This is a genomic window from Chthonomonas sp. (genome assembly GCF_035294165.1).
Lineage (GTDB): Bacteria > Armatimonadota > Chthonomonadetes > Chthonomonadales > Chthonomonadaceae > Chthonomonas.
Genome location: NZ_DATGLN010000256.1, coordinates 1 through 57,129 on the forward strand (window position 1 = coordinate 1; position 57,129 = coordinate 57,129).

Sequence of the window (57,129 nt, forward strand, 5' to 3'; positions counted from 1 at the left end):
CGCAGTGCAATCGCGAAAGGCACTCGCTCTGGAAGACCTCCGTTGTCTTCGAGACAGAGCAGATACGGTTTCTCGCGAGATGCGATGGCTCCTCGGTAACTGGGCGTTCCTGCAACTGCGTCAATTTATCGCCTATAAAGCGGAGGCGGCAGGAGTGCCTGTTGTGTTGGTTGACCCGCGCAACTCGTCTCGCACCTGTTCTGTATGCGGACATTGCGCCAAAGCCAACCGTAAGAGCCAGAGCCGGTTCCACTGTCAACAGTGTGGCTTTGAGGCGAACGCTGATTTCAATGCGGCGGTAAACCTCAAAGCACGGGGCGAATGTTCAGACGCCCTATTGTGTCGGTCGGAGGCACACGCTTCCAATCAGGCACAAGCCCCTGCGCTTTAGCCAGGGGTATCTGACAGTATAGTTTCCTCAACAGGCGCGAGAGAGTGGCCGATGGTAGTTTACCTGTTTTGCCTCGTAAGCTTTTAATGTGTTGAAATAGGTGAAGAGCTTTTAGGGGAAAGAGAACGGTCGGGTAGAAGACGGTTTAGGTCATCAAAGAAATCCTCGATGAGGATATTGACGGCGTCGCGCCAATCCGCGAAGAGGTAGGTATGGCCTGCGATGGTGGTTAGGGGCTGGTCTACGGAGTAAATGCCGTGGTAAACCGTGTCGCCTTGGGCATCAAGCAGATAGAACACACCACGACAGTTGACATGAGAGGGCACATGTTCAAGGCCTCCGAGGAGATCGTAGATATAGTGGCCGTTCACCCGGCGCGGCTCGTCTAGAACGCTTAGCAGGATGAGATCGGCATGGAGCTGACTGCAAAGCTGTTGCGCCGTGTATACACGCGGTACCGGAAAGGTATCGCCGTGTAGGAGGCCGTTATCGGTAAAAAGATCGCGTGGAGTGAAATGATCGGCTGTCAGTTGGGCCTCCACTTTCGATTCGGGAATAACCGTGAAAGCCGTGCGGTCTGCCGTGCAGACGGGCAGTTGATGGGCAGCATGTTTTTCGAGCCGCTGTAGGATCTCCTGATACTTTCGTTGCTGGGTAAGTTGTTTGGGGCTGAGCTTCGATTCCTCTTTGGGGTTGGATAGCAGGGTTTGAGTTCCATAAAAGGGCGAGATCACAATAATGCGATGGGCACTTGCCAAAATCTGGCGCGCTTGTGCTTCGGGAATGTCGGCACGGGCGTGCACCGGAAATAGCAAAAGCAGGCCACTGCAGAGAGCCATCCAGAACTCTTTACGTTCACGCATCCCTTCAACCCTTCAAGAAGAGTATCTCTTTTAGAGACGAAACACCGCCGTTGTACGTTCCGCCGCCGGCTATCTGCGATGGGCAAGTCTTCTTTGGCGACGTTCTTCGTTGATGCGGTAGACGAAAGCCATAACCTCGGCGACTGCTGCGTAGAGATCTGGCGGAATCTCGGCTTCGAGAGGAACCTGGCGGTAGAGTGTGCGGGCGAGAGGAGGGTTCTCAACAATAGGGACATCGTGCTCCTGGGCTAGCTCACGAATTTTAAGGGCCACAAGGTCTTGCCCTTTTGCCACCACAATGGGCGCATTCATTCGTTCCGGTTCGTATTTCAGTGCAACGGCGTAGTGGGTAGGGTTTGTTACCACAACATCCGCCGTAGGAACCGCATTCATCATGCGTTTGCGGGCCATCTGCCGTTGCCGCGAGCGAATGCGGCTGCGGACGAGTGGGCTACCTTCAAGCTGTTTATGTTCTTGCTTTACCTCATCTTTGGTCATACGCAACGATCGTTCATAAGCGTAGCGTTGGTAGGCATAATCCAACACGGCGATGGCCAACATTGTGAGAGCGACTCGTATGGCCATCTGACGAGCCGTTTCCAACACCTGCTGAACCTCTGCGAGCAGGTCTACTCTCGGGAGGACGATGAAGAGCGGGTAGGCGCTATGAATGGTGTTATAGCATAGCCAGCCCACGAGGAGGAGTTTGCAGAGGGCTTTTATAAGCTCGACGAGGGCGTTTAGCGATAGATAGCGGGTTATGCCATTCAAAGGGTTGAGACGATTTAGGTCGGGTTGCATGCGCTGGAAAGCGAAAAGCGGCCCGGTCTGCGCCAGATTAATGGCGACACCTAGCGCCGCCGCGAGCGCAACGAGAGGGCCTATGGCTTTAACAACGGTAAGGCCCAGAGATGCCCCAAGCTGCATAAGGGTAGACACGGTAGGCGGAGTATCCAGAAGATGCGTGTAGGCGTAGCGAAAGAAGAGCGCTATCTGCAGGGCGGCGTTGCTGAACAGGGAAGGCATGGCCAAGACAAGACCGAAAAGTACAAAAAGGGATGAGAGATCGGGCGAACGAGGTACCTGTCCACGTTTTCGTGCTTCCGAGCGGCGCTTGGGGGTTGCGGCCTCTGTGCGATTATCTCCTGCCATGCGTTAGTGTGCCTTCGTAAGCAGTAGATTGAGAGAATGGTCTATGGCGAGCACCAGTTGGCCGGTTCCGAAGGCAAGAGCCGGCAAAAGAATCGCCACGGTCATGATGCCGATCAGCAGTTTTGCCGGCAACCCCACAAAGAAAACGTTCACCTGGGGCGCCATACGTGCCATAAAGCCAAGGGCAGCATCGGCTAGGAAAAGTACCCCGATAACCGGCAGGGCAAGGCGTAGCCCGATGAGAAACACCGCCTCAATAGCCGGCAGAATGGCAAGCCCTAGTGCGGAATGAAGCAAGAGGGCATCGGGAGGGACAAGCCGAAAGCTTGTGGCAAGCGCCGCAATAAGGAGGAGATGGCCGTTCATAAGAAGGTAAAGCACGAGAGATAGTTGATTATAGAAGGCGCTCAGCAGCGATGACTGCAGCTCGGAGAAGGGGTCAATAAGGTTGATGAAACCAAGCCCCATCTGTGAGTCGGAAAGCGACCCTGCCACTTCCATTGCCGTGAAGAGAAATCTTGCGATATAGCCCAGCATAATGCCAAAGACGAGGTTTTGTGCGATGAAGTAGGCCAAAATGAGGAGCGATGTAGGAACAGGGCCTACATGAGGGGCGATGTGGGGAAGCAAGGCAAAGGAAAGGCAAAGTGAAAACCCCAAGGTGGCCAAAGGTGGCAGCGGCCGATTGCCCGGGATCGGAGCCGCAATAAGCACTCCGGCTGTTCTTCCGAGAAGCAGCAACAGCACATAAAAGGTATGTGCGGCGGTGATGGGAACGTTCATAAGATTCTAGCGAGGCATATGGTCGAATGCGTAGTGCATAAAGTGCACCAGCGAGGCGAGCATCCAAGGGCCGAAAAGGGCAAGGGCCGCCACAACCGCGAGGAGTTTGGGAACGAATGTTAGTGTGTATTCCTGAATCTGGGTAACCGTTTGGAAGATAGAGACGAGCACACCCGCAACGAGGCCGAAGAGCAGCAGGGGGAGCGAGAGTTGCAGGGTAACGACAAGCATGGTGCGTCCGGCTTCGAGCACCTCTTGTGAGGACATAATAGGTCTCCCTTGGCAGAAAGAGTGGGCGAGGCCGTTGTAACGGCGCATTGCTTCTAAGAACGGTTTCTCTCTTCCTATTATCGGGATGCAGGGCGCTCGACTGGAGCTTTGGAAAAAGGAAGTTCGACGGTGTCGCTCTTGTAGTTCGACGAAACTTCGCTAGGGGTTGGAACCCGTATGATGAGATGTAGGTACATTGCCGTCGCGAGAATGCTCTCCCCGTATTGGGAAGATGCTCCAAAATATGGCACAACATCTACGCGGCTGTTGACGTGCCATATGCAGCTGTGATATACTATATAATGTGTGTCATCTCGGGTAGGACAGCGATGTGCCTGCCACGACTAGCGCGCAAGAGGTAACCACCCATGGAAACGAACCAGACCGAGTGGAAGAGCGCGGAGAGCGCCATGCCAGAAGGGCCTTCGCTCGAGTTCATTCGAGCTATTGCCGAGCTGCTTGAAACAGACCCCGACGACATTCTGGCAGAGTTGGGCTATGCCCGAGAAGGCGAGGAGCTAGCTACCTCTCGCTAAAAACCATCACCCCCTCAGAAATCGGGAGAAACCTTTCTCCCGTGCATCATCTGTTATGATGGGTTCGTAAGTATTGTGTGTGCATAGGGAAGGGGCGACGAAAGAACTCCACTTTCGCCGCCCCTTTTACTGTTTGGTTGCTATCAATTAGGCCAAACTATCGCTGCGAGTTGTTGGTACCGAAGTCGTTCTCGCCGTTAGCCGGTTGTTGAACCCCATTTTGGGATGGGTTGTCGCCTGAGGTTGGGTTTTGATTCTCTGTTCCTAAGGGAGCGGGTGGTTGGACACCGGAGTTGTTAGGCGACTGTGGCCGAGATAGCGGACTATTAGAAGGATTTTGGGGGGAGACACTGCTATTTTGAGGCGCCGAGTTTGGTGCCGAACCGTTGGTAGAAGGAATGACGATAGGCCCTCCAACCTCCTGATCTCCCCTGTTATTAGTGGGACTAGATGGTGGAGTCGGCGCCGGAGTAGCTGCTCCAGGCAGAGGAGTGTTCTGCTGAACGGGTGGTGGTGGCGGTGAAGTAGGCGGATTCGGTGCCGGCTGGCCTGTTTGCGTAGAGGGGGGTAGAGGGTTTTGCGACACAGGGGCGCTGTTAGGAGTATCCGGCCCTTTGCCTGTGGGGATGTAGCGCGACAATACAAAGAAACCAAACAAGAAACAGGAGGTACCAAGTAGAATGAAGAGCAGCGTATTCAAGAAGATGCGCACCACAGGGGAGGGCTGCTTTTGAGGCGGTGTATAGTTCGTTCGGCTTCGACCGGCCATTTCATCGTTCTCCTTGGGGCAATTGGGCGACCGAGCGCAAGTATGCATTGGCTAGTGTGCATTATACCCGCTTCTGTGTGGTTTGTGTTAGAAGGAGAAGACGATCGGCGAGAGACTGCAGTTGGTCACACTGATGAAGGAGTTCGCGCCATTGGGAGGGGATGGCGGTGCAACCATAGAAAGCCCCGGCGAGGGCGCCCGTAACAGCACCGACTACGGCTGCATCGCCGCCGTGGTTCACGGCTACGATCAGAGCATTTTCAAAGCGGGTAGTGTGCAATAGAGATCGTAGAGCCACTTCAAGCGTTTCAGGCGCATTACCGGACGGAGAGGCATCAAGAGAGGGGTCTCCGGCACGTTCTATTGCTAGGGCAACTTCCGGCGGAAGCTCAGCAGCCATTTTTAGAACCTCGTAGAAAGCCGCCTCTTTATCGAGACCTGCCACCAGATAGGCAAGCATTAAGTTCAGCGCAACACAGGTAGCTTCGCTATGGGGGTGTGCATGGGTAATGCGAGAGAGGATGGCGGAGAGAACAGGTAGATACTGGGGGCTATGGTAAAAAAAGAGCGCTAATGGGGCGCAACGTCGCAAAGAGCCACTAGAAGCCCATTCTGGATTCTCCCGATGCACAGCCAAACTCGCATCTGCCCAAGGGGTGCCATGGGCAGTTCGTTCGAGTACCTTACGTGTGTGCTCCCCAATGGTGCGTGGATTTCTGCGGTACCAACCCACAAAGCGCTCGGCGATGTCGTCGGGGTCAAAAACCTGTCTCTGTAGAAGGCTGTTGGCTGTTTCCACGGCAAGCTCGATCTCATCCGTCCACTCTCCAGGGGCTAGCCGAAGCCAGCCGCCACCGACTAAGTCGGTCACCGCTTGATCTGGACCGGGAGGAGGCTGCGCATCGAGAGGGGCACCGAAGGCGTCACCCAAAGCCAACCCAAGCAGGACGCCTCGAAATCGGTTGCGCAGGATTTCAGGTAAAAGCGGCACAGGCGAGAAGGCCATCTTGCGTGTAGTCGCCTTAAGGGTCACTTAAGCTGTTGATAGCCCGAGGAACTCTTTCATTACCTGGATGAGCTGTTTACGATCTTCGGGGTCGGCCAGTTGAAGACCGTAGTGATTGATGTAGAGCACCTGCTGGGCCAACCACTCTTGCCAACAATCGGGGCATATCTGGTTTTGAATCGTCTGCCCGAGCGAGCCACCTATAGGTGGCTCGGTGAGCGCCTCAACGTTGCGCCCACAGCGTTTACAGGTGATCGTGGCCATTTGCTAACTCCCCTTTTCCTTGTTTGTATGGCATAGTCTACCGTATTTTTGATTTTTCGTTCACAGAGAGGAATTTCTGCCTGCTCGGTGAGGAACTCCACATAGGGGCCTAAGGTGGCAAGCAGGAACGCAGGCGCTTTTTAAACGGTTTCGATGGCCTTGAGCCAAGAGAGCAGGGTGGAGCGCGAACGGTCGGGCGCTTCGAGGTGAGAGGTTTCTATGGATGCAATTTGAGGGGTCTCGCCTAAAAGATCGGCGAGTTCCTTCACTTGGTTCATCGAAACCACAATATCTTGAGTGCCGGCAATGCAAAGGATAGGCAGAGAAGGTAGCTTAGGAATGGTTAAGCTGTCGAACTGTTCGAGAAATTGCATAATAGAAACCCCTGCGATGTAATCGGCGCGCTGACGCAGCATGGCTTGGCCCACGGGCGTAAGAAAGCCTCGTATTGGATGGGTGCCCGTGCAGAGAGTGGCGACGCCGGCAACCAGGTTGGGATGCCTTGCCGCGGCCATGATAGCCCCATATCCGCCCATGGAGTGGCCGACGGTTACGACGCGCTTAGCATAGGTTGTGTGCAACCACCGAAGCGCCTCACAGGCATTCTCCACAATCTGTTCCGGATGATGCAGTTCCCCACCCGTGCCGCCCAACTTGTGCCCCACAAAATCGAAAGTAAGACAAGGGTAGCCGTGAGTCGATAGATAGTTGGCCAGCCCGTCCAGGCTGTACTTTCCCGACGTAAGGCCGTGCATGAGAACAAGAGAAAAGGGTTTTGATGAGGGTTGGGCAGTTCGGTAAAACAGGGCATCTAACATCCCTACCGATGAGGGAATTTGTACTTTTTCCAGATAGACGGTGGGACGAATAGGCGTCATGATGTATGTGCCTTGCGCCTCCGCATTTGCGTTATAAAGAGACCACACAATAGAAGGAAGCAAAGCCCAACAAACCAGTCGCCAAAACGGACATAAAGGGTCTGCCCGTGCAGGAGGTGCATGGTATGCACCAAAAAACCCTCTTGATTGGTGGGCAGTTGCGCCAGAAGATAGCCTTCAGCATCTACCATGCAGGTGATGCCGGTGGTGGTAGAACGTACGACCTGGCGCCTGTTTTCGATGGCTCTTAGCACAACGGCAGCCAGATGTTGCTGCATGGCGGCACGACTGAGGAACCAAGAGTCGTTGCTGATGGTGACTAAAAGCGAGGCTCCTTGCCGTGTCATGGCACGGACACGGGCGGGGTACATAGACTCGTAGCAGATGAAAGGCCCGATGGCCAGCGAAAGGCCGTTAGGAAGGTTTGCCTGCAGCACTCGCGCATGGCTGCCCGGAGTGAGATCGGTGTTAGGGAAGTCGAAAAGACGCCCAAACAGAGGGGAGAGGATGCTGCGAAATGGAATGAACTCTCCGAACGGCACGAGCTGCTGTTTGTAGTAAACTCGCGGCTGTGGAAGGTCAGGGACGAACAGAACGGCCGCATTGTGATCGGCTCCTCTGGCATGAATCTCGGCTCCGGTGAGGATGGCGGCTTTTGTGGCATCGGCAAGCTGATGGAAGAAAAGATAGCCCGACGGATTTTGAACCGGGTCGTAAGGGGAGGCCGATTCTGGGAACACATACAGCTGGGGATTGGGCACGTGAGCCTTGGCGTTTATTGCAAGGCGATGCATGATTTGAAGTTGTGTTTCTGGCGATGGAGTTTGATAGGAAGAGACGTTAGTCTGCAGATCGGCCACCTGGAGAGAGTGCCCGACATCATGTTGTTGCAGGCGCGCAAGGCCGTAGAGGCACACCATGAAACAGAGGGTGCAGGCAGCCCATAGCCGACGCGCCCGGAGGGGCTTGTCGCGTCCCATCCAAAAATAGGCTAGCGCTCCGTTCACCAGCATCATAAGAAAACTGACGCCGTAGGCGCCGGTGAAGTCCGCAATTTGCAGGATGGGCAGGAAGCGGTATTGGGTATAGCTGAGCTGTGCCCAAGGCATGCTGAGAGCGCCAAGCGTGCGGACCCACTCCATGACCACCCAGGCCGCCGCCAAGGCGGTAACAGCCCACTGTTCGGGCACGTTACGATCGAGCCACCAAGCGGCACCGGCCCAGAGCGCAAAGAAACCCGCCAAAATAAAGGTAAGGCCGAACCACGCGACCCAGCCGATGGCCGAGCCGGTCCATGCGCTGATCGTCAGCCCGATCCAGTACCAGAGAGAACCGAGGAAAACCCAGCCAAACAGATAACCTCGCCATGCGGCCTGCGCAAAATGGCGCGCTCTTAGCACACCAACGATGAGCGGTGCCAGGGCGACCCACGCCAGGGGCCATAGCCCGGCAGGAGGGTTGGCCAGCCACAGCAGTAGGGCCGAAAGAAGTGCCAGTCGCAGCCCCCAGAGCTTTCGGGGAGGCACCGTTTGGGTCGGCTCGGTCTTGAAGCCTATTTCTTCCGCGATCATACCCTTACGTTTTACCCGATAAGCGGCACCTGAGGGGGGTATAATGTAATCTGGGCGTAATCTAGAGAGGCATTCTCGTATGATTTTTAAAGGATGCTTCCCAACTTCTATGAGAAAGGAACTTAAGATAGTTTAACCATCTCCGATGTTTGTCGCCGTATCTTGTGTTGGAGAAAGAAACATTCTCTATTCAGAACGTAAAGGAGGGCGAAGAGAAGCGAACCTTTCGCATGAAACGCTTGTTTCTTTAGGTAGAAATACACTTTTACATCGCACATTGCCCTTATAAGACTATGTGTCTGTGCTACTTGGTTGACAAATAAAGGAGATGACCAGGATAAGAGGATGTCTGTACGTAAGTTTTTAACTATATTATTTGCTGCGGTGCTTGGTGTTACCGGCTTTTGGGTGGGGATACTCATTCATAACGCGGTAGCGCACGCCACGGCAGGGGCGAGAATTTCGCCTCTCTTACAACACATTAAAGATGTGTCCGATACTTTCCCGATATACCCTCAGGTATTGATGATATGTTTGGGGGCTCTCGGCGTGTGTGTGGGGGTTATTCTCGGGCCGAAGGCTGCCAGCGCCTTGGAAAATGCTGGAGATGCCCTTGAACAGATGCCCGCTCGCGACAAGGTGGCTATCGGCTTAGGCTCTATTGTGGGGCTGTTCATCTCTCTGGTCTTTGCCCCCTTCCTGTTACGGGTTCCCTACGGAATCGGGATTCCTTTGTTCATTGCAGTGACGGTGGCCTCGCTCTATCTGGGCATTCGAGGTGCACTTGGAATGAAGGATGAGTTTGCCTTTTTACGCCCTGCTCCCGAAGTCGAGACCGATGCCGGCCCTGGGCCTAACGTAAAGATTTTAGATACGAACGTTATCATAGACGGGCGGATCGCTGACATCTGTCGAACAGGCTTTCTGGAGGGCACACTCTACGTCCCCGGGTTTGTACTAGAAGAGTTGCAACATATCGCCGATTCAAGCGACGACTTGAAGCGGGCCCGCGGGCGCCGAGGGTTGGATATCCTCAACAGTATGCAGAAAGATTTGCCTCTCGTCGTGCGTTCGTGGGATAAGCTGCTCGACCGCGCCTCGCAGCATGACCCTGTGGATACGCGCCTTGTGAAGCTGGCCAAAGCTCTCGATGCCACCATCGTGACTAACGATTTCAACCTCAACAAGGTGGCCGCTTTGCAGGGTGTGCCCGTTCTGAACGTCAACGAGCTGGCCAATGCCATCAAGCCTGTCGTGTTGCCTGGTGAGAAGATGCGCGTTTGCATTGTGAAAGAGGGCAAGGAGCCGGATCAGGGCGTGGCCTACCTCGACGACGGTACGATGATCGTGGTGGAAGATGGGCGTAACAGCATCGGCTCTACGGTGGATGTTATCGTAACAAGCATTTGGCAGACGGCTGCCGGTAAAATGATCTTCGCACGCATACAAACATCAGAGGATAATGAGAATGGAGATTCCGGTGAATCCACATCATCAACCCAATCGTCCCATTCTACCGGATACACAGCGCGTCGGGGTGATAATACCGGCCGCCGGACAGGCAAGAAGGTTTACGAGCGGTAACAACAAGATTTGGGCAGAGCTTGCCGGCCGTTCATTGTTACAACATGTGCTAGCCGTCTTTGAGACGCACCCAAGGGTTGGCACCATCGTTGTTGTGGCAGGTGCTACAGAGCGAGACGCAGTTGAAGACGTTGCTAAAGACTACAAAAAAGTCCATCGTGTGGTTGTAGGGGGGGCGACGCGGGCCGAGTCGGTCTATCAAGGCCTTGAGGCGCTCCCCGCAGCCTGTGAGTATGTGCTGGTGCACGATGCCGCCCGCCCTCTGGTCTCCTTCGCCCTCATCGAAAGGGTTTTAGAGGCTACCCTTCGTTTCGGCGCCGCTGTGCCCGGGCTCCCGCTCTCCGACACCGTGAAACGGGTAGACGGGGAGGGATTTGTTCGGGCAACGGTGCCGCGAACGGTGCGCACGGCAGAGGGTACGCTCGGGGGATTAACAGCTGTGCAGACACCGCAGGGGGCGCGCGTGGAGCTTTTGCGACGCGCTTATGCGCATTGGGCTTTTCAGGATGGCGAGCCAACCGACGAGGCCTCTCTCATTGAAGCCTTAGGGGAACCGGTAGCCGTAGTGGAGGGAGATTTTTTTAATATTAAGATCACCCGACCGGAAGACCTGCCGCGCGCCGAACAGTTCTATGCATTATTGCATTCCCAAGCGGAAGAGAAGATGATGCCCGAACGGCACGATGTGGAGATGAGCTTGTGTTACCGAACCGGTTTTGGATACGATGTACATGCCTTTGCAGAGCCTCAGTCAGGTCGTAAACTTGTGCTCGGCGGGGTTGAAATCCCCCACACTCGCGGCCTTGAGGGGCATTCTGACGCGGATGTGTTGCTTCACGCTATTTGCGACGCGCTGCTCGGTGCGGCTTCACTTGGGGATATCGGTATTCTTTTTCCCAATACCGACCCGGCCTATAGAAATATCTCGAGTTTAAAGCTGCTTGAGGCGGTGAGAGATCGACTTCAAGAGGCCGGGTGGCAGATCGAAAATGTAGATGCTACCCTCGTAGCCGAGGCTCCGAAGCTTCGGCCTTATCGTGAGCGCATTCAGCATACGATAGCGGATTGCTTAAGGATCGCACCGGCGCGTGTTAGTGTGAAAGCAACTACAAACGAACGGATGGGTTTCATTGGTCGTGAAGAGGGCATCGCCTGTTCGGCGGTGGCGACGCTTCGCCGTAGCCTTTCTTGACAGTGAACGTAGAGGCCGATTATAATATCTTTGAAAGCCGTCGGCTCTCGTGATATCTTTGAACATTTGTGAGCGGTTAGTCACCGAAATCACGAACAGTTGAAGTTGAGGGGAGGCTGTTTTAGAGGATGATGACTTTGGATGGTCGAAAGGTGCGCATTTTGCAGACGGTTGTTGAAGACTATGTTCACACCACCCGACCGGTAGGCTCCGAGCGCCTGATGGAGCTTTGCGACCTTGGGTGCAAGCCGGCGACCATTCGGAATGAGATGGCAGAGATGGCCGATATGGGTTATTTGGCGCAACCCCATACCTCGGCCGGGCGCATACCCACCGACTTAGGCTATCGCTATTATGTAGATGAGTTGATGGATAGCCGGATCTCTTTGAAGCCTGAGGAGGTTCAGCAGATACGCTTGCCACAAGGTGAGGTAGAGGAGTTGTTGCAGCAAACCTGTCGCATTTTGGCTCACCTCACCCACTACGCTTCTATCGCGACGCATCCGGTAACGGAGAGCGTGCGTCTGCGCCGAGTCTATTTGGCGGAGGCCGACGCCCGACATCTTCTGCTGGTCGTGCTGCTTTCCACAGGGCATGTCGAACATCTTTTGTTGGAGACCGAGGTGATACCCTCCTCCATAGACCTCTTGGCGCTATCGGGCTACTTGCATTCGATAACGGCAGGGTATACGCTTGAAGAGACGCTGCGAGGAATCCCTTTGGGCACGGTGCCTCAAGAGTTTGTGGGTTATCGGCGCCTGCTACAGCAGGTGCTGCAGACGCTTGCACAGATGGCCGCTTCGCTTTCCAACCGAAGGGTCTACCTAGAGGGCACAGGCCAGCTCCTACGGCAACCGGAATTTCATGATATTCAGCGACTAGAAACTCTCTTAAACGCCTTAGAGCAACACCAGGCCCTTCTGCAGGTGTTAAGTCGGGTGAGTGCCCAAGGCCGTTCCTATAGCGTTGTCATCGGTTCAGAAAATGAGTGGGAGCCGTTGCAGGTGTGTGCCATTGTTACGACCACGTATGAGGTGGCCGGGCAACCGGTAGGCTATCTGGGTGTGGTAGGCCCAACACGCATGGAGTACTGGCGAGCTACGGCTGCGGTTCAGATAATGGCACAGAACCTCTCGAACATATTAACCAACCTCAGCTTAGATTCGTAGCAAAGCGTAGCTATTGTATATAGCGCGTTGCTTGGCTTAGAAGAAGCCGAGCCTTTTGGGTGCGTATGATTCTAAGGGAATAGCACCTAACTCTGGTAGAATTCTTCTAGGGCGACCGCTGCGCATTGTATCGTGAGAGTCACTCGCGAGACCGTCCGCACCGGTCGCCGAAAACCTGTTTAAAGGAGGTTTGCGAGATGACAATGGAAGAGAAGCCAAGTGCGGCTGAGCTAGACCAAGCGAAGGATGGGCTAGCCCAGGCAGAGGAAACCATAGAGAAAGAACAAGAGGATGCCGAGGCAAAGCTTGCGGCCTTGATGCAGGAGTTAGAGCAGATAAGAGCGCGCGCCGAGCAGGCCGAGAAGGAGCTGCTTTACGCTCAAGCGGAGTTTGTCAATATCTCCCGGCGCAAAGAAGAGCAGTATCGTGCCGATCAAAAGTACGCTGTTGGCGAACTGGTAAAATCGCTTCTACCGGTACTCGATAACTTTGAGCGTGCCTTGCAGGCGGCAGAGCAAACACGCAACTTCGATGCGTTGTTAGAGGGAGTGCGCTCGACGCAACGTCTCCTACAGGATGCTCTGCAAAAGGTGGGCCTAGTGCCGATAGAGGCGGTTGGCAAGGAGTTCGATCCGAAGCTGCATGAGGCGATTGGCCCGGCAGAATCGAAGGAGTTGCCTCCCCACACCGTGGCCGAGGAGGTGCAGCGAGGCTATATGTTGCATGATAGGGTGTTAAGGCCAGCTTTGGTACGGGTGGTGCAGGAAAAGGAGCAAAGCGAGGCTTGAGCGGAACGCGACTTTTCGGCACAGATGGTGTGCGCGGAGAGGCCAACGTTACCCTAACTCCGCAGCTCGCATTGCATTTGGGAATGGCGGCGGGAGAGTTTTTGCGCCAACAGGCCCTTTCTGCAGGGCTTGCCAAACGCCTTGAGGTGCTTATCGGGCGGGACACGCGGCTTTCCGGTGAGATGCTTCAGGCGGCGTTGGCCTCCGGATTTGCCTCTATGGGGATAGATGTGGTGGATGTTGGGATAGTGCCCACGCCTGGAGTCGCGCGGTTGGTTCTTTTGCGTCAGGCGGTGGCAGGTGCCGTTATCTCTGCCTCGCATAACCCCTATCACGACAACGGCATCAAGTTTTTAGGAAGCAACGGCAAGAAGCTGCCGGATGCTATGGAAGATACTATCGCCTCACACATCCCCCTGCTCGAATCGCTGCCAAGGGTAAAAGGGGCGGAGATAGGCCGCATCCGCACCGATACCTCTCTGGCGGAAGCCTATGCCCGGTGTGTAAAGGAGACCCTCCGTCCCCTCGGCTCGAAACCTCTGACCGGCTTGAAGCTGGTACTGGATTGTGCCAATGGGGCCACCTACGCACTAGCCCCACATATTTTTAGTGATCTAGGGGCCGAAGTGGTGGTGCTTAATGCGAATCCAGACGGGGTAAACATCAATCGGGAGTGCGGCTCAACGCATCCAGAACCTCTTGCCAAAGCGACAAAACAGCACAAGGCCCACGCCGGTCTTGCTTTCGATGGGGACGCCGATAGGGTTATCATGGCCGATGAGCAAGGGGGCATCGTAGACGGAGACCGTATCATGGCCATTTTGGCCTTGCAGATGGCACGTGAAGAACGCTTGCCAGGCCGTGTGGTTGTCGCAACCATTATGAGCAACGTAGGGCTTGAACAGGCTTTAGAGAGGGAAGGAATACGCCTCCATCGCACCGATGTGGGGGATAGATATGTGGCCGAAGCCATGGAAGCTCTGGGTGCAGGGATAGGGGGCGAACAGAGTGGGCACATTCTATTGCCGCATCTTAGTCCGGCGGGCGACGGCATGATCACGGGCCTGCAGGTTCTCTCAATTATGGTGCAAACCGGCAAACCCCTCTCGGAGCTAGCCAGTGTCGTGCAGACCTGCCCGCAGGTATTGCGGAATGTGCGCGTACAAGACCGTCAGGCCTGGCGTAACGATACGGTGGTACAACAGGCCATCGAGCGGGCGCGAGAGCGCTTAGGACGTGCTGAGTGGCTTTCGGTGAGGGCTTCGGGCACGGAGCCGCTGGTGCGCGTTATGGCGCAAGGCACCGATGCGGCCCTCGTGCAGTCGGTGGTCGAAGAGATTTGTGCCCTCATTGAAACACGCTGTGGTCTTTCCTAATCCTATCTAAAAAACTCTCGAAAGGATGAACGCTTATGTTACGACGACAGAGGACGCTCGTTTTCGTTGCTGTCGTACTTGCTCTGGTGTTTTCCAAGCCGGCCGTGTGGGCGCTTCCTCAGGCGGCCTCAGACGATGTCAGGGTGCAGAAGAACGTGCCTTATGGCGAAGTGGATGGCGTTAAGCTACTGATGGATGTTTACTTGCCTAAAACGGTAGCAGGTAAGCACCCTGGTATCGTTTTGGTACATGGAGGTGCATGGATCGGAGGTGACAAGATATTCTATGCGAATATCGGCAAGGCTTTTGCCAAACATGGCTACGATGCGTTTTCGGTGAACTATCGGCTGGCGCCAAAATTTCATTATCCCGCACAACTCGATGATGTGCAGCGTGCGGTACGATTTCTACGCGCCCACGCAGCCGATTACGATCTCGATCCGCAGCGAATCGGGGCGATGGGCGATTCGGCCGGAGGCTACCTCGTCGCTTTTCTAGGGCTGTGCGACACGCGAGATAATAGCGATCCTACACTGGCTAACTACAGCAGTAAGGTGCAGTGCGTGGTGGACTTTTATGGCCCTACCGACTTTACCATACCTCCTGAGCAGGCACACTTGAATGCTTTTACCTCCAGACGTTATACGATCTCTCCGTCGCTTCCGCCTGGGCACCAGACTTTTGAGACACACCTAGATACTATTGTCACGAATATTCTCACAATGTTCTTAGGGAAGAAGCCCGGGGAGGACCCTGCCCTCTACCGCGAGGCTTCTCCGGTGGTTTATGCCAGCAAGGCGGCACCACCATTTCTGATTTTACAGGGAACAGCGGATACGCTTGTGCCGCCCGATCAGTCGGAGCGACTTTATGATGCGCTCCACAAAGCCGGAGCAAACGTTACTCTGCTATTGGCCTACGGCCTTCCCCATGCTTTTCTTAGCCCACAGCCCGATCTCTATTTTGATATAGCAGAGGGGTTTTTCGACCGCTATCTAAAGCCTTAAAGCCAAACTCCCTCCGTAGCCTGCGGGCTACGGAGGGAGATAGTTCGTTCATGGGTAGATGCCGCGCGTGGTGGTGGCATCGGCGACGCGCCTTACCCCGATGAGGTAGGCTGCAAGACGCATATCTACGTCTTCACGACGTGCCATGCTGCGCACGTCACGATAGGCACGTTCCATAATGGCCTCCATTTTCGCATTAACCTCCTCTTCCTGCCAGAAGAAGAACTGCAGGTCTTGCACCCATTCAAAGTAGGAGACCACAACGCCCCCGGCGTTGGCCAACACATCGGGGACGAGGAAGATGCCGCGTTGATTGAGAATGCGGTCGGCCGCCGGTGTGGTGGGACCGTTGGCGCCCTCCACAACGATTTTCGCACGAATGCGTCCGGCATTTTCGGTGGTGATCTGGTTTTCAACGGCAGCCGGCACAAGCACATCCACTTCCAGCTCAAGCAACTCTTTCACACCGATCTTCTCGCCACCGGCGTGCGTTGTCAACGTGCCGTCACGGTTAGCGCACTCTTGCAGGGCAGGAATGTCAAGCCCATTGGGGTTATAGATGCCTCCAAGCGCATCGCTTACAGCCACCACTTTCGCACCCATCTGGTGGAAGATTTTGGCGGCGGCGCTGCCCACGTTTCCAAAACCCTGGATGGCTACTGTAGCCCCCTGTAGTTGGCGGCCGTACTCTCGCAATGCCTCCCGAGCCATCACCACAATGCCTCGTCCGGTGGCATCGTTGCGACCTTCCGAGCCGCCCACCGAGACAGGTTTGCCCGTGACAACGGCAGGAACCGTGCGCCCGCAGCTCATGGAGTAGGTGTCCATAACCCAGGCCATGATCTGTGCGTTGGTGCCCATGTCAGGGGCTGGAATGTCGGTGTCCGGGCCTATCACGATGCTGATCTCCGATGTATAACGACGAGTAAGCCGCTCTAACTCGGTTGGAGAGAGCGTTTTTGGATCACATACCACACCGCCTTTGGCGCCACCAAAGGGGATGTTGACGATGGCGCACTTCCATGTCATCCACATGGCGAGGGCACGCACCTCATCGAGGTCGGTTTTAGGGCTGAAGCGAATACCGCCTTTGCTCGGTCCTCGCGCGAGGTTGTGTTGCACACGATAGCCCGTGAAGATTTTGATGGAGCCATCGTCCATTTTGACGGGGAAGTGAACGGTAAGCTCACGTTCCGGATGTTTCAAGATTTCATGAAGTCCGGGGTCGAGTTCCAGATAGCGGGCCGCGATGTCGAGCTGATGAAGGGCGTTTTCGTAGGGATTGGTGCTTTCAAGGGGTTCGGAGAGAGCGGTTGTCATGTGTTGTCGGTCCATGGAAGGCAGAGGGTTTTCTGTCGTTGTTGCGGTTTGTGTGCTCAATGGATTCCTCCTCGAATCGCTGCATTGTCGGACGAAAACAGGGCCAGCGGGAGACTAGCTCGGCCCCTTTGGCGTCGCTGCCAAAGGCCGCTGTCTGTCGTAACATCCGACATCTATATATTACTCTACGCAAAGGAGTTTATGTGGTTTCCTTTGCTTTGGTTTTTGGCAATTTCTTTCAATTTTCCACAGATTGAACCTAGATCGGATAGATTTAGCAGGAAGCCACGATGAATTTGGCGAAACATGGTTTCAAACACGAAAGCGTAGAGGAAACCGATGCCGGAGAAAAGACCTAATCTGCTCATCTTTGCCGTAGATAGCCTGCGAGCCGATCACTGCAGTTGCTACGGGTATCACCGTCTTACCACGCCCCATATAGATAGGCTTGCCGCCCAGGGTGTGCGGTTTCAGAACCACTTCAGCCCCTACATTCCTACAACCCCGGCTTATACGACCATCCTGACCGGTCGGGATGTGATGGCACATGAGATGGTTGCTCTCACGCCAAAAGGGCCTATTGACCCTAATATCCCCACGCTGCCGGAACTGTTGCGAGAGGAGGGCGGGTATGCCTCGATTCGTGTGGGATTTTCCGGAGATTTTTTTCGCGGCTTCGATAAGTATGTAAGTTACGACGAAGGCTGGCTTGCTTGGCCTGATCGCCCGGCACGCAAGGCGGAGAATCTCAATCAGGTGGCGCTTCCCGCCTTAGAGGAGCTTGTTAACAACGGCGCACCTTGGTTGCTATTCATACGCCATATGGACCCTCACGCTCCCTATCTGCCTCCACCTCCGTTTGACAGCCTGTTTTACGGCAAAGACCCCACCGATCCAAACTTGCCGGATACGATGGGGCCGGTGCGTGATTTTCCGCCGTTTGCCGACTTTCATCTTTCGTGGATGCCGGAGGGCATACGTGACATAGCCCATCCTGTGGCCATGTACGATGGCGCTCTGGCCTATATGGATGCTTGTATCGCAGTTCTGTTGAATCGGCTGGAGGAGTTGGGGCAGTCCGAGAACACGCTCATAGTTTTTACCGCCGATCATGGCGAGACGCTTACCGAGCATGGCTGCTACTTCGACCATCATGGGCTTTATGAACCGACCATTCACGTTCCGCTGATCCTCTGCCAGCCGAGTCGGCTACCCCAAGGGAAGGTGATCGGTGGATACACGCTTCATCAGGATTTGGTTCCTAGCCTGTTGGAATATGTCGGTCTCGAGGTGGTTGTAAAAGCCCGTGAGTTTGATGGTAAGAGCGTTCTCCCCTTATTGAGGGGTGAAAGAGCTACGAACTATTCGGAGTTTTACCTCACCGAATGCACTTGGATGCGAAAACGGGGTTGGCGCACGGCAGAGTGGAAGTTCATAGGTGCACTAGAACCGGATTTTCATCAGAAGCCACCGGTTGAGCTATACAACCTGATAGAGGACCCGGAGGAGAATATGAACCTAGCCACCAAGGAGCCGGAGGTGCTGAACATGCTCAAGAGCCGCATGATGGCATGGGTGAATCGGCGTATTGACGAGACGGGCAAGCCAGACCCAATACTGCAGTATCATCTTGGGTTGGAGAAGCGCATTGGCTCTATTGCCACCGCGAAGCGACTGCAGGAACGATAGAGAGGTGATTGATGTATAGACGCCGGTTCTGGTCTCTATTATGCACCCTACTAGCCACGCTGTTGGTTGCAGTTGGGGCCTATCAAACTTTCGGTACAACGCCGAAGCGCCATAACGCAGGGACACAGCATTTATCAGGCTCCCAGGGCCTGGATGCATTTCCCGATTTGGTCTTCGCATTGCATGATTATGTAACTGAAGCCCGCTTAATGATGGGTTTTGGCGGGTGTTTTACGTTCAACAACATCCCAGCTCAAAACGATCAATTTGTTGGCGTTTTGCCTGCTCCAGGTCGCTTCGGTGGAATGACCGGTTTTAGAACAGCAGAGCAGGGTGGCCATCCTCTCCAGTTTGATGCCGTCGGGCTATTTAACAGAACGGGTTGGACTATTGTATTTGATCTTATGAATACACAAAACAGTTGGACAAGCTACCCAGGTAAATACATCACTATTCTCAGCCTTGGCTCTACGGTTTCTCATCTTGAGGTAGACATTGCCAACGGCTCTCCTCGTCTACTTCTCCAGACATTTGGACCTCATCTTGAAGGCTCCTCGTATCAAATTACGGCAACAACTCGAGCCTGCGATACAACGTCCTGGAGACCTAACACATGGCATCAGATCACAATCACGTATGACGGGACAACCCTTTGGTTCTATGTGGACGCTCTATTGATAGGCTCGCGTACAGTGGCAGAGATGCCTCCACTTTTCGGGACGATGCTATTACTTGGAAATGCGCCAACTCGGCCGTCCGGACCGGAATGGGTTCTGTCGAATTTACGAATCTACAGTCAGCCACATTTTCCTGGGCCAGACGGTCTCACGAAAGCCATGGTTTCGGTGCAAGAGCCTGTAAATGTTTTGGAAGTGCATGTCAACCAACCTTTGGGAGTGACGATCAATCCTCTGCTGTGTGGTCTATCGGGTGGGTTTGTACTTGGTAAGGATTCCTACTGGCGTTACCGAACGGGCTTCCGAATGCAGCGTGTGAACTCGTGGATAGAGGCCTCCATGATATCGTTCACGCCTCAGCCTGGCTATTGGCGTGGACCAACGACCGGGTTCTACTTCTATACAGGAGTATGGGATAGAACATTGCGATACTTTTCGGAGGCGAATCAAGATATCTATTTCAATTTGGATGGAGCGCCAGATGCAAAACTGCTGGGCATCGCTTATGCCGCTGGTAGAGGGGCAACTCTGCGCAAAGACCACTATGGATTAACCGATTCGGTTGGAGCCGCCTCAGTAGTGCCGTCCTTATCCATCTCAGAGCAGGATCCTACGGTGCGAACCTTGGCCGATATCTGGGCGGATATTCTCTACTATATTCTCGCTGTCAAAAAGTTCCCCCCATCAAAACTCTATATCGGCTTTTACAATGAGCCGAACCTAACTTATCGAGCGCCCGGCACGACGGATCAACCGGGTGGCGGAGCGGATATATCAACGTTCTATCAGGTTGTGATGAAACTCGTTCGAGATAATGTCTCATTGAGACCGTATCTCGACCAAGTTCACCATCCGTTCTGGTTTGCCGGGGAGACAAGTGGGCCAGCCGACGGTTCTTCTAGTGCCACAAAAGAGGATCAGGTAGTAGCCGGTATCATCGCATGGGCTGCTACAAAGGGGAACGATTGTCCTTTAGATGGGATTACCTATCACCAATATAGCAACGATCCGAATGCTCTTGAGATGATGCGTAGGGCTGTGGATGCCTATGCCCAAAAGTACCATTTGGGGCGTCATTTGGCGCTGGCCATTGGTGAGACCGCCATGGATGGGCACTATGCGCCCCGTAACTACGCACAGACGGCAAACTACACCTATTTGGCTTTCCAAAACGCTCGCATCAGCGCTTACGGAGCTGCCTATCGTGCGATTGTGTTATCCGAGGCACAGCGCTTAGGCTATCTATTCAAGTGTGACTATATTGGTGCGTTAGGCAATGGTGGAGGCCCTACTAGTTACGATGGCCGCTATAGCGCCGACAATCATATCTTTGCAACCGCCTGGGAGGATGTTTTGTGGAATCGCATGGCAAATTGGCAAGAGGTTGCTGTGACGAGCCGAGGAATGGAGTTTTATCCTCATGCAGCCATCAGCCCTGACGGCACGCGCTTAGGAATCTATCTTGTCTATATGCGTACTCGACCTGATCTCACTCCTACTCTAACCCTTCGATTAGGGAAGGCATGGGCACATGCACGTTGCTATCGTTGGGATATTAACGACCAAAACAACAGTTTTTACGATGCAGGAGCTGTCGGTGAAGGTCTAACGGCCTTAGGGCCGCCACAGGTGGATGCTAATGGAAATGTAACGATAACAATAAGACCATGCACAATCTGTTATCTTGAATTTGACAAACGTGTGCCAATTACCGCCTTGTCTGAACCGGCAACGCCCCAATTGAAGGCGGTTCCGGTGTATGGAGGGGTAGATTTATCGTGGAGTGATGTTGCCGGGGCGGAAAGCTATGAGGTTTGGCGCACGTGGAAAGATGCAGATGGAGAACAGCACACCCATTTGGTATATGAGGGAAAAGGTACCGCTGTAGATGATCGAGGCGACCTTGGTGGGGGGCCTGGAGCTATGCTGTCACCCCGACTTTCCTATACCTATCGCGTCTACGCCATTGATCGTTCAGGTGGCCGAAGTAGCTCATCTGCCATATCCTTAGCACCATTAGCTCAGCTGAGTCAGCTACCCCCGCCGAAACCAACAGGGTTTAAGGTAAGCTGCCTTTACGGTCGTTTTTGGCAGAACCTTGCCTTGCAATGGGATCCCAGCACAGCACCTGATTTTTATTGTTATCGCCTTTATGATGGCAACAACGATCTATTGGCTATTTTGCCGCATCGGCAAAGCACCTGGTACTGGGTGGCCAATCTCAAAACAGACACCAACTATCTTTTTCGGCTTGTCCAGGTCAATACAAGTGGTGTGGAGAGTTTGGCTGCTATACTCATGGTGACGACAGGTCCGCAAAGATATGACTTCTCGAAGTTCTGTTTTACTCCTCCACTGCCGCCATCAGAGCCACAGGTAAAAATTGATGGTTCCATGATAACGCTGACATGGTCTAAAAGCCCAAGCCAGGATATTGCGGGCTATGCTATATATCGGCGAGGAGCGGCCGATAGAATGGTGCTGCTCGGCAAAACCGATGCGACCCGGTATCAGGATAGGGTGCCGGCGGCAGGCACTTATACCTATGAGATAGTGGCATTTACAAATACCGATCTTGGAGGCGGTAACCTGAGTAAGCCCATGGAGATAACTGTTAAGGCCGTACTCATTGGGGAGGGGAAAAGTCCCTAAATTTAGAAGTGAGTTAGATCGATCTGTGTTTCCTCACGTCAGGCAACGCAATAATATTGTTCTGAGAGGTCTGCCTAAAAAATATCTCTGGCATCTATTTTAGGTTTTTCAGCGTGTTTCAAATCGACAAGAAAACAGAATTATGATAAAATAGAACTGATCGGAGAAGCAGAGGAAGCAGAATTCCCTCTTGTCCGAGTCGACAGATACATTCATTCTACTCTCGGAGGTATGTGAAATGCAGAAACAGAAGACCGCTTTTACTCTGATCGAGCTTCTCGTCGTCATCGCGATTATTGCGATTCTGGCTGCAATTCTGTTCCCGGTGTTCGCCAAAGCGCGAGAGCAGGCGAGAGCTATCACTTGTCTCTCTAATCTCAAGCAGCTCGGCTTGGGGATCATGATGTATGTCCAGGACTACGACGAGACGTTTCCTGTACCGGATATGACCTACCTTGCAAATAACCCTACCGATATCTGTGGCGAGGTCTACGGTGGGCACGGCTCTATTGGCACTGGAAACTATCAGGTGCCTGCTGCGGCCATTCAAAAATATAGCATTGGTGGTCAGCTCTATCCCTACATCAAAAACTGGCAACTGTGGGCTTGCCCAAGCGATTCTGGGGTCACCACGCAGTGGCAGGTCAACCAAAGGTGGACATCCTATCACTATCGTTTCTTCTTCTATTCGGGGTTTGTAAGCACAAGTCCATCAGGGCTGCCGGGGAATGCGGGCAACTGCGGCAGCGTTTTTGGGGCTTTGACCCCGGTGAAAGAGGCCTCGCTCTCCAAGCCCGCCGATACGTTTGTCTTTCACGAACTGTGGGTCTTTCATGATAATCGCACCCAAAACCTGCCGTGGCTCAGTGGGCAGAACCCGCCTTCGGGTATGGCCCCAACGGCAAAAATGAACTTCACCTTTGCCGACGGCCATGCCAAGTCGTTTCCAATTGACGCCATTCTGCTAAGGGCACCGTGGTGGCCAGGTCAAGGATACGACTATCACTGGCCTCGCTGCCCAGAGGCCACCGATCTCGGATGCAACCAGTACGTCCCGTAGGGTTAGGGCGTAGCGAGAGGGGCTGGTCTGCGTTGTGTGAGGCCAGCCCTCATTCCACATCATGGGAGGTGCAGAAATGGCGGATTGGAAGAGTCTAAAGGATGTCTCTCTCTCACCGGTAGTTGGTGGGGTCATCATCGTTGTAGTGGTGCTGATCGTGGCGTTTTTCCTGTGGCACTCAACGGGGAAGCCGGGGCCAAACCCGCAAGTGGAAAACGCGATTCGCGCCGAGTTCGCCCATCCAAACACGATCGGCATCGGGGCGCAGAAGCAAAACCAAAATCCTTACGGAGGAGGAAGCATCGGAGGGCTTCCTGCCCCCAGCAGTATGCCTGGAGGAGCTCGCTGAACGCTCTGGGTTTCAAGGCGAGGGCGTCGTATCCGAAACACGAAGGGGAGTGTAGCCGTTCTTTCATAATGGGACGGTCGCAAGATGTGAGGGCCACAGGTATCATACTTGTGGCCTTTCGTATATCCAACGATCGCCGAGGAGGACAACCGTGAGCTTCGAGTTTGAAGGGGTCATGGCCGTTGTGATGGTACAAGACATTGAGAGGGCGTTGCGATTTTATCGTGATCTTCTCGGTTTTACCGTTCAGGAGGAGCAGGAGGACTGGGTGTTTTTTCAAGAGGGCGTAGGGCTACAAACTGCTCCCGAGGCGGGCACGGAGGTGCGGTTCGAGGCCAATGCCGTGGTCTTAACGCTAATTGTAAAAGACGTAGTAGCCTCTTATAGAGAGCTGACGGAGCGCGGTGTGGCCTTCTTTTTGCCGCCTACCATACAAAACGGGCTAAAGATCGCCGTGTTGCGGGATACGGAAAACAACCTTATTCAGTTGTTGCAGTTACCTGATGCGGATTTGCGTATTTCTCCTGAGTAGCCCATATGCAGCCCGTTTGCTTTCACCGGTTTCCGATGGTGTAACTTCGCCAGAAGATGAGAGGCATGCAGAGGCCGTCGAACGGCAATATGACGCGATGAGGGTGGGATGGGAAGGCCATAGCTTTGAAGTGTAAGACCTTCTAGGGCAAGATGCTTCTTGTTGACCAGATCGCTCAGGTCGGTAGGTATGGTGATGGTGTTCGGATCGCCGTCGCTTATGTAGACCTTTTGTGGATGTTTTTGAAGCCAATCTATCCAAGTCCACAGCCCGTCAGGCCCGTTGTAGGCGACAATGCGTGGAATGCGGTAGGGGTTGAAGCGGCGTGAGCAAGGGGCGGGAGCGGGGCCTCCGGCTGCCAGTAAAATAGCTTGGTTATTATAGGCAATGTTATGCCAGCGCCCTCGACACATGATCCACCAATGGTGTGAGCGCGGCGTACAGCCACCGGGAATGGCAAAGACGGAGGTTTCGGCTTTTGGGTCTAGCTTATCAATAAGCGCTTTACCGAGAGCGATCTCCTTTTCGATACCGGTATCGGAAAGGTGATTGAAATATTTGTGATCATAGGTATGATTGGCGATTTCAAACCCCATCTTTTGCAGCGTTAGAAGCTTCTTTTGAAACTGATGCCGGCTGCCGAAAGCGTTGGTGGGCACCACGAAGAAGACACCCTTAAGCGCCCAGTCGGGATGAAGTGCATGGAAGCGCATGAGAATGCCCACGGCGCAGTTTGGGTCGATGCGGCCGTTTGGCAAATAACGAAACTGACTGAGGAGCGCATCATCAAAAGTGAAGATAACCGGCTTTTTGCCGGGTGGGAGATCGATTCGGTCTTCTAGGTACTCTTTCATCGAGATAGGGCGATAACCGAGTCGGTAAAGCCTCTCGATGTCCTCACGAAAGAGGGCTGCCGAACGACATGTCATGTAGCGTCCAGAGTGGATATTATGATATTCTAAAATTGGGATGAAGCCCACTTCATTCGGACGGATGCGCTCAAGCTCGGCCTGAGTTAATTTCGTGGGCAAGGGTGTGGCGCTCGCAATAGATAGGGTTGAAAGTCTGATCGGTTTGGTGAGGGAGGTGGTAAGGCGATTGCAGCCGCCGAAAAGGCAGATACCTACCAGCGTCAGCGGCACCAACAGACCATGGAACGAATGTTTTAGGTAACGTGTATATTGAAGCATGGAAAATTCCTTCACACCGGCTACCCTTAGTGTCCAGATGGGATAGGTTGGCAACGTTTTTAGTAGTATAGCATATTTATCGGAGGGGAGAGGAAAGACCTTTATGAGTTGGAAAGAGGATGGCGGCGCCTCGAAGTTAGAGCGATTTCGCGCTCTTGTACAGAAGCAGTTCGGGCAGAATCTGGAAAAGGCCACGCCGGCCAACGTGCGCGAGTTTATGCTGCTTTGTCAGCAGAGCCTGCTTGGTGCTTCATCACCCGAACGGATCGAGCTAAATGAAAGCAAAACCACTTATGAGGAGATTCTCAAAGACTTCTTCGTTCGCGTTCTTGAGAAACCCACAGAGGAGGCCCTCATTACGCTGTGGCTTATGGCTTTTGAGCTATCTTTCTACCAGATCGAGCAGCATACTTCGGAGCGACTGCAGGCGCTCTTTGGCGATGTAGAAGAGAGTTTTTGAGGTGTTGTGTTTATGCTGAATGAGGAGCCCCGAGTAGGCTATTTTTATTGGTGCTACACGCTTCACAGCAATCTAGGAAAAGAGTTCAGCGATAAAGAGTATCGCCCGGTTCTGGTGGTGAAACGCATTGGTTATTATGCCGCCATCTATCCCTGTAGCACCCTATTCTCTTCACGTGAGGGCGCAGAACCTTTAGGGACGCTGTTTCAGGAGGAGCCAACCTATCTCATTTATGGGTCGGGAGTGTTTTACATCCCTCTAGCCGACCTCAACCTACCGGGTATCGTTTGGCCGGAATGGGCTCTATGGAGGCGAACCCATGCGGCTCTTGTCGAAGCCCATCTCAGTCAGCTGCAAAAACGCTATGGGGCGCTCTTAAGAGCGCCCTTGATCAAGCCTGCGGACGAGAGAACCTCCCTTCGTGTGGCGCTAGGAGAGCGAATTGCTCCTGAGGTAGTCGCTCAATTGCTGAGGCCGCCGGAGCGACCGAAGCCATCCGCATCGCCGCTGTCAAGGTCTCCTATATCCAAACCACCCAACGATGCAGAGATATTTCGGAAAGCCCTCGAATCTCTGCCACCCGACCTGCGAATCGTTAAGGAAGGCGACCGAGCCAACTTCGATGCATCGCGTTCCAAAAAGCGACGTGGAAAGCGTTAGCGGGTTCCGTGCGATGGTTCATTTTTATCGGCCACCCTCTGCGGGGTATAGATAACTGCCGGAACGCCTTGAAGGTTGTAGTTGTTGACGGCGGAGATCGCCACAACATCGGGCAGCTGTTTAGCATCGGATGCAAACGTTATCGTATGGCAATCGGCCGGCAGAATCCGTGTTTGCCAAGCACCCTGCAGGCGCATCTGCAGCACCCATACCTGCACGAGGTTTGCCTGGGAAGAGCTGCCCTCGTACCACCGAAGCGTTACACTGTGATCGCTTGGGGGTGTTTCCACCTCCACACTGGGCTTATCGGGCTGAGAACCACCCAGCCAGGGGCAGCTTGGAACAAGCACCGGTTGCGCATAGGGGCCGTTCAGCAGCGCATCGGAGAGCGTTTGGTTGGCCATTAGCGTTTTCATGCTAAACTGAACACAGCCATCGCTGGTAGGGTTTTTCTCGGCTATCTCGATCTGATGCACGATCTCGCTTGCAGGCCAGGCGCCGTCGCCCACACGTCCCGTGTAGAGGCTAGGCCAGACATACCGAGGGGCATCGCTGTTGCACTGATCTAGCCACCAGTTCAAAAGAACCGAGTAGCATTGGGCTTTTTTCTCGATAGGCCAGTAGAGTTGTGGGCTAAGGTAATCGAGCCATCCTTTCCGAAGCCAAAGCCGCGAGTCGCAGGAGATTTCGTTGTAGGCATCGAAACCCTGAATCTGTTCGGGATGGCCCGGTCGCCATATGCCAAAGGGGCTTATACCTACCAACACCCAAGGTTTTATGGCTTTAACCTCTTCATAAAGCTTTTCCACAAAATCGTTGATGTTTTGGCGTCTCCAGTCGGCTAAGTCCAGCGTACCGCCTTGTTGACGATAGCGATGGTACGTGGTCTGATCGGGAAAAGGAATCTCGTGACCGTTTTTATCCGAAATGGGATAGGGATAGAAATAGTCATCAATAGCGACTCCATCTATATCGTAGCGTCGCACCACATCGAGAATGACGGAAAGAGAGTAGGCACGCGCCTGGGGGTCTCCGGGATCGAGCCAGAGCATATCGCCGTAGTGGCGAACCCATTCGGGATGCGTGTGTGCCACATGGTTAGGCGCTAGCGGGCCGTGCGCAGAGGGATGGTAGGCACGAAAGGGGTTGAACCAGGCATGAAGCTGCAGCCCACGTTTGTGGGCCTCTTCGATGGCAAAGGCGAGCGGGTCGTAGCTGGGGTCTTCGCCTTGGTGGCCGGTGAGATAGATAGACCAAGGCTCGATAGAGGAGCGATAGAAGGCATCACAAGCGGGGCGCACTTGAAGGATAACTGCATTCAAATGAAGTTGCACCGCCTTGTCAAGGATTCGAATCAGTTCGGCCTTTTGTTGGTCTACCGAGAGGCCGCGGCGCGAGGGCCAGTCTATATTATCCACGGTGGCCACCCATACGGCGCGAAACTCGCGAGGAACCGGCGGCACTGCCACTGTGGGCGTGGTCTCTTGCGCCGATAGACGCACAGCTCCGATCAGTAGTGCACAAAGCAGTAAGGTAATGAGGATGTCGCGAAGAAACACGATGCCTCCTCCTCTCATCCGTATGAGATAAAATGGGATGACGCTCAGAAGTCTACGATATGCTGGCGACGTATCCGTTCGACGAGAGCGTCTCTTTTCTCTATAGTTTCGGCAGTAAGGGTAATATGTCCTACCTTGCGCCGTGGCCGTGGAGTTTTGCCGTAGAGATGAAGGTGGGCACCCTCGATGGCCAGCACAGTTTCAGGAGATGGCCACGAGCCGATAAGGTTGATCATGGCGCTATAACCTCGTGGTGTAGTAGCCCCTAAGGGATAGCCCAAGATGGCCCGAAGATGGTTCTCGAACTGGCTTGTTGTTGCCCCTTCAATGCTCCAGTGGCCGGAGTTGTGCACACGTGGTGCCATTTCATTGGCGATGAGATGGCCCTCTTTTTCAAAAAACTCGATGGCCAAAACGCCCACGTAGTTTAGTGTGGTCAGCGCTCGTTTGCCGTACTCTTCCGCCTCTTGCTGAAGGTCTAGCGAAAGATTTGGCGCGGGCGCAAGCGAAAGCCGTAGGATTCCCTCACGGTGATGATTCTGTACCAGAGGATAGAAGGCGAGTTCTCCCTGCAGCCCACGCACTGCAATAAGCGATAGTTCGCGTTCAAAAGGGATATAACCCTCTAAGATCGATGGACTGCCTTCAAGGGCTTCCCAAGCCGGGACAAGCTCGGCTTCCGTTTGTAGAACGACTTGTCCCTTGCCGTCGTAGCCGAAACGGCGCGTTTTTAGCACGGCCGGTAGCCCTACCATACGAACCGCTTCCTGTAACTCCGCGTAGGTCGTCACGGGATGGAAAGGTGGGGTAGGGATGTCCTGCGATCGAAAAAACTGTTTCTCTAGCAGGCGATCTTGGGCGGTTTCAAGCGCGTTAGGAGGTGGCAGCACCACCTTGCCCAGAGCTTGCAGCCGACAGGCACTCTCAACTGGGACGTTTTCAAATTCGTAGGTAATGAGGGAAATATCCTTCGCAAATCGCTCCAATGCGTGTGGATCGTTATACTCACCTACAATCTGCTCACCTACGGCGGAAGCAGGGGCGCTAGAGACAGGATCGAGAAAACGGAAGGTAAGCCCCAAAGGGATTCCGGCCAGACCAAGCATGCGACCGAGTTGGCCGGCGCCAATGATTCCGATTCTCATGAGGCGCCCTCCCGTGGATCGGGGTAAGAGAGCACTTTATGGGTTTGCTCCTCGCGAAAATGACGGAGGGCTTCGCGGACGACGGGCAATTGGGTGCCCAGAATCGCTGCGGCGAGCAAGGCGGCATTGACGGCCCCCGCGGTGCCGATGGCCAGTGTACCCACCGGCACACCTGCCGGCATTTGGACGATGGAAAGCAGCGAGTCGAGGCCTTGAAGCGCCCGCGACTGCACCGGCACGCCGAGCACCGGCAAGAGAGTTTTCGCTGCCGCCATGCCGGGAAGGTGGGCAGCCCCACCGGCTCCGGCAATAAGGACTTTGAGGCCACGCGATTCCGCCGTAGAAGCGTATTCGAAAAGCAGATCGGGAGTTCTATGCGCGGATACAATACGCACCTCGTAAGGGATGTTGAGCTGAGAGAGCGTTTCGGCGGCGTGGCGCATCGTTTCCCAATCGGACTGTGACCCCATGATGATGCCAACCAAAGGAGTTTGTTCGTTCTGCATATCAAAAGTATAGCATAGGCGTTCGTAGAGGCGATTTATCCCTCAGGCTCTAGCTCTTCGGTGAGAAGCGGTTCCTCACGTAGCACAACCTCTTCCAGGACAGGAACTTGCGGCTTGCGTTCTTTTGGAAGCCAGCGGGTGGCCCCTAGCGAGATCGTGGCGATGACTACCCCCACCCAGAAAGGTAGTTGATAGTCGTGATAGTGCATCCAGAGCCAAGCACCTCCGACAGGAACGGTGACGGCGGCGATGTGGTTCATCGTTACCCCCATCGAGAGGCAGGGCGTGATCTCGTTCGGCTCGGCGATGCGATTGAGATAGGTAGTAAAACCAACCCCGAAGCTAAAGAGCACATTATCAATGAGAAAGAGGGCCACGAGGGCGCCCACCGTGCGTATGGTGGCGTAGCCGAGGAATACCACAATCAGCCCAATACTGTAGAAGGTTAATGGGCCGCGTTCCCCGCGTTTATCTATTTCTCTTCCGATAATAGGGGCGAAGACGATAATGAGCACGGCATTGATGAACTGAATAGAGAGCATGTTTTCAAGCGGCACTTTATAGACCAGGACGAGGGAAAAGAAAGCAAAAATGCTGAATATCTGCCGCCGGCAGCCGTCGAGGAAAGTAAGAAGATAGTAGAGGGCATATTTACGGCGAACGATAAGGCGTGCCCTCGGCCCTTTGGTGGAACCGTGATGCGAGATGCCCAAGCAGAGGAAACCGCTAATGACAATGCAAAATCCGGCAAAGGCGAAGCTTACGAGGTACACAGGTGCGGGAGTGTGTCCATGATGGGGACGAAAGCCTAGCGCACTCATCCCGATGGCGAGAAGCCATGCCACGAGCAGCGCGAAGATCGTGGCCAGTTTGCCAATGGCGGCCATACGGCTGAGATGCTTTCCACCCTCTTTACCTTCGGCCAGCGCGAGTGCGATGGAGGAGCTTACGGGAGAGTAGGAGTGAAAACCGATAGACCAGAAGACGGTGATGACCACCAGCAGCCAGTAGGAGGAGATCGTACCGGAAAGCCCAATGCCAACGCCCATAATAATGAGGCCTAGAGAGGCGATGCGGGTTTCGGGCAGCATGGCCAGGGTTCCGGCCATAAGTGCGGCAAGAAGGCCGGGGATTTCTCGTAGCGATTCGAGGCCTCCTAACATGAGAGGGTTGGCACCGAGATGATCGCGAAGGAAGTTCTGAAAGTCACCCGAATAGATGGCAAAGCCGAAAGAAAAGAGGAAAACGCTTGTCAGAAACAGGCCCCAGTCACGGTGTAGGGCTTTTGACGAACGCGATGATGGTACCGAATGAGCCTCGCTGCTCACGAAATGCTGCTCCTTTTTAAATCTCTAAGCATGGAGAAGATTTTACCTTCTTTTGGGCTACCTCATGAAAAAAAACCAAAGGCCATTTCGTGCTGTCGGCAGGATCAAGTTAGAGCCTAGGCCTCTACGATGGAGCGTGTAGGCTATGGCTCTGACAGTGAATTGTGGCGGCAATCGTTATCGGAATACCAAGTACGTTTGGATGTTTCCGCCTAATGTGTTCATCTGCATAACCAATGCGGAAACCTCTTTGATGAAGTGTCGTTAGTTGACTTGACACAGGAGTGCCCGCTTAGGTTTAATGAAGGCAACATTTGTTTTGGGAGTTGATACTTTGGAAAAGCCGCACTCGGCGAAACAGGGAACGGAAAAGACGGGCGGAAGGAGAGCAAGAGGAGCCTCTAATATGCGTTCCGCGACGGCTCACTTTAACCGAGGCGAGCAGTTTCGTCGCAAAGGCCTTCTGCGTTCCGCTGCACAGGCCTATCGAAAGGCCGTTGAGTATGCCCCAGATAACGCCCACTATCGCTTTCGGTTGAGCGAATGTTATGCCGGCATCGGGCTGACCGAAGAGGCTATTGTGGAGTTGGAACGGGCACGCGATCTGAAACCTGAAGAGAGCTATTACCACTTTTCCCTAGGAAACCTGTATGTGCGCGCCGGACGTATTGAAGAGGCTATTGCCTCGTTACAGAAGGCCACCCATTTCGCTCCCCGCGATGCCTACTACAACGTGCGCCTTGGCGTGCTCTGCCTGCGCTTCCGCTACCTTCATGAGGCGGCAGATGCCCTGCGTCGCGCCATTAAGCTCGACCCGGATAACGCCTCCTATCATGCTCTGTTAGGAGATGTCTATGCGGGGCTAGGCTACGATCGAGAAGCCCTTCGACACTATCGCAACGCCGGACGTCTGGACCCCTACGATGCACGCTACGTGGAACAGGTACGGCGCATGGTGGCAGGAGATATGACATAAAATGCCGCTTGAAAAAGAGGTGTTGGACGCAGCCCGATTCGATGCGGCTCAACGCGAGCTTTTGGAGATTACCTGGCGGATGCTTCACGCCATTGATACGGGCGATGCCGAAACCTATGCGGCCCTCTCATCCCAAGAACTCTCTTGTTTTGAGGACGTTTGCGCCTATCGCATTGATGGTCTTGAGTTTCACCTCGATCTTATTCGCCTCATGGGAAGAAGCCCGGAACGCGCCCCAATCCGTTTTGATATGCTCTCCCCTCGTGTGCAAATCTACGGAGATTGTGGCATCGTAACCTATACCCGTCTACAGACATTCGAACAGGATGGCGTGCCCTATTGGAAGAGCTATAACGAAACAAGGGTCTTTGTAAAGCGGGATGGGGCTTGGAAGATGGTGCATTTTCACCGTTCACCTACACCCTGAGAAGCGGGTTTTTCGATGTTTTGCGGTTCGCGCGTAGGGTAAGCAAGATGTTGGCGCAGCCACAGAACGAGGTCGTCGAACAGCGTGTAGATAACCGGTATCGCCACCAACGTCAAAAGTGTGGAAACCAACAGGCCCCCGATAACCACAATCGCCATGGGAGCTCTAATTTCCGATGCCTGCCCAATGCGGAGCGCGATGGGTAACATGCCCAGAATCGTGGCAATGGTCGTCATGAGGATGGGGCGCAGGCGGGTTGCACCGGCCTCTTGAATGGCGAGATCGCGAGGTTCACCCCGAGACCGCAGCGTGTTGGTATAGTCCAAAAGCAGAATGGCGTTCCTGCCCATAAGCCCTAGCAGCATGATCACCCCGATGGCAGCAACCAACGATAGCGTTTCACCGGTGAGCACAAGGGCCCCTAAGGCGCCGGCAAGCGCCATGGGCAGAGTGAACATGATGACAAAGGGAGTGCCCGGATTGTTGAACAAGATCGCCATGACCACATAGACCAGCAGAGCGGCCATGGCAACGGAGGTGGCAAAAGGGACGACATTTTCGTTCAGCGTTTCCGCATCGCCACCCCAATGAATCTTGATACCGGCATGGGGCAGTTTGTTCAAAATTTGGCGTTGTATTCTTTGTTGAATATTCCCCAGCGGCGCATTGGGCGCGAGATCGGCGGTTACGGCAACCATACGCTCACCGTTTTGGCGATCGATGCTTGTGGGGCTGCTGTGCAGGAAGAGATCGGCCACATCGGCAAGAAGAATGGGCTGGCCGAACGAATCGTAGCCGATGATGATGTTACCAACCTGTTGCTGATTGCCATGATCAAAGCCGGACAGATGCACACGTACGGGGATATCTTTGTCGCCATCCCTGTAAACAGTGGGTGAGGCACCCGCAATGGCCTCGTGTAGAATGGTGCCGGCCTGAAGGGGAGGAAGGTTAAAGGAGGCCGCACGAAAAGGCACGATGGTCGCTGTGACCTCTGGTTTGCCTGTGCGCACGGAAACATCTGGGTTGAGCACACCGGGTATTCGGGCGAGACGATCGCGAACAACGGCAGCAAATTGGGCTAGTTTCTGTGTATCAGCACCTCGCAGTTGGATGTCTATGGGTTGTGTAACTCCTACCACAGAGCGCACGGCGGTGGCTACAATGCGGGCGTCGCTTGTTTGGGCTAGGGGAGCCAAAGAGGACTGAAGCTCTTGTGCGATCGCGCTATCGCTCTTAAGGCGCGTCCCCGACAGAGGCATGTGCAGCCAGCGTGCGAAGACATTTGCACGCGGTTTTAGCTGTACGTTGATCTGAGCGAACTGCGGGCCTTGTTGAGGGATGGAGCCAAACCCGCCCAATATCTGCCCGACCGTTGTGGCCGTATGGGCTGTTTCGGGAATGGCGGCGATGATGCGCTCTGCCTGTGCAGCGATGCGGTCGGTGGCACTGAGGCTGCTGCCAGGAGGCATTTCTATGGTGACGCTTATTTGACTTTGATCGATGCCCGGTAGAAACTCAAAGCCGAGGTGGGGCAAGGCAAACCAAACCCCAGCCGCCAAGATAACGCCGCCCCCTGTCAGTACCATCCATCGGTAACGCATCGCCACACCCAGGAGGTGTCGGTAGCGGTTCTCCAGTTTTACATAAAGGCCTTCTAAAACGCGGTAGATTCCCCTGCGCGCTCCGATCGTCTCTCCTGAACGATACCAAGTGGAGGCCAACATAGGTGTTAGGGTGAAGGAGACGAGCAGAGAAAAAAGGGTAGCAAACACGATGCTGAGGCCAAACTGCTTAAAGAAACTGCCCACGATGCCACCGGTAAAGGCAATGGGCACGAAAACCACAACATCGGTAAGCGTTATGGCCAAACTTGCAAACCCGATCTCGGCTCGCCCTCGATAGGCGGCTTTGATCGGTGTTTCTCCGCGATTGAGGTGTCGCGTGATCGATTCAAGAACCACTATCGAATCGTCTACTAAAATACCCACGGAGAGTGAGAGAGCTAGGAGGGTCATTTGGTTTAGGGTGAAGCCTACTAGGTACATCACGAGGAAAGTGGCGATAATGCAGGTAGGGATGGCGAGCGAGACAATGAGGGTTCCGCGAAGGTTGTGCAGGAACAGCAAGACCACGCCCATTGCCAGAAATGCCCCTAGAATAAGGCTAAAATCCACGTCCTGCAGCGCTTCACGCACGATGGTGGCTGTGTTTTGTAGGGTGATGATATGCACATCCGGTGGTAGTATCGGATGAAGTTGCGCGAGGGCTTTTTGTAGCTCCTCCACCACGGTCACGGCACTCGCATCTGCCGCTTTTACCACTACCAGGCTCACCCCCTCATGGCCGTTGATGCGTGTGATAACCGTTTGCGGGGCGTATCCCTCTGAAACGTCGGCGACATCGGCCAGGGTAAGTGGGGGGGAAGGGGGAGTAGATGTGGGAGATGGGAGAGATGGGGGCGGGGCAGAGGGCAGAAGAACGGTATTGCGCAGCGCCCGCAGAGAGGTATAGGCGCTGGCGAAACGAACCTCGATCTGCTGTTGTCCCTGCACCATAGAGCCAGCCGGTACATCATGACCACCCATCTGTAGACTGTTGATGACGTCGGCAATCGTAAGATGGTTCTCCTGGAGCCGCAGGGGGTCTACCCGAATATCAATCTCGCGTGTTCTTCCTCCGTAGACCTCTACCGAGCCGACTCCGGGTTCTCGGCGCAATCGTGGGGCGATCACATCGTCGGCAAGTTGGCGCAGATGAAGCGAGTTCAGCGAAGAGCTTTCTAACCCGAGATAGAGCACTGGTTGGGCGTTTATATCGAGAGGGGAGACCTGGGGTATTTGGGCACCGGCAGGAAGGTGAACGGACTGTAGGTGCTGGCGAACGGTGGCCAGAGCACGCGCCACATCGGTGCCTGCGACAAAGTCCATGCTGATAATGGAGACATCTGGTTGGGAGCTGGAGTAGACGTTTTTGAGGCCGGCGACGGAACCTACGGCATCCTCAATCGGTTTAGTGACCTCTGTTTCGACCTCCGAGGGCGCCGCCCCTGGATAGACAGTTGTAATTGTGATGGTGGGAATCGTTACACGCGGATTGAGGTCTATGGGGAGATGGAAATAGGCAAAGATGCCCAGCGCCGTTATGGCGAGCAGCACCATCCACACAAGCAGGGGGCGTGATATGGCGAGACGGGTAATCCACATAGCGGTCTACGGAAGCATAACCAGAATTCGGGCGCTTTGGCCAATTCGTAGCCCCGCCGGGAGGTGGAGAAAAGAGAAATGCACACGGAACGAGCGGCCATCCGGCTCGGCCACCGGCGATATATAAGTAAGTTTTGCCGCATAGGCTGCACCGGGATGGCTATCCAAAAACACCTGGGCGGCTTGGCCGATATGCAGCAGAGGGAGTTGACGCGCGAGCGCTAAGGCCTCTACATAGGGGTGGTTTGTGGAGACTACGGCAAGCAGGGGTAAGCCTGGCTGCACGATGTCGCCGGTATGAACCGCCAAGTCGGTGACAATTCCCTCGATGGGACTGATCAGTTGGTTCGCCCGATAAACGGATTTGGCGGCGACTAAAGCGGCATGGGCTTGCTGCACGGCATCTCGGGCGGCGGCGACATCGTGTTGAGCGATGGCGATGACTTGAAGCCGCGCTTTGGCCGCCGTTTGAACCGCTTGTTGGGCTTGCTGAACTCCGAATTTCGCCTGATCGAGGTCTTGCTGCGCAAGGGCAACGCGATAGGGTAGGGAGCCACCAGGGGCTGCCATGGTCTGCTGCAGTTGCGCTTTAGCTGCCTTGAGATCGGCCTCGGCGGTCTCCACTTGGGCTTGCGCTCCTTGGAGTTGCAACTGCGAGACACCTCCAACCGAGGCAAGCTGTTGGAGCGAGCGAAGGTTTTTTTGAGCTTGTTCAAGCTCGATCTTCGCTTTTTGTACGTTGGCGGTTGCGGCAACGGCATCGGCGTTATTGGCGTCTTGGGCTGCGCGCAGGGCAGTTTGCGCCTGCTGCTCCTTTTGCTGGGCCTGTTGGAGGGCTGCTTGGGCGGTTTGAAGGTCGCTATCGGCTTTGAGTTGTTGAGCCTTAGCGCCGACGATGGCCTTGCGAAGTTGATCTTGTGCGGCGCGATAGCCGGCCTCGGCCTGATCCCATTGGGCGCGTGTTTGGGTATCGTCGAGAACGATGAGGGGTTGGCCGATGGAAACCTGATCGCCGTTGTGCACAAGAACCGCAAGGGCTTTGGTTGGCTGTGAGATAGAGAGCGTAGCTCGATCGGAGGCTTGAATAAGCCCGATCAATTGCAGAGGTTCTGGCTTTGGCGCTACGGATTGATCGAGGCTTTTGGTGGCTGTGGATGCCATGGTAGAGGTTGGCGTGAGGTCGGGAGCAGCGGCTAGTTTAGATGCCGTTGGCATCTCTTGGCGTGCACAGGCGATGAGCACTATGACCGAGAGACCTATAAGTGCAATGGATATAATGAAACGACTGCAGTTGACGAAGTTTTTCATGATCTCTATTTAGAAATTTGTTGCGGAACAAGAGTTCCCTGAGCGTACCGAAAAGCGAATTCGGCTGCGATCAGATCGTATTGTGCTTGAAGTTCGCTCTGTTGTGCCGTGATATAGTCCTGGCGGGCGTTCTTTATGTCGAGTGCCGTACCCTGTCCCACTTCGTAGGCTTTCTCTGCCACGGTTAAACTCGCCTTACTGCTCTCCAACTGAACGTGGGCTAGGGCTAGCTGAGCTTTAGCTTCTTCCATCTGCTGCCACGCCTGTGTTACATCGAGAATAATACCGGACAGGGCGTCTTTGCGAAGGGCCACGAGGCGTTCAACGGCATTTTCAGCCTGCGCTCTATCTGCTTTACGCTCCCCTTTATCCAACAGTTGCCAATGAAGTTCGATGGTAGCTGCGGCATAGTGTTGCGGCACGATGGCCGTTCGAGTTTGTTCGGCTAGTTCGGCATGAAAGCTAAGAGAGGGTTGCATCGCGAGGCGAGCCAGAGAGAGGCCAGCTTTGGCGGCCTGCAGTTGGAGGTTTAGAAGAAGCAGATCGGGACGTTGCGTTTGTGCCGTGGCGATGGCCTCTTCCGGGGAAGGGGGTGGTTCTGGCAACGAGGCCGGAGGCACGATCTGGATAGCGGATTCTAGCGGGCGCCCTAGGAGCCGATTGAGGTTCATTTTGGCTAAATGGTAGGCTCCTTGCGCCTTCGCCATACCCAGTTCAGCCTCGGCGGTTTGAGATTGCGCTAGGGTGCGATCTATGGGCTTGCCGAACCCAGCGGTAATTTGCTGTTCCACAAGTGCGGCGTACTGTTTTGCGAATGCGACCCCTTCCTCTGCCGCTTTGAGGCCGGCCTGAGCGCGCAACAGGTCTACACAGGCCTTTGCGACAGAAAAGGCGATATCGGCTAGCTCTTTCCGATAGTTTTGTAGAGCGATAGCGCGTTCGGCCAGATAGCGCTCTTTGGCGGCCCCTAGCCCGGCGCGATAGAGAGGCTGATCGAACTCCAACTTTATCTGACCGAACTGTTCTGGAAGGGCTGGGGGTGCGGAGATGCCGGGCAGTCGCACCTCCTGACCCTGCTCGGTACCGGATGCGGTTGCGGTGATAGAGGGGCGAGCCACCGGTCTGTCGGGGTCGGCTGCAGCCTCCGCAGAGGCCAACTCATAGCGGGCGGCTTGTGCTTGGGGGCTTTGTTGAAGCGCGATTTGGATGGCCTGAGAGATGGTGAGAGAGGTGGCCATCTCTTGTGCACGGCATAAAGACGCGCTGCACGCGATGAGCATAGCCACTATAAGGAAGCAGGTACGAACGATCATGGGCTAGGCTCCTGCAACGCAGCGATGAAATTTTGAAGGTATAACGCCAGCGTCTTCGCGGCGTAGGCGGCTCTCTTGCCCAATAGATAGAGTTCGGGCAGGTTATAGGGCTGTTTCAAGACGGTAAGCAAGAATGGAAAAAGACGAATGTGGCCTTGTGTATCGGTAAGTACGTTAAAATCAAAGGGCATACGGTCTTGGTAGCCGTCCGTAATGGCGCGCACGACTATCCAGGGACAGTTATGTGTGGTGGCAATTTGCGCAGCGCCGAAGCTTTCCATATCGATTCCTAAAGGTTTTTCTGGGTAAATTGCAGAGAGTTTCTGCAAAAAGGCGCTTTTTTCCGCCGAGTTTAGCAGAACGCGGTTTACCGTTGCCAAGGGGCCTATCCCCAGGCGAACCTGCGGCAGCACGATCTGTTGTGCTTGCCAAAACATATCCGCATTGGGTTTATAGGCTTTTGGCGACGATGCCACTCCGTCGAGCACCTGATTGGCTATCAACAGCGTGCCCGGCACAAGCTCTTCCGTCAAGCCGCCGCCAAATCCGCAGATAATAAGGCACCCAACGCCTTGTGCAAGGAGCTGCTGAGCGCCTCGTGCTGCATTTTCCCTGCCGGCGCCGGAGCACTGAACGATAAGATTTTGTTGCACCGCCTCCATCGGTCGGAAAGGCCTTCTCTCCTGAGGCAGCGCAAATAACACTCCGATTCGCAGTCGTGCTTTCTCTTGTTAGGATGGCTGCGCCACCGGCTCTTCCGAAGGAGGCGCGATGTCACATTCAAGCACCTTCTGGCGTACGGCCTCAACGAGGTCTTCGGGAGTGGAGAGGCCGGAAGCGATCCCGACGGTTTTACAGTTGGCCAACACTTCGATGGGCAGCTCTTCGGCGTTTTGGACGTGAATGGTGTTGGAGTTATAGTGCCGGCATAGCGCGGCCAGTTCCATGGTATTGGCACTTGTACGAGAGCCGACCACGATCATCAAATCCACCTTCTGGGCTAGCTCGATGGCGTCATCCTGTCGGTTTTGCACAGGACGGCAGATCGTGTTGATGATGCGTATCTCCTTGCACATCATCAACATCTCGTTGATGATTTTGTGGCACAGTTCGAGCGCGTGGGTCGTTTGAAAGATCACGCCGACTTTGCGCAGAAGTTTGAAGTTTTTCTTGGCCTCATAAAGCTCCTCAACGCTATCAATCACAAGGGCCGGATTTTCCAGTGAGCCCAGGATGCCTTTGATCTCGGCGTGGTTTTTATCCCCAATGATCACGACCTGATAGCCGTCTCGCTCCAGAATTTGTGCGGCCTCTTGTGCCCGTAAGACGATGGGACAGGTGGCATCTACAACCTCGATGCCCTGCGTCTTAGCTTCCTCGATCTTCGCTTTAGGAAGTCCATGGGCGCGGATGACCATGGTTCCACCACGGCTCTGCGTATAGTCCTCGACTTTCCGAAGGCCTTTGCTTTCGAGTTCATCGGTAACACGTTTGTTATGAACAAGGTCACCGAGGATAAACACGTCTTTACGTTCATCGAGGGCTTGACGGGTGAGATTGATGGCGCGTTTAACGCCAAAGCAGAAGCCCACCTCGCTGGCCATTATCACAGTTCGGCCAGACGGTGTGCTGGCCACATTATGGTTTTTATTTTTTGGCATAACCTTTCTCCTGAAACCAAGCCACTGCGCGGGCGAGAGCGTTTTCTATGGGCGATTGGGGCATTCCCAGTTCCCGCACAGCGCGCGTTGAGTCGAAATACATTTTATATCTAGCCATTTTCACCCCTTCGAAGGGATGCGTCGGCTCTTTTTTCAGCAAACCTGCGACCACAAGGTTTTCTAGGCCTACGGCGCACCAGGCGAGGGCATAGGGCAGACGAAGGCGCGGAGCGGGCAGCCCCGATATCTGGGCGAGCATTTCTAACATCTGCCTCAAAGTTACATTACGATGTCCGAGAATATAACGTTGACCGGTGCGCCCTTTTTCCGCAGCTAGCAGAATACCCTCCGCCACGTCCCGTACATCCACAAGGTTCAAACCGGTGTCTACGTAAGCGGGCAGACGCCGGTTGAGAAAATCCACGATGATGCGGCCTGTAGGGGTGGGTTTAATATCGTTTTCGCCCACGGGCGTGCTCGGATTAACGATGACCACATCCAGACCCTCTGCCGCAAATTGACGGGCAACCTCCTCGGCCAAGAATTTCGAGCGTTTATAGTGCCCTATCATGTCGGCCAAGGAGACCGGTGTATCTTCGTTTCCAGGCGAACCATCGCGAGGGATACCTAGTACTCCTACGGTGCTGGTATAGACCACACGCCTTACACCGGCATCACGGGCTGCGGTCAGGAGGTTTTTTGTGCCCTCCACGTTTGCTCGGTAAAGCTGTTGCGGATCGCGCGCCCAGAGGCGGTAGTCTGCGGCCACATGGTAGACCACATCGCAACCGGCCACCGCTCTGCGAAGCGAGGCGATATCGGTTAGATCGCCACACACCTCTTCGTAAAGCGCTGGATTAAGAGCGCAAAGATTATCTCGACGGCTCGTCGGGCGGGTAAGCACCCGGATAGGTTGGCCGCGCTCTGTAAGCAGACGAGCCACGTGAAAACCGACAAAGCCTGTGGCACCGGTGACCAGCGAAGGCATTCGTTTATTTAAGCGACCAGGCGGCGAGCTGAAGTTTCCCCTTGAGGGTTTTCATAGCTTCGGTGACGGCACTATGCTCGAAACCGCTATGCATTTTGCAGTTTTGACAGCGCGGGTCTAGGCGCGATTCCCAGTACTCCCAGTTAGTGGTATTCCAGAAGGTCTCCCAATCTGGGATGTAGCGATCGCCGATCAGATAGCAGGGCGACTTCCACCCCATGGGGGTATAGTTGACGGTAGACCAAGGCGAGCAGGGCAACTCGCGTAGACCGGCTGCGAATTCGAGAAAGAGAGGGGTGGCGCAGACTTTGTATTTGCCGGCAAAGCTACGTATCTGTCGAAACTTTTCGTGAATCTGTTCTCGGGTAAGAAAGATGTCGCGCTCCACACTTTCGTATTCATAGCCCGGCGAAACGAGAATGCCCTGAGCTTTCAGTTCATCCACCAGTTTGCAGAGCGCCTCCACCTCTTCTACCGAGGTCTCTTTATATACGGTGGTGTTGATATAGACATAGTAGCCTAGCTCGGCGGCGCGCTTCATCATCTCGATAGCTTTGTCGAACACACCGGCACGATTACACACGTAATCGTGCGTTTCACGAAGTCCATCGAGGTGGATCATAATGAAGAGGCGCGGATCGGGCGGTATAACGCCAAACACCTTCGTGTCGAGTTTGAGAGCGTTTGTGCAGAGAATAACGTATTTGTCGCGTGCAAATAGCCCTTCGATCAGCTCTTTAAGTTCCGGATAGAGGGTAGGCTCGCCTCCACAGAGGTTCACAATAGGGGCGCCGCAGTCGTCAACCGCTTTGAGGCAGGTTTCCACGCTGAGACGGTCTTTTAGCTTGCCGGTATGGCGCTCTACGGAGCAGCCGATACAGGCCAAATTGCAGGTATAGAGGGGCTCAAGCATGAGCACCGTGGGATAGCGGGTTATGCCCGCCTTTTCCATTTTGGAGCGATGACGGGCTTGCGCCATCATGAACCCTATAGGATAACGCATTGCGTAAGGAGCCTCCTTTTTCTGTGGTATATCGCTAGTCTACGAAGAATCACCGGTTCGTTTTAGGGATTGTACCCTAATATTACGCTTGGATGCGTGTTTTGTGCTGCTTGATCGGCTAAAAACGCAATGGTATCTAACATGCAACACAATTCATGTGATCACCTCAGCTAACAAAGCAGGCTCTGTTTTGGCCCATCGCTTCTAGGCTAGAAAAGCCCTATGATGCGACCGGTATCGTCTATATCTATGTTTTCGGCAGCGGGGACTTCGGGTAGGCCGGGCATGGTCATAATATCACCGGCAAGAGCCACGACGAAGCCGGCACCTGCGGAAAGACGCAACTCCCGAATGTGGATGGTAAAGTTGGTGGGTGCACCGCCTGCTTTTGGGTCGTCGCTAAAAGAGTATTGCGTTTTTGCCATGCAGACGCGGAGATGGCCAAACCCCCTTTTCTCTAGCCAGCGCATTTGAGACAAAGCGGCCGGCTCCAAAGCAATGCCGTTGGCTCCATACACTCGCTTCGCGATAGTCTCCATTTTGGTGAAGAGACTTCCTTCTTCGGTGTAGAACGGGGTAAAGTGGGCGGGCTGCTCTAGTGCCTGTAGAACCGCTACAGCCAGCTCCTCTCCGCCTTTTCCTCCCTGTCCCCACACGTCGCAGGAGGCAACAAGCCAGTTCTTGCTTTTCGCAAACTCTCGTACAAGCTCGATTTCTTTGGTTGTATCTGAGGAGAAGCGATTGATAGCGATCACAAAGGGGATTTTGACCTGCTGCACGATGCTCACATGGCGTTCGAGATTGGCCAGTCCGTCCTCAAGTGCCTTGAGATTCTCCTCGTCAAGCTTCTGTTTACGAACGCCGCCATGCATTTTGAGGGCGCGAATGGTGGCAACAATGACCACGGCATCGGGGGGTAGATTGGCGCTAGGGGCGACGATATCGCAGTACTTTTCAAAGCCGAGGTCGGCCCCAAATCCGGCCTCGGTAACGACGATCTCGCCCAAGCGGCGCGCCAGTTTGGTGGCGATGATGCTGCTGCAACCGTGTGCTATGTTGCCAAAGGGGCCTCCGTGCACGAAGGCGGGTGTGCCTTCCAAAGTTTGCACTAAATTGGGCTTGAGAGCATCGCGCAAGAGAACCGTCATGGCACCATGCACTTTGAGATCGGCGGCCGTTATCGCTTCACCGTCACGGTTGCGTCCAACGACGATTTTGCCCAAGCGCTCTTTCAGCTCTCCAAGGTGGTTGCTGAGGCACAAAATAGCCATGACTTCAGAGGCAACGGTAATGAAAAAGCGCGATTCGCGGGGGATCCCTCCTTGCGTGCCTCCTAACCCGATGACGATATGACGCAAAGCCCGATCGTTCATATCCACGACACGGGGAAAGGAGATGGTAAGAGGGTCTATGTTAAGACGATTGCCGTGATGCAAATGATTGTCTATTGCGGCGGCAAGCAGGTTGTGGGCGGCGCCAATGGCGTGCATGTCGCCTGTGAAGTGAAGGTTGATGTCCTCCATGGGGATAACCTGAGCATAACCGCCTCCGGCGGCGCCACCCTTCAAGCCAAAAACCGGTCCCATAGAAGGCTCACGAATGGCGACAATGGCGCGCTTTCCCAGTCGGCAAAGAGCCTGCCCTAAGCCCACAGTCACCGTGGTTTTGCCCTCCCCGGCAGTGGTGGGTGTGATGGCGGTCATCAGCACAATTTTGCCTTCTGAGTGAGCGGGAGTGTTCAAAAGCCGAGCGATTGCAGAGTATCCTATCTTGGCTTTATAGGTACCGTAAAGCTCAAGGTCGTTGAGAGTAAGACCTAAGTCGGCTGCCACCTCGCTAATGGGGCGTGGATTCACGGATTGTGCGATAGTGAGGTCGCTATTCATGCTGGCTCCTTCGAGTATTCCACAATTCACGAACGATGGCGGCGAGGTAGGGGGCAATGCGTTGAAAATCGGCGTCACCTCTTACAATGAGGTCGGCATGGACGCGCGACGGTTCTACATAGGCAGCGTGCCCCACGCGAGCGCACTCTCGATAGTAGGTGGCGATCCAGTGGGGGTCGGTGCTTCCGCGTCCGCCCTGCATATCTCGAAGAAGGCGTCGAAGGGCACGTAGGTCGGCATCTAGCTCAACAAAGAGGCGAAGGTCGAACCACTCGCGAAGTTCGGGCACATGAAGTGCCATCAGGCCTTCCACGAGGATGACGTCGGGGGCGTTTTCTGAGGCGCGAAGCGCCTCAATATCGGCGATGAGCCGTGTATTATCGGCGGAGTTTGGGTGGTTGTTATCGGGAAGTCGTTCGCCGGTAGTGGGAGAGATGAAGGTAGGCCCGCCGGGTGCACCACGATAGAAATAACGGTCCATGCCGAGCACCTCCGTATGGAGCGGAGGACTGCCGTTGGCAAGTGCATGCGTAAGGTGCTGAACGAGAGTGGTCTTTCCGGAGGCCGAACCACCGGCTATACCTACGACAACTGAACGAGTTTGATCTTTCATACTACCTGCTGTCTGGTCTCTCCGTGTGTTTTTTGTGAAAACTAAACGATTAGGTTCACTCTGTTGGAGATGGCGTCAGCGGATCGGTTGAAAGCAGTAGAGTTCGCGTTTTCCTTTGCCCTCATCTACGAGCGCAAGCAGACCTATCTTCCCCTCGTCTCGTGGGTCGCCGATACGCACATCGAGGACTTTCCCCGGCAGTGGGTCGCTACGCCAGCTCTCTTCATAATCGTCAAAACGAGTCAATTGCCAGAAGGTTTTGTCGCGCTCGTCGGCTTTTGGGACGTAGACAATGAGGCGGTCGTTGCCGGGCGACGAATCGCCGCTTGTGTCCGATGGTAAAACCCCGATGAGCCATCTTCGTTGGCCTTGCCAGTAGGCTTGGGCATAGAGGATGTTGGAGGTGAGGTTTTGCCGGCCTTCAAAAGGGTAGGTGCCGACGCCCCAATGAGGGTAGCCTTCCTCGGTGGGGTTTAGGTGAAGGTCATCGGTTACGAGTTTGCCGGAGTTGAGCGTCCAAATGGAGGTATTGTCGCCGTTGCCGCAGGCAAGACGGTCGAGTTGAGCAGGGCAGATCAGGCTGAAGCGAAGCGCCGGAGGGGGATCGCTGAGGCGTTCAAAACCTCCGCCTTTCCACATGAAGATGCCGCCGGAGGTAACGATCTGCACCATGGGAAGCTTTTGAGGTTTCACGATCTTGTTTTTTGGCAGTTGAGCGTCGGTGTTTTCCGGCGTGGCAAGCGTTGGCCAAGAGTCGGCGAAATGGCCGGCGATGAGAGGGTCGGTGGCCCATCCGATAAAGGATGCCGTGGCATCGGTTGCGAAGCGAAAGCCGTCCCAATGGGTGAGCAACAGTTGGCGTCGAAAATCGGTGCTGCTTGCGGAGCCGATCAGCAGTAGGAGGTCGTCTTCTTTATCTTGCCGGATAGGGAAAGGCTCGATAAGTTCCGTGTAATCGGGCAAGGGAACGTGCCAGGCGAGGGTGAAGGCGATGAGGAAAGGGTTGTCTTTATGAGCAAACGGATCGACTTGCCCTAGGCAGCGGCCGAGCGAGCAGAGGAGAAGGAGCAAACAGAGGGGGGATAAGAAGCTTCGGCTTCTCATCCCAGCCCTCCGTTTTCCATACCGGGGGTCAAGCCGGAGGTCATGGTGGAGTAGACGGCGGTGAAGACCTCTCGGGGAGTTGTAAGCCCGGCGAAAATCTTTTGGTGTCCGTCTTCCAGCATGGTGCGCATCTGCTGTTTTTTGCGTGCGTATTCATAAATCTCTCCGATGGTGGCTCGGCGCGCTATCATTTCGCGCAACTCCGGCGTGCTCACCAAAATCTCGAAAATGCCGATGCGCCCACGGAAGCCGGTTTTACGGCACTGTTCGCAACCGGCGCCTTTGTAGAAAGTTTTTCCTTGCATGGCGTCGGGGTTGAGACCTATTTCGATAAGCTCGTCACGAGGAGGCTGGTAGGTCTGTTTGCAGTTAAGGCATATGGTGCGTACAAGGCGTTGGGCCATAACGGCCTGGAGGGTAGAGGCGATGAGATAGGGTTCCCCACCCATATCCATCATACGCCCGATGGTCTCCACTGCGTTGTTGGTATGAAGGGACGAAAGGACAAGGTGGCCGGTTAAGCTCGCCTGGATGCCGATTGATAGCGATTCGGGGTCGCGCATCTCTCCGACCATCATGACGTCGGGGTCTTGGCGAAGGAAGGCCCGCATGACGCGAGGGAAGGTCATACGTTCGGTAACCTGGACTTGGGTGATGTGGTCGGCAAACTCATACTCAATGGGGTCTTCTACGGTAACGATGTTACGTCGGGTGCGGTCTAACTTGTTGATGGAGGCATAGAGGGTCGAGGTTTTACCGCTGCCTGTGGGGCCGGTGACGAGCACCATACCGTAGGCAGATTGGATGGCCTGGCTCCATTTTTGCAGCACGTCGGGCGGCATTCCCAGCTTATCTAGCTCCACGCGGGCGCCAACCGGATCGAGGATGCGCAGCACCATTTTTTCCCCGTTCAGCATGGGCAACACGGAGACGCGAGCGCTCAGCTTTCGGGTGCCGTATTCCATGTCAATGCGGCCGTCTTGTGGCTCTCTTCGTTCGTCTATGTGCATGCCGGCAGCAAGCTTAAGGCGTGCGAGAATGTTGGGCACAATGTCTATCGAAAGTTGCCCCACATCATGCATTACGCCATCTATGCGATAGCGAACAAGCATGCGATTGCGTTCCGGCTGCAGGTGAATGTCGGAAGCACCGAGGTCGAGTGCTTTGCGCAACAGAAAGTCGGTCTCGCTAACGGCCTGGGTCAGTTCGCCACCAAGCTCCCGCGCGATGCCATCCTCGCGCATAATCAGTCGAAAGGCCAACGGGCCACGAGGTGCAACCTGTGTCATGGTTTCTGTTCCTCTTTGCAGAGCGTCGCCATAAAGGCTATTGGTTGTGGGGCAAAAGCCCCTATTTTCTTGCTATAGTGTACCGTATTGCTAGAAATCTGGGCTACGTTGTTCACAGGCACGCAATAGGCTTTCAACGGCCATCTGTAGGGAGCGGAGGGCCTCCTGAAGTGCGGTGAGGTCGTCCTTCGGAAGATGTGAGACCTCGATATCGGCCAGCAGTGGCAGCATATCCAAAACTTTTTGGGCAGCCTGACTGCGAGGCGCATAGGTTTCTACAACGGCGTAGCGATCCTCCTCCATAGGGGCTTGGCGAAGCTCCTGGTAAATCTGTTCTCTCTGCTCGGGGGCCGACTCCAAAATCTCATGGGCGCGTTTGGGGTCGGTGCGTATGGCGCGAACAAGCTTTTCGGTCTCTTCGCTGTTAAGGCGCTCCTGTTGAATGTGTTCCACCACCTGTTGCTGCAGTTCTGGGTAGGGATTCAACTGTTTAAGGTAGCGGGCATGTTTTTCGGTAAGTTGGCCGGCTGCCGGCCTATTGGGACTAGAGACCACGGCCTCGCCGATCTCTTCAGGGAGGGAGAGCAGGTCGAGAATATAGTTCACGGTACGTTCCGACAAACCCAGCCGCCGGGCCACTTCACGTGTGGTAAGGTTGAGGGTCTCTTTAATTTGCTGGATGGCGCGCGCTTTTTCAAGGGGCTGGAGGTCTTCGCGTTGGAGGTTTTCGATGATCTGTTCGGTGAGGCGTTCCTCTTCGGTGATCTCACGCACCACACAGGGAAGGGTTTCGAGACGGGCCAGCTTGGCGGCACGCCAACGCCGTTCACCGGTAACGATGCGGTAATGAGAAGAGCCGGGGATGGGCGTAACGGTTATAGGGTTTAGCAGACCATGCTGACGAATGCTGTCGGCTAGCCCCTGCAAACTCTCCTCATCGTGATGTTTGCGGGGTTGTGCCGTATCGGCAACGATCTGATCGATAGGGATGGAGCGTATTTCCAAAGCCAGTTCTCCGAAAAGCCACAGAATTTGTGCCAATTATAACGACCTTTTAAGGTGATGTCAACAGGAGAGCAGATCTTGGTTAGGAGGAAGAAGGATTAAGGTATTATAGAAGCGACCTCCCTTAGGAAAGAAGAATCGGCTCTATGACGATGAAAAGGAACCATGCGTCTTCGCCTGTGGTAAAACAAAGCTCCAAGAAACTGCTTGCGTTCGGATGGTACGGCGGAAAGTTTTCTCATCTAGACTGGTTGCTTCGTCTGCTGCCCAAAACTCATCACTACTGCGAACCGTTTGGGGGGTCGGGTGCCGTGTTGTTAAATCGTGATCCCTCTCCGGTTGAAACTTATAACGATATAGATGGAGAGGTGACGAACTTCTTTCGTGTTCTTCGTGAAGATGCCGAGCGACTTATTCGCGCTATTGCTTTAACGCCTTTCTCGCGGGAGGAGTTTGCCCTTGCTTGTCAAATTGACCCAACGCTTGACCCCTTGGAGCGCGCCCGACGTTTTTATGTGCGGGCACGACAGGTGCGTACCGGCTTAGCGCAATCGGCCTCAATCGGCCGCTGGGCTAACTGTAGGAACACAAGTCGTTCGGGCATGGCCGGCGCTGTTTCTCGATGGTTAGGGGCAGTTGAGGACTTGCCCGAAATCGCATTGCGTTTGCTGCGCGTTCAAATCGAGAATAGACCGGCACTTGAGGTCATCCAGTTGTACGATTCGCCTAGCACCTTGTTCTACTACGATCCGCCCTATCTCCACGAAACGCGCGGCGATAGAAGGGCCTATGCTTATGAAATGAGCAATGAACAGCATGAGGAGCTTGCGCGGATGCTCAATTCGGTTCAAGGGCTTGTAGCGGTGTCGGGTTACGAATGCGAGCAGATGGATCGTCTCTACCCAAGCCCGAAATGGTTCAAACACGTCGGCCCGACGCGAACCATCCATTCCACAAAGGATAAACGTACTGATGTGCTGTGGGTGAATTACGCAAAATAAAAATGGGCAGTGCTGGATTTGAACCAGCGACCTCCTCGGTGTGAACGAGGCGCTCTACCCCTGAGCCAACCGCCCATTGCTACAACCATTGTACCCCTGTGTAGAGCGGTTTTGTCAAGAGCGAGAGGCCTTGATAGGCCATTGCTCTTTGCCGATGGTGAAAGGGCTAGTTTTTTGGTAGCTCTACAGCCAGCTGTGGCGGCTGTTTCAGATCGAAAAGCTTGATAGATAAGGAAATTGCGGTTAAAGTCGTGCATCACGACGATGACAGGCAATAACTTTTTAGAGCAGGGACAACGATGAAAAGACAAAACGCGGTGCTTGCGGTTTTGCTGTTAGGCAGTGTTTGTAGTATAGGACTGCGTGCTGCTGCACAACAGCAAAAGCCAGAGCCTATACGGGTAAAGACATACGCCGTTTTACCTAGGTTGGGAAGAAACGCATTCTATACGGGCAATCGTCCGCCCCTGGTACCTCAACCGCTCATACCGTTGCCTGTGGGGGCAGTTCGGCCGGAGGGATGGCTAAAAGAGCAGTTGGTGTTGATGAGCAATGGTTTCACCGGACATCTCACGGAGATAAGCCCCTGGTGTCAGTTCGATGGCAGCGCTTGGGTAAGCCCAACGGGCGAGGGCAAGAACGGTTGGGAAGAGCTTCCCTACTGGCTCCGAGGCTATACAAGCTTAGGCTATCTTTTGAGGGATAGGCACATTATTCGGGAAGCACGACGCTGGATTGATGGCATTTTAAACAGCCAGAGGCCAGATGGCTATTTTGGGCCGGAGGCGAATAGGGAGGCCAAAGACCTGTGGCCCAACATGCTGGCTTTGTATGCCCTTCGCACCTACTATGAGGCGACCGGCGATAAGCGCGTGATCCCCTTTATGGAGCGCTATTTTCGTTGGGAAGCCGGGCTGCCCCTCAATCAGTTCCTGCCGGATAGTTGGCAGAAGGTGCGTGGTGGGGACAACTTGGATAGCATTCTTTGGCTTTACAATCGTACCGGAGAGAAGTGGTTGCTTGATTTGGCCAAGCGCACCCATGAGCATACCGCCGATTGGGCGGATGGAGTGGCGAGTTGGCACGGGGTAAACCTATGCGAGGGATTTCGGGAACCGGCCGAGTTCTATGAAGTTACGGGTGACCCGCGCTACTACCAGGACACGGTGAGAGACTATCATACCGCTTGGGGGCTTTTTGGTCAGGTGCCAGGTGGCATGATTGGGGCGGATGAGAATGCTCGGCCTGGGTATACAGGGCCTCGTCAAGCCGCAGAGACCTGCGCCATGGTGGAGGTAATGTACAGTGACGAGATGCTCACGAGCATCTCCGGCGATCCGCACTGGGCCGATCGTTGTGAAGACGTGGCGTTCAACTCGCTCCCTGCCTCTATGACGCCCGATCTCAAAGGGTTGCATTATCTTACGGCACCCAATATGATCCAACTCGATCGTGCAAGCAAGGCGCCCCTATTACAAGATGGCGGCGACATGCTCTCTTATAACCCCTACGACTATCGTTGCTGCCAACATAATGTGGCTTTTGGGTGGCCCTACTTTACCGAACACCTTTGGATGGCCACGGGTGGCAATGGCCTAGCGGCTGTTCTCTACGCGCCCAGTACGGTAACGGCGAGGGTGGGGCATGGCGAAACGGTGACCCTCCATGAAGAGACACGCTACCCGTTCGACGAGCACATTTATCTGAGGCTTTCTATGAAGAGGGCATCAGCGTTTCCTCTCGTGCTGCGGGTACCGGCGTGGTGTACACACCCTGTCCTTAAAGTGAACGGTGAGAGGCGAGATGCGCCCACGATAGGGAACGGCGGTTGGATTGTGCTGCAGAGGCTGTGGCGGTCGCATGATACCGTAGAGCTTACCTTTCCGATGTCGGTTCGGGTGAAGGTTTGGCGTGCCAATCACAATGCCATCTCTCTCTACCGAGGGCCTCTGGCCTACTCTCTACGCATCGGAGAGCGGTGGGTGCGCTACGGTGGCACCGCGAAATGGCCGGCGTATGAGGTGTTTCCAACCACCTCATGGAATTATGGACTAGTGCTTGATTTGCGCCATCCGTCCACCTCCGTTTCTGTTGAAGAACGCAAAGACCCCTTTCCCGTCCAACCGTTCTCTCCGACCAGCGCTCCGGTTGTACTAAAAGTGAGGGCAAAGCAGATTCCTCAGTGGACGGCAGAGCCAGATGGGCTTATTGGGGAGTTGCAGCAAAGTCCTGTTCGATCTGCGTCGCCAACTGAGACCGTTGCGCTGATTCCGATGGGCTGTGCGCGTCTGCGTGTTTCGGCCTTTCCGCTAGTAGGAGAGGGACCGGACGCGCATGACTGGATTCCAGAAAATCGGGCAACCGCTTCGGCCTCTTGGTGTAATCCGAGCGATAGCGTGGAGGCGCTAAAAAACCTGCAGATTCCAACAAGTTCCGCCGACCAGAGCCTACCCCGCTTTACGTGGTGGGATCACAGAGGAACTTCGGAGTGGGTGGAATACGATTTTGCTAAGAGTGAGCGGGTAAGTTGGTGCCGTGTCTACTGGTTCGATGATGAGACGATTGGCGGTGGATGTCGCGTGCCTGCAGCATGGAGGATTTTGTGGTGGAACGGCTCGCAATGGCAGCCTGTAGAAACGAATGGCGACTATGGGGTGCAAAAAAACTGTTTCAATCGTGTAGACTTTGTTCCGGTAGAGACGACAAAGCTGCGGTTAGAGGTGCAGCTGAAGTCGGGCTATTCGGGAGGTATCCTCGCGTGGCAGTGGGGAAGTTCATAAAGATTGACTGAGGTATTTGCCTCATGTTCACCTAGCTCGCAGGCAACTGCGAGAGCTGTAGGTCTTTAGCCCTAACAGAGTGTCACAAGCTGTGTGAGAGGGAGGAAGGAAGAAGATGCAGGGGTACTATGGGTCTTGGTGGAATCGCCTAGGTGCTCTATTCTTGATGCTGATAGCGATCTTTTTACTGCTGGTGCCCGTTGGATGGTTCTGGGGGCTGTTGAACAATATGGCCATGCAGGGCGAGCCAACAGCAGCTTTTATCACAATGATGATCGCGTTTGTGCTATGCGTCTGGGGGATGCTCGCCTTGCTGGTTTACGCCGCTCCAGTTTTATGGGATTCATTTGTTTCTTATGGTTTGGAAGAGGAGGAGTTAGTAAAGCTCACGCCGCTAGGCGTTCAAAAACTGCGCTGGGACTCGATAGAGGCTGTGACGGACACAGGAGTATATCCATGGCGCCGTATCGTGTTGTGGGGTGTAGATGGTCGCAGGCTGACGATTAACCCGGAAGTTGTAGGGTCATCGGAGGTTTTCGAGGCGGAGCTTATTCGACGTTTGCAAGAGGTATTACGGCGTCAGGCCGATCGAATACGCGCTAAAGGGATAGAGCTTCATCCTGTGCGTAGCCTGGCGTTGTTGTGGCTGCTTGGATCGCTCACCTTTTTCGGAGTCGGCTTGGTTTTCTTTGTAACGCATACTTCCGAGTTTGCGGCGCATGGAGGGGCCAATTCTCAACTATCCTACCCATCCGTGGAAGTGGCGCTTTTCGTTGGGGGCTTTCTAAGCTTGCTAGGGGCGCTTTATAGTTTTATGAAAACCTTGCATGTGGATGGGCAGAAACTCGTTCTGAGGGGAATTTGGCGAAGCATGGAGATTCCCCTTGAAAAGGTTGATAGCTTTTATGTCTACCCTTTCGTTCATCGTTATGGCACTTTTGAGATATTACGCCTTCACTATTCCGGCAAGAAATTCAGCTATAGCAGTCAGCGCGCCGGCTACCTTCCTTTGCGTTCTTACCTAGAGAATGTGCTTCCTGCCTCCGTTAGACAAAAGGGCGAGCAGCAGGCTGAAAAGCAGATAAGCAAAGAGTTAAAAACCGTGACTATTCTCTCAAGAATTGGCGCCGTTCTGTGTGTGGGCATGGGCATTGCCGGAATAGTACAGGCGAACCAAAAGTTGGCCTTGTACCACTTGCTGAAGAGCCAAGGAGTGGGCGCTCCTGGAGTGGTGAACTATCGGTATACAACAGGATCGAGAACGACGATCTATCTGACAGACTATCTGTTTAAGGTGAACGGGCAGACGTATGAGGGGGCTAGCCCGTTACCTATGATACCTGGTCTTATGCTAGGCCGGGGATGCCAGTACATGTGATCTATCTTCCCAACAATCCGGCACGATGCATGTTGCTACAATCTATAGGGGAGGAGCAGACACGTGGGTGGTTGTGGCGCAGTGGACTGCTTATTGTCTTTGGTATTATCGCTCCATTTTATGTGCCGTGGCAGGTAAAACAACGCCTCATGAGGCGACAACAGGCTATAGCGAGATCGGCAGATATTCCAGAAGGCCGTTAGGCTATTGAGGAGGGAATGAAACATGCAGAAACCACATCAGGATGCCGTTTATCGGCGCTATATTTTCTATAGCTTGTTGCTTTCCCTGCTCGGTCTGATCGGGCTTGCAGTGATGATAGCGATTGGTATTGGTGTGCTACGGCAGCATGTCGAGCGCTGGGGCGCCTACCAAAAGGGCGATTTCCTCAACGCAGATGGCTATCATCCGATGACCATTATTCGCGGAGACGACGGGTACATCTATGGAGTTACAGATAGTGGCGGCATCTACGGGCATGGTGTGCTCTACCGTCTATCGCCTCAAAACGGCGCTTTCCGGGTTACTTCACACCTTCGACGGCAGCTTTGGAATAGGGCCTTATGCGCTAATGCAAGCACCGGATGGATGGGTCTATAGGGCTGCCGTTGGCAATGACTACTATGCCTGTCTGACTATCTATCGTTTCCGCCTCGATCAGGATCGGCTACAAAAGGCCTATGTGCTTGGGCTGGACAAAGTGTCGAACACGAGTTGTCTTCTGTCGGTCGGGCAGGGATGTCTGTATGGCGTTTCCGAGGCGGGCGGCCCAAACAACGATGGGGTTATATACGAGGTCTCTCTACATCCTCACGAGATTCATATCTTGCACAATTTCAACGGCATGGATGGGCTAGATCCGTTTCAATTGATTGTGGGGCGTGATGGCATGCTCTACGGTGTGGCAAAAGCGGGCGGCAGCCTCAGCGATGCGGGCACCGTGTTTCGCGTAGCTCCGGACGGAAGCGAGTTTAAGGTGTTGCATGTTTTTCGGGGAACGGATGGCAAACAGCCGGTAGCTCTTATACAGACACAGGATGGAGAGCTAGTTGGGGTAGCAGACCACGGTGGGAAGGGCGATGGGGTGATATTTGCTCTGAAGCCGGACGGCACCGACTTTCACATCGTACATCAGTTTTGGCCTTTGCAAGCCGGCCACATGCCCGTGACGATTTTGCAAGCACCTGATGGTGAGCTGTATGGCACCGCTCAGCTAGAGGGAGACCGTGGGGGTGGCGATGGTATCGTCTACAAAATGCGACCAGACGGCTCCCATTTCCAGAAGCTGCATATCTTTCGGTTCGCCGATGGCGCATTGCGGTTTGACCTTATTCTCGATCCGTCCGGCTTGACACTATACGGAACTACCATATTAGGCGGGCAAGGCAATACCGGTACTGTGTTCAAACTGAACGTAGATGGGCAAGGTTTTCAAACCCTGCATGCGTTCAGCAGTAAGTAGGAGGCCTAGCCGTCGAGGCATATTGCTACAGTTGGCTGACGGCCTCTTGCAATTCGGCTATGGTGGGGTTGTCGGCAATGTCGTTGTAGTAGTGCGCATAACGGATGGTGCCCTGATCGTCTACCAGAAACACCCCGGGCATTTGAAACGGATCGCCTTGCGGTAGCAGGCTAAACTGTTTATGCAGCATGGCGCGGAAGGCACCAGAGATGACACGTCCCGAGGTGAACTGGGTAAGTACCGCACGTCCTAGGGCAAAGGCGCGGTAGGCTTCTTTGGTGGGGTCGCTAAGACAGATGAAGGGCGCCTCTAGGCGTTGTTGTTGACAGAACGTTTGGGTGCGTTCCGGGGTGCCTATGGTAATAAGAGCAACCTGCACGTTGGAACGAATAAATAGTTCTTTTACTTGACGAAGTTGATTGACCAGTTCAAGGCAGAAGGGGCAGCCAAAGTGCCTGAGGAACACGAGAAGGGTTGGACGTTGAGACCAAAAGCAAGAGAGGGCTATCTCCTCTCCGCTATCGGCCAGTTGGACGTGGGCATCTGGAGCCTTTTCGCCTAATTGTAAGGTTGGCGTGGTATCCTTTTGTAGGGATGAAGGCATAGATCGTTCCCTCCTACACACTATTCTACCTTATTTGGATGGCAGAATGGATTTATCTATTGTTATTGTGAATTACAATACCGGTCATTTGCTTCGTGCTTGTTTAGAAAGTTTGCCATCGGCAGTCTCTGGCCTGGAATATGAAGTTTGGGTGGTGGATAACGCTTCGCAAGATAACAGCGCCGACATGGTGGCTGCGGAATTCCCTACGGTGCAGCTGATCGCGAGTGAGCAGAATTTGGGGTTTGCTAAGGCCAACAATTTGGCATTGAAACGGGCCTCTGGGCGATACTGTCTTTTACTGAACCCGGATACCGAGCCAAAGCCGGGCGCGTTAAGGCGGATGGTAGACTATCTTGATGCACACCCCGATGTGGGTGCCGTGGGGCCAAAACTGCTTAACAGCGACGGCAGCCTTCAGCGAAACGGGCGTCCTTTTCCTTCCCCATTGCGCGAACTTCTCGGCTTCGATATTATCAGGAAGTTTTTCTCAGGCTTGTTGGGGCTGAAGTTCGAGTTTGGCCGTGACGATTTTGATGTGGAGTGGGACGTAGACCACGTTTCGGGCGCATGTATTATGGTGCCAAGAAGGGTTATCGAAGCAGTTGGGATGTTGGATGAGGCCTTTTTTATGTTTTACGAGGAGGTGGAGTGGTGTTGGCGCATAAAGCGAGCAGGCTATCGGGTCATCTACTTGCCACAGGCGGAGGTTGTTCATCACTGGATGGGTAGCGTAAAAACGCAGTATCGGCAGATGGCCCGTCTGCTTTTAAAAAGCAGTTTCATCTACTACCGTAAAACGGCACCGCTTCCGGTGCGTCTGCTGGCAGCCCTCGTTAATGTGGCCCGCTTGGCGCGTAACGAGTTTATTCACGTGGGAGTGGGGATAAAACGCAGGCTAAGGTGCTGGTTAGCCAAGCGACCCGAGCGATAGGGAATGAGAATTACCTTTGTTATTCTTATTTCACCTTATGCCGCCTTCGTCTCTCGGGCATTGATCAGGTTGGGCTTTTGTTACGGGGTTTGTTTGCTCTTCGTTTGCGCTGCTAAGTGCCCACGAAAAAGGACGTTTTTTTCTGCCTGTAAACGCCGCGTGATGGCCTCGATGCAGTTTTCGGCTTCCTTTGCTAGGACGGAGTCGGCTATATCAGCTTCCGAATCGGCAAGAAAGCTTTGCAGTACCGGTAGGGTGTGGTGTTGACCGGTTTTCGTAAGGAGTTGAAGCAGAACACGGCGCGTCTGATGGTCTTGAAAGGCGTTCTCTTGTTCGGTTAGGGTTGCCGGACGTGGAGCCGAGGAGAAGAACATTAGGAAGTCGCTTAGCAAATCGAGAAACGGGATGACCATGCACAAGCCAAAGACGCAAACGGCTAGCATACTTGCTATGAGTGCGTCTTCAAGGTTCTCCGGGTCTAGGCAACTTTTGAGCGCCTGTCTCCACTCTAGGTTGCGCTTGGGGCAGAGAAGTGTGTAGATGCGAAGGTAGCTGCGGGCCGGTAGCTCAAGCCGATCGGTTTGTGGGAGGGCAGGAATAATTGTGGCCAACGCCTGCCGTGCACCATAGCATTGCCAAACATCGAATCGCTGTGGATCGCAGAACAGATGAAGCTTTTCGATAAGGAAGGGAATGCTACGCTTTGTGAGCGAGGCGAGCATATCGTTCTCAATATGCTGTTTTCTAGGTTTGAGCCAATAGGCGCGTTCCCACAATAGCAGGCATAGGAACGAGCTACCGATGGCAATACAAAGCTGAAAACTTTTTCCGACGGCGTTCTGCTCAGAATCGGGCAGCATGAGAAATAGTGTCCCAAAAAGAGCCACTAAGAGAAGGAGCAGGATTAGGCGTAAACGACAGCGTTCGAGCGATTGCAGCAGGCGCTCGGCTCGTAATATCGTGTAACCTTCTCGAATCTGTGCTGTTGTTTGTGCGGCAATGTGAGAGAGGATTAGGGACTTGATCTCCATTCCGTGGGCGATGTTCGTGGGAATTTGTAGGAATATCCCATTACCCCACAGGGCCATCCGGCATGGGGTATCTAGATCGGTCAGGCGTTCATCGAGAACACACAGGCGAACTTTGTTTATGGGAATGCGTTGAAACGAACGGCCTTGTCGAACGCTGATGCTCTCGTTGGTGATGACAAAGAGGCGCGGTAGTTGCGAGGGGGCCTTTGTTCCGGTTACGCCGAGTAGGTAGATCAACAAACCGAGTGCCTATACGGCGAGGGTAAAAGACCAAGGTGCGGAATCGGTGTGGAGATGCTCATGGATGTACGCACCGATGAAAACGATCAGCACCACTTCGAGGCCGATCGCGAAACAGTACATTACAAAGGGCACTGCCGAAGTCTGCAGCCTATAGTGGCGATCAAAGGATACCGTTCCGAGCATGACCTCTA

General features: G+C 54.2%; 54 protein-coding genes and 1 tRNA gene (1 of these 55 only partly in view). 25 read left to right on the top strand and 30 right to left on the bottom strand.

Annotated features, from left to right (window positions below; genetic code table 11):
• Positions 1-391, top strand: a 391-nt coding sequence (locus VKV29_RS14225) for a zinc ribbon domain-containing protein (RefSeq protein ID WP_324201980.1), incomplete at its 5' end; no start/stop codon positions are given.
• A gap of 83 nt (positions 392-474) precedes the next feature.
• Here the strand turns inward: VKV29_RS14225 and VKV29_RS14230 are convergent.
• From VKV29_RS14230 to fliQ, 4 genes are all read right to left on the bottom strand, one after another.
• Complete coding sequence (locus tag VKV29_RS14230; RefSeq protein ID WP_324201981.1) at positions 475-1,254, bottom strand: hypothetical protein; 780 nt, start codon at positions 1,252-1,254, stop codon at positions 475-477.
• 69 nt (positions 1,255-1,323) lie between these two features.
• Positions 1,324-2,406 carry a flagellar biosynthesis protein FlhB gene (gene flhB / locus VKV29_RS14235; protein WP_324201982.1) on the bottom strand — a complete coding sequence of 361 codons (1,083 nt, stop codon included), beginning with the start codon at positions 2,404-2,406 and terminating at the stop codon, positions 1,324-1,326.
• Positions 2,407-2,409: 3 nt separating this feature from the next.
• Positions 2,410-3,189, bottom strand: coding sequence for a flagellar biosynthetic protein FliR (locus VKV29_RS14240; RefSeq protein ID WP_324201983.1), 780 nt, complete (start codon positions 3,187-3,189; stop codon positions 2,410-2,412).
• Positions 3,190-3,195: 6 nt separating this feature from the next.
• On the bottom strand, positions 3,196-3,456 hold the full coding sequence (fliQ, locus tag VKV29_RS14245) for a flagellar biosynthesis protein FliQ (protein ID WP_324201984.1): 261 nt from the start codon (positions 3,454-3,456) through the stop codon (positions 3,196-3,198).
• 371 nt (positions 3,457-3,827) lie between these two features.
• Between fliQ and VKV29_RS14250 the strand changes: the two genes are divergently transcribed.
• Complete coding sequence (locus VKV29_RS14250) at positions 3,828-3,995, top strand: hypothetical protein (protein ID WP_324201985.1); 168 nt, start codon at positions 3,828-3,830, stop codon at positions 3,993-3,995.
• A 157-nt stretch (positions 3,996-4,152) separates the two neighbouring features.
• Here the strand turns inward: VKV29_RS14250 and VKV29_RS14255 are convergent, their stop codons facing one another.
• From VKV29_RS14255 to lnt, 5 genes are all read right to left on the bottom strand, one after another.
• Positions 4,153-4,764, bottom strand: coding sequence for a hypothetical protein (locus tag VKV29_RS14255; RefSeq protein ID WP_324201986.1), 612 nt, complete (start codon positions 4,762-4,764; stop codon positions 4,153-4,155).
• A gap of 61 nt (positions 4,765-4,825) precedes the next feature.
• A complete protein-coding gene (locus VKV29_RS14260; RefSeq protein ID WP_324201987.1) occupies positions 4,826-5,770 on the bottom strand; it encodes an ADP-ribosylglycohydrolase family protein in 945 nt (314 codons plus the stop codon).
• A gap of 27 nt (positions 5,771-5,797) precedes the next feature.
• Positions 5,798-6,034 (bottom strand): oxidative damage protection protein, encoded by a 237-nt coding sequence (locus tag VKV29_RS14265; RefSeq protein ID WP_324201988.1) that lies wholly within the window; start codon positions 6,032-6,034, stop codon positions 5,798-5,800.
• Positions 6,035-6,174: 140 nt separating this feature from the next.
• Positions 6,175-6,912: an alpha/beta hydrolase gene (locus VKV29_RS14270; protein WP_324201989.1), complete on the bottom strand. Its 738-nt coding sequence runs from the start codon at positions 6,910-6,912 to the stop codon at positions 6,175-6,177.
• The gene (lnt, locus tag VKV29_RS14275) at positions 6,909-8,483 is read right to left on the bottom strand and encodes an apolipoprotein N-acyltransferase (RefSeq protein WP_324201990.1); all 1,575 of its coding nucleotides are present in this window, start codon (positions 8,481-8,483) and stop codon (positions 6,909-6,911) included. Before lnt ends, VKV29_RS14270 begins: the two co-directional genes overlap by 4 nt.
• A 345-nt stretch (positions 8,484-8,828) precedes the next feature.
• Here lnt and VKV29_RS14280 point away from each other — a divergent pair, with 345 nt between their 5' ends.
• The 6 genes from VKV29_RS14280 to VKV29_RS14305 all read left to right on the top strand — a co-directional run bounded on the left by VKV29_RS14280 (position 8,829) and on the right by VKV29_RS14305 (position 15,599).
• Positions 8,829-10,067, top strand: coding sequence for a PIN/TRAM domain-containing protein (locus VKV29_RS14280; RefSeq protein ID WP_324201991.1), 1,239 nt, complete (start codon positions 8,829-8,831; stop codon positions 10,065-10,067).
• Positions 9,952-11,259, top strand: a complete 1,308-nt coding sequence (ispD, locus tag VKV29_RS14285; RefSeq protein ID WP_324201992.1) for a 2-C-methyl-D-erythritol 4-phosphate cytidylyltransferase — start codon at positions 9,952-9,954, stop codon at positions 11,257-11,259. The genes VKV29_RS14280 and ispD overlap by 116 nt, the downstream gene beginning before the upstream one ends.
• Positions 11,260-11,387: 128 nt before the next feature.
• Positions 11,388-12,428 (top strand): heat-inducible transcriptional repressor HrcA, encoded by a 1,041-nt coding sequence (gene hrcA / locus VKV29_RS14290; RefSeq protein WP_324201993.1) that lies wholly within the window; start codon positions 11,388-11,390, stop codon positions 12,426-12,428.
• 197 nt (positions 12,429-12,625) lie between these two features.
• A complete protein-coding gene (gene grpE / locus VKV29_RS14295; protein WP_324201994.1) occupies positions 12,626-13,216 on the top strand; it encodes a nucleotide exchange factor GrpE in 591 nt (196 codons plus the stop codon).
• Positions 13,213-14,592: a phosphoglucosamine mutase gene (gene glmM, locus VKV29_RS14300; protein WP_324201995.1), complete on the top strand. Its 1,380-nt coding sequence runs from the start codon at positions 13,213-13,215 to the stop codon at positions 14,590-14,592. The genes grpE and glmM overlap by 4 nt, the downstream gene beginning before the upstream one ends.
• A gap of 35 nt (positions 14,593-14,627) precedes the next feature.
• The gene (locus VKV29_RS14305; protein ID WP_324201996.1) at positions 14,628-15,599 is read left to right on the top strand and encodes an alpha/beta hydrolase; all 972 of its coding nucleotides are present in this window, start codon (positions 14,628-14,630) and stop codon (positions 15,597-15,599) included.
• 48 nt (positions 15,600-15,647) lie between these two features.
• Here the strand turns inward: VKV29_RS14305 and VKV29_RS14310 are convergent, their stop codons facing one another.
• On the bottom strand, positions 15,648-16,919 hold the full coding sequence (locus VKV29_RS14310; RefSeq protein ID WP_343217383.1) for a Glu/Leu/Phe/Val dehydrogenase: 1,272 nt from the start codon (positions 16,917-16,919) through the stop codon (positions 15,648-15,650).
• A 339-nt stretch (positions 16,920-17,258) separates the two neighbouring features.
• Here VKV29_RS14310 and VKV29_RS14315 point away from each other — a divergent pair, with 339 nt between their 5' ends.
• The 5 genes from VKV29_RS14315 to VKV29_RS14335 all read left to right on the top strand — a co-directional run bounded on the left by VKV29_RS14315 (position 17,259) and on the right by VKV29_RS14335 (position 23,878).
• On the top strand, positions 17,259-18,608 hold the full coding sequence (locus VKV29_RS14315) for a sulfatase (protein WP_324201998.1): 1,350 nt from the start codon (positions 17,259-17,261) through the stop codon (positions 18,606-18,608).
• Between the two features lie 167 nt (positions 18,609-18,775).
• Positions 18,776-21,937 carry a LamG-like jellyroll fold domain-containing protein gene (locus tag VKV29_RS14320; protein ID WP_324201999.1) on the top strand — a complete coding sequence of 1,054 codons (3,162 nt, stop codon included), beginning with the start codon at positions 18,776-18,778 and terminating at the stop codon, positions 21,935-21,937.
• Between the two features lie 238 nt (positions 21,938-22,175).
• On the top strand, positions 22,176-22,997 hold the full coding sequence (locus VKV29_RS14325) for a DUF1559 domain-containing protein (RefSeq protein ID WP_324202000.1): 822 nt from the start codon (positions 22,176-22,178) through the stop codon (positions 22,995-22,997).
• Positions 22,998-23,073: 76 nt separating this feature from the next.
• Positions 23,074-23,346 carry a hypothetical protein gene (locus VKV29_RS14330; protein ID WP_324202001.1) on the top strand — a complete coding sequence of 91 codons (273 nt, stop codon included), beginning with the start codon at positions 23,074-23,076 and terminating at the stop codon, positions 23,344-23,346.
• Between the two features lie 151 nt (positions 23,347-23,497).
• Positions 23,498-23,878 carry a VOC family protein gene (locus tag VKV29_RS14335; RefSeq protein ID WP_324202002.1) on the top strand — a complete coding sequence of 127 codons (381 nt, stop codon included), beginning with the start codon at positions 23,498-23,500 and terminating at the stop codon, positions 23,876-23,878.
• Here VKV29_RS14335 and VKV29_RS14340 read toward each other — a convergent pair.
• Complete coding sequence (locus VKV29_RS14340) at positions 23,830-25,068, bottom strand: polysaccharide deacetylase family protein (protein WP_324202003.1); 1,239 nt, start codon at positions 25,066-25,068, stop codon at positions 23,830-23,832. The genes VKV29_RS14335 and VKV29_RS14340 overlap by 49 nt on opposite strands.
• A gap of 103 nt (positions 25,069-25,171) precedes the next feature.
• Here VKV29_RS14340 and VKV29_RS14345 point away from each other — a divergent pair, with 103 nt between their 5' ends.
• Together VKV29_RS14345 and VKV29_RS14350 are read left to right on the top strand one after the other, a co-directional pair.
• A complete protein-coding gene (locus tag VKV29_RS14345; RefSeq protein ID WP_324202004.1) occupies positions 25,172-25,528 on the top strand; it encodes a hypothetical protein in 357 nt (118 codons plus the stop codon).
• 12 nt (positions 25,529-25,540) lie between these two features.
• Positions 25,541-26,188 (top strand): hypothetical protein, encoded by a 648-nt coding sequence (locus tag VKV29_RS14350; protein ID WP_324202005.1) that lies wholly within the window; start codon positions 25,541-25,543, stop codon positions 26,186-26,188.
• On the opposite strand, the gene VKV29_RS14355 is transcribed toward VKV29_RS14350, so the two are convergent.
• Genes VKV29_RS14355 through VKV29_RS14370 form a run of 4 tightly spaced genes read right to left on the bottom strand, consistent with a single transcriptional unit; the run spans position 26,185 to position 30,726 of the window.
• A complete protein-coding gene (locus VKV29_RS14355; RefSeq protein WP_324202006.1) occupies positions 26,185-27,747 on the bottom strand; it encodes a glycoside hydrolase family 10 protein in 1,563 nt (520 codons plus the stop codon). The two genes, VKV29_RS14350 and VKV29_RS14355, sit on opposite strands and share 4 nt — an antisense overlap.
• A gap of 44 nt (positions 27,748-27,791) precedes the next feature.
• Positions 27,792-28,892 carry a 5-(carboxyamino)imidazole ribonucleotide synthase gene (locus VKV29_RS14360; protein WP_324202007.1) on the bottom strand — a complete coding sequence of 367 codons (1,101 nt, stop codon included), beginning with the start codon at positions 28,890-28,892 and terminating at the stop codon, positions 27,792-27,794.
• Entirely contained in the window at positions 28,889-29,398 is a 510-nt protein-coding gene (purE, locus tag VKV29_RS14365) for a 5-(carboxyamino)imidazole ribonucleotide mutase (RefSeq protein ID WP_324202008.1), read from the bottom strand. Before purE ends, VKV29_RS14360 begins: the two co-directional genes overlap by 4 nt.
• Before the next feature lie 35 nt (positions 29,399-29,433).
• Positions 29,434-30,726, bottom strand: a complete 1,293-nt coding sequence (locus VKV29_RS14370; protein ID WP_324202009.1) for an MFS transporter — start codon at positions 30,724-30,726, stop codon at positions 29,434-29,436.
• 406 nt (positions 30,727-31,132) lie between these two features.
• Between VKV29_RS14370 and VKV29_RS14375 the strand changes: the two genes are divergently transcribed.
• Both VKV29_RS14375 and VKV29_RS14380 read left to right on the top strand, forming a co-directional pair.
• Complete coding sequence (locus VKV29_RS14375; RefSeq protein WP_324202010.1) at positions 31,133-31,702, top strand: tetratricopeptide repeat protein; 570 nt, start codon at positions 31,133-31,135, stop codon at positions 31,700-31,702.
• Position 31,703: 1 nt separating this feature from the next.
• Positions 31,704-32,129 carry a nuclear transport factor 2 family protein gene (locus VKV29_RS14380; RefSeq protein WP_324202011.1) on the top strand — a complete coding sequence of 142 codons (426 nt, stop codon included), beginning with the start codon at positions 31,704-31,706 and terminating at the stop codon, positions 32,127-32,129.
• Here the strand turns inward: VKV29_RS14380 and VKV29_RS14385 are convergent.
• The 12 genes from VKV29_RS14385 to VKV29_RS14440 form a co-directional block, all read right to left on the bottom strand.
• Positions 32,108-35,335, bottom strand: a complete 3,228-nt coding sequence (locus tag VKV29_RS14385; RefSeq protein ID WP_324202012.1) for an efflux RND transporter permease subunit — start codon at positions 35,333-35,335, stop codon at positions 32,108-32,110. The two genes, VKV29_RS14380 and VKV29_RS14385, sit on opposite strands and share 22 nt — an antisense overlap.
• Before the next feature lie 6 nt (positions 35,336-35,341).
• A complete protein-coding gene (locus VKV29_RS14390; RefSeq protein ID WP_324202013.1) occupies positions 35,342-36,643 on the bottom strand; it encodes an efflux RND transporter periplasmic adaptor subunit in 1,302 nt (433 codons plus the stop codon).
• A 5-nt stretch (positions 36,644-36,648) separates the two neighbouring features.
• Complete coding sequence (locus tag VKV29_RS14395) at positions 36,649-37,956, bottom strand: TolC family protein (protein ID WP_324202014.1); 1,308 nt, start codon at positions 37,954-37,956, stop codon at positions 36,649-36,651.
• Positions 37,953-38,618 carry a hypothetical protein gene (locus VKV29_RS14400; protein ID WP_324202015.1) on the bottom strand — a complete coding sequence of 222 codons (666 nt, stop codon included), beginning with the start codon at positions 38,616-38,618 and terminating at the stop codon, positions 37,953-37,955. Before VKV29_RS14400 ends, VKV29_RS14395 begins: the two co-directional genes overlap by 4 nt.
• Positions 38,619-38,687: 69 nt before the next feature.
• Entirely contained in the window at positions 38,688-39,617 is a 930-nt protein-coding gene (gene ispH / locus VKV29_RS14405) for a 4-hydroxy-3-methylbut-2-enyl diphosphate reductase (RefSeq protein ID WP_324202016.1), read from the bottom strand.
• Positions 39,604-40,605: a hopanoid-associated sugar epimerase gene (gene hpnA / locus VKV29_RS14410; protein ID WP_324202017.1), complete on the bottom strand. Its 1,002-nt coding sequence runs from the start codon at positions 40,603-40,605 to the stop codon at positions 39,604-39,606. Before hpnA ends, ispH begins: the two co-directional genes overlap by 14 nt.
• A gap of 4 nt (positions 40,606-40,609) precedes the next feature.
• Entirely contained in the window at positions 40,610-41,608 is a 999-nt protein-coding gene (hpnH, locus tag VKV29_RS14415) for an adenosyl-hopene transferase HpnH (RefSeq protein ID WP_324202018.1), read from the bottom strand.
• A 209-nt stretch (positions 41,609-41,817) separates the two neighbouring features.
• Positions 41,818-43,494, bottom strand: a complete 1,677-nt coding sequence (locus tag VKV29_RS14420; protein ID WP_324202019.1) for a formate--tetrahydrofolate ligase — start codon at positions 43,492-43,494, stop codon at positions 41,818-41,820.
• Positions 43,487-44,107, bottom strand: coding sequence for a hypothetical protein (locus VKV29_RS14425; protein ID WP_324202020.1), 621 nt, complete (start codon positions 44,105-44,107; stop codon positions 43,487-43,489). The genes VKV29_RS14420 and VKV29_RS14425 overlap by 8 nt, the downstream gene beginning before the upstream one ends.
• Positions 44,108-44,182: 75 nt before the next feature.
• Positions 44,183-45,211: a hypothetical protein gene (locus tag VKV29_RS14430; protein ID WP_324202021.1), complete on the bottom strand. Its 1,029-nt coding sequence runs from the start codon at positions 45,209-45,211 to the stop codon at positions 44,183-44,185.
• Positions 45,208-46,500 carry a GspE/PulE family protein gene (locus VKV29_RS14435; protein WP_324202022.1) on the bottom strand — a complete coding sequence of 431 codons (1,293 nt, stop codon included), beginning with the start codon at positions 46,498-46,500 and terminating at the stop codon, positions 45,208-45,210. The genes VKV29_RS14430 and VKV29_RS14435 overlap by 4 nt, the downstream gene beginning before the upstream one ends.
• Before the next feature lie 90 nt (positions 46,501-46,590).
• The gene (locus tag VKV29_RS14440) at positions 46,591-47,541 is read right to left on the bottom strand and encodes a ParB/RepB/Spo0J family partition protein (protein ID WP_324202023.1); all 951 of its coding nucleotides are present in this window, start codon (positions 47,539-47,541) and stop codon (positions 46,591-46,593) included.
• Positions 47,542-47,657: 116 nt separating this feature from the next.
• Here VKV29_RS14440 and VKV29_RS14445 point away from each other — a divergent pair, with 116 nt between their 5' ends.
• Positions 47,658-48,506 carry a DNA adenine methylase gene (locus tag VKV29_RS14445; RefSeq protein ID WP_343217384.1) on the top strand — a complete coding sequence of 283 codons (849 nt, stop codon included), beginning with the start codon at positions 47,658-47,660 and terminating at the stop codon, positions 48,504-48,506.
• Between the two features lie 3 nt (positions 48,507-48,509).
• Here VKV29_RS14445 and VKV29_RS14450 read toward each other — a convergent pair.
• Positions 48,510-48,581 (bottom strand) — tRNA-Val (locus VKV29_RS14450).
• Between the two features lie 224 nt (positions 48,582-48,805).
• On the opposite strand from VKV29_RS14450, the gene VKV29_RS14455 reads away from it, so the two are divergent.
• From VKV29_RS14455 to VKV29_RS14475, 5 genes are all read left to right on the top strand, one after another.
• A complete protein-coding gene (locus tag VKV29_RS14455) occupies positions 48,806-51,286 on the top strand; it encodes a beta-L-arabinofuranosidase domain-containing protein (protein ID WP_324202025.1) in 2,481 nt (826 codons plus the stop codon).
• 115 nt (positions 51,287-51,401) lie between these two features.
• A complete protein-coding gene (locus VKV29_RS14460) occupies positions 51,402-52,664 on the top strand; it encodes a hypothetical protein (protein ID WP_324202026.1) in 1,263 nt (420 codons plus the stop codon).
• Positions 52,649-52,867 (top strand): hypothetical protein, encoded by a 219-nt coding sequence (locus tag VKV29_RS14465; RefSeq protein ID WP_324202027.1) that lies wholly within the window; start codon positions 52,649-52,651, stop codon positions 52,865-52,867. The genes VKV29_RS14460 and VKV29_RS14465 overlap by 16 nt, the downstream gene beginning before the upstream one ends.
• A gap of 22 nt (positions 52,868-52,889) precedes the next feature.
• Entirely contained in the window at positions 52,890-53,264 is a 375-nt protein-coding gene (locus tag VKV29_RS14470) for a hypothetical protein (RefSeq protein ID WP_324202028.1), read from the top strand.
• The gene (locus tag VKV29_RS14475) at positions 53,236-54,126 is read left to right on the top strand and encodes a choice-of-anchor tandem repeat GloVer-containing protein (protein WP_324202069.1); all 891 of its coding nucleotides are present in this window, start codon (positions 53,236-53,238) and stop codon (positions 54,124-54,126) included. Before VKV29_RS14470 ends, VKV29_RS14475 begins: the two co-directional genes overlap by 29 nt.
• 25 nt (positions 54,127-54,151) lie before the next feature.
• Here the strand turns inward: VKV29_RS14475 and VKV29_RS14480 are convergent, their stop codons facing one another.
• Positions 54,152-54,730, bottom strand: a complete 579-nt coding sequence (locus VKV29_RS14480; protein WP_324202029.1) for a peroxiredoxin-like family protein — start codon at positions 54,728-54,730, stop codon at positions 54,152-54,154.
• A 46-nt stretch (positions 54,731-54,776) separates the two neighbouring features.
• Here VKV29_RS14480 and VKV29_RS14485 point away from each other — a divergent pair, with 46 nt between their 5' ends.
• Positions 54,777-55,664: a glycosyltransferase family 2 protein gene (locus tag VKV29_RS14485; protein WP_324202030.1), complete on the top strand. Its 888-nt coding sequence runs from the start codon at positions 54,777-54,779 to the stop codon at positions 55,662-55,664.
• 80 nt (positions 55,665-55,744) lie between these two features.
• Here the strand turns inward: VKV29_RS14485 and VKV29_RS14490 are convergent, their stop codons facing one another.
• On the bottom strand, positions 55,745-56,935 hold the full coding sequence (locus VKV29_RS14490) for a hypothetical protein (RefSeq protein ID WP_324202031.1): 1,191 nt from the start codon (positions 56,933-56,935) through the stop codon (positions 55,745-55,747).
• Positions 56,936-56,995: 60 nt separating this feature from the next.
• Between VKV29_RS14490 and VKV29_RS14495 the strand changes: the two genes are divergently transcribed.
• Positions 56,996-57,129, top strand: the 5' portion of a protein-coding gene (locus VKV29_RS14495; protein ID WP_324202032.1) for a hypothetical protein. It continues 19 nt past the right edge of the window; 134 of the gene's 153 nt are visible here — the first part of the coding sequence; its start codon is at positions 56,996-56,998; its stop codon lies beyond the right edge, outside the window.

Bases quoted from the DNA above. Each gene is read 5' to 3' on its own strand.
- ispH (WP_324202016.1), bottom strand. From the start codon at position 39,617: ATGCCAAAAAATAAAAACCATAATGTGGCCAGCACACCGTCTGGCCGA.
- VKV29_RS14400 (WP_324202015.1), bottom strand. From the start codon at position 38,618: ATGGAGGCGGTGCAACAAAATCTTATCGTTCAGTGCTCCGGCGCCGGC.
- VKV29_RS14250 (WP_324201985.1), top strand. From the start codon at position 3,828: ATGGAAACGAACCAGACCGAGTGGAAGAGCGCGGAGAGCGCCATGCCA.
- ispD (WP_324201992.1), top strand. From the start codon at position 9,952: ATGGAGATTCCGGTGAATCCACATCATCAACCCAATCGTCCCATTCTA.
- VKV29_RS14420 (WP_324202019.1), bottom strand. From the start codon at position 43,494: ATGAATAGCGACCTCACTATCGCACAATCCGTGAATCCACGCCCCATT.
- VKV29_RS14265 (WP_324201988.1), bottom strand. From the start codon at position 6,034: ATGGCCACGATCACCTGTAAACGCTGTGGGCGCAACGTTGAGGCGCTC.
- purE (WP_324202008.1), bottom strand. From the start codon at position 29,398: ATGCAGAACGAACAAACTCCTTTGGTTGGCATCATCATGGGGTCACAG.
- VKV29_RS14435 (WP_324202022.1), bottom strand. From the start codon at position 46,500: ATGACACAGGTTGCACCTCGTGGCCCGTTGGCCTTTCGACTGATTATG.
- VKV29_RS14380 (WP_324202011.1), top strand. From the start codon at position 31,704: ATGCCGCTTGAAAAAGAGGTGTTGGACGCAGCCCGATTCGATGCGGCT.
- VKV29_RS14460 (WP_324202026.1), top strand. From the start codon at position 51,402: ATGCAGGGGTACTATGGGTCTTGGTGGAATCGCCTAGGTGCTCTATTC.
- VKV29_RS14360 (WP_324202007.1), bottom strand. From the start codon at position 28,892: ATGAGAATCGGAATCATTGGCGCCGGCCAACTCGGTCGCATGCTTGGT.
- VKV29_RS14340 (WP_324202003.1), bottom strand. From the start codon at position 25,068: ATGCTTCAATATACACGTTACCTAAAACATTCGTTCCATGGTCTGTTG.
- VKV29_RS14270 (WP_324201989.1), bottom strand. From the start codon at position 6,912: ATGACGCCTATTCGTCCCACCGTCTATCTGGAAAAAGTACAAATTCCC.
- VKV29_RS14240 (WP_324201983.1), bottom strand. From the start codon at position 3,189: ATGAACGTTCCCATCACCGCCGCACATACCTTTTATGTGCTGTTGCTG.
- hpnA (WP_324202017.1), bottom strand. From the start codon at position 40,605: ATGCCTTCGCTGGTCACCGGTGCCACAGGCTTTGTCGGTTTTCACGTG.
- VKV29_RS14485 (WP_324202030.1), top strand. From the start codon at position 54,777: ATGGATTTATCTATTGTTATTGTGAATTACAATACCGGTCATTTGCTT.
- hpnH (WP_324202018.1), bottom strand. From the start codon at position 41,608: ATGCGTTATCCTATAGGGTTCATGATGGCGCAAGCCCGTCATCGCTCC.
- VKV29_RS14325 (WP_324202000.1), top strand. From the start codon at position 22,176: ATGCAGAAACAGAAGACCGCTTTTACTCTGATCGAGCTTCTCGTCGTC.
- VKV29_RS14310 (WP_343217383.1), bottom strand. From the start codon at position 16,919: ATGACAACCGCTCTCTCCGAACCCCTTGAAAGCACCAATCCCTACGAA.
- VKV29_RS14390 (WP_324202013.1), bottom strand. From the start codon at position 36,643: ATGAAAAACTTCGTCAACTGCAGTCGTTTCATTATATCCATTGCACTT.
- VKV29_RS14385 (WP_324202012.1), bottom strand. From the start codon at position 35,335: ATGTGGATTACCCGTCTCGCCATATCACGCCCCCTGCTTGTGTGGATG.
- VKV29_RS14345 (WP_324202004.1), top strand. From the start codon at position 25,172: ATGAGTTGGAAAGAGGATGGCGGCGCCTCGAAGTTAGAGCGATTTCGC.
- VKV29_RS14260 (WP_324201987.1), bottom strand. From the start codon at position 5,770: ATGGCCTTCTCGCCTGTGCCGCTTTTACCTGAAATCCTGCGCAACCGA.
- VKV29_RS14430 (WP_324202021.1), bottom strand. From the start codon at position 45,211: ATGAGAAGCCGAAGCTTCTTATCCCCCCTCTGTTTGCTCCTTCTCCTC.
- flhB (WP_324201982.1), bottom strand. From the start codon at position 2,406: ATGGCAGGAGATAATCGCACAGAGGCCGCAACCCCCAAGCGCCGCTCG.
- VKV29_RS14305 (WP_324201996.1), top strand. From the start codon at position 14,628: ATGTTACGACGACAGAGGACGCTCGTTTTCGTTGCTGTCGTACTTGCT.
- VKV29_RS14425 (WP_324202020.1), bottom strand. From the start codon at position 44,107: ATGAAAGATCAAACTCGTTCAGTTGTCGTAGGTATAGCCGGTGGTTCG.
- VKV29_RS14480 (WP_324202029.1), bottom strand. From the start codon at position 54,730: ATGCCTTCATCCCTACAAAAGGATACCACGCCAACCTTACAATTAGGC.
- VKV29_RS14395 (WP_324202014.1), bottom strand. From the start codon at position 37,956: ATGATCGTTCGTACCTGCTTCCTTATAGTGGCTATGCTCATCGCGTGC.
- VKV29_RS14230 (WP_324201981.1), bottom strand. From the start codon at position 1,254: ATGCGTGAACGTAAAGAGTTCTGGATGGCTCTCTGCAGTGGCCTGCTT.
- VKV29_RS14350 (WP_324202005.1), top strand. From the start codon at position 25,541: ATGCTGAATGAGGAGCCCCGAGTAGGCTATTTTTATTGGTGCTACACG.
- hrcA (WP_324201993.1), top strand. From the start codon at position 11,388: ATGATGACTTTGGATGGTCGAAAGGTGCGCATTTTGCAGACGGTTGTT.
- VKV29_RS14475 (WP_324202069.1), top strand. From the start codon at position 53,236: ATGCAAGCACCGGATGGATGGGTCTATAGGGCTGCCGTTGGCAATGAC.
- VKV29_RS14280 (WP_324201991.1), top strand. From the start codon at position 8,829: ATGTCTGTACGTAAGTTTTTAACTATATTATTTGCTGCGGTGCTTGGT.
- grpE (WP_324201994.1), top strand. From the start codon at position 12,626: ATGACAATGGAAGAGAAGCCAAGTGCGGCTGAGCTAGACCAAGCGAAG.
- lnt (WP_324201990.1), bottom strand. From the start codon at position 8,483: ATGATCGCGGAAGAAATAGGCTTCAAGACCGAGCCGACCCAAACGGTG.
- VKV29_RS14315 (WP_324201998.1), top strand. From the start codon at position 17,259: ATGCCGGAGAAAAGACCTAATCTGCTCATCTTTGCCGTAGATAGCCTG.
- VKV29_RS14330 (WP_324202001.1), top strand. From the start codon at position 23,074: ATGGCGGATTGGAAGAGTCTAAAGGATGTCTCTCTCTCACCGGTAGTT.
- VKV29_RS14470 (WP_324202028.1), top strand. From the start codon at position 52,890: ATGCAGAAACCACATCAGGATGCCGTTTATCGGCGCTATATTTTCTAT.
- VKV29_RS14445 (WP_343217384.1), top strand. From the start codon at position 47,658: ATGAAAAGGAACCATGCGTCTTCGCCTGTGGTAAAACAAAGCTCCAAG.
- VKV29_RS14455 (WP_324202025.1), top strand. From the start codon at position 48,806: ATGAAAAGACAAAACGCGGTGCTTGCGGTTTTGCTGTTAGGCAGTGTT.
- VKV29_RS14465 (WP_324202027.1), top strand. From the start codon at position 52,649: ATGCCAGTACATGTGATCTATCTTCCCAACAATCCGGCACGATGCATG.
- VKV29_RS14255 (WP_324201986.1), bottom strand. From the start codon at position 4,764: ATGGCCGGTCGAAGCCGAACGAACTATACACCGCCTCAAAAGCAGCCC.
- VKV29_RS14375 (WP_324202010.1), top strand. From the start codon at position 31,133: ATGCGTTCCGCGACGGCTCACTTTAACCGAGGCGAGCAGTTTCGTCGC.
- fliQ (WP_324201984.1), bottom strand. From the start codon at position 3,456: ATGTCCTCACAAGAGGTGCTCGAAGCCGGACGCACCATGCTTGTCGTT.